General features: G+C 57.9%; 50 protein-coding genes, 1 pseudogene and 1 riboswitch (1 of these 52 only partly in view). Of the genes and pseudogenes, 22 read left to right on the forward strand and 29 right to left on the reverse strand.

The annotated features are described in order from the left end of the window. Positions 1-43 precede the first annotated feature (43 nt). The 3 genes from AC6I7Z_RS19415 (at position 44) to AC6I7Z_RS19425 (ending at position 4567) form a co-directional block, all read left to right on the forward strand. Positions 44-976: a RepB family plasmid replication initiator protein gene (locus AC6I7Z_RS19415; RefSeq protein ID WP_033748239.1), complete on the forward strand. Its 933-nt coding sequence runs from the start codon at positions 44-46 to the stop codon at positions 974-976. Positions 977-2385: 1409 nt separating this feature from the next. Continuing rightward, positions 2386-3585, forward strand: a complete 1200-nt coding sequence (locus AC6I7Z_RS19420; protein ID WP_048781090.1) for an AAA family ATPase — start codon at positions 2386-2388, stop codon at positions 3583-3585. Between the two features lie 7 nt (positions 3586-3592). Continuing rightward, positions 3593-4567 carry a ParB family protein gene (locus AC6I7Z_RS19425; protein ID WP_497815477.1) on the forward strand — a complete coding sequence of 325 codons (975 nt, stop codon included), beginning with the start codon at positions 3593-3595 and terminating at the stop codon, positions 4565-4567. A 361-nt stretch (positions 4568-4928) separates the two neighbouring features. Here the strand turns inward: AC6I7Z_RS19425 and AC6I7Z_RS19430 are convergent, their stop codons facing one another. Then, positions 4929-5873 (reverse strand): sulfonate ABC transporter substrate-binding protein, encoded by a 945-nt coding sequence (locus tag AC6I7Z_RS19430; RefSeq protein WP_497815899.1) that lies wholly within the window; start codon positions 5871-5873, stop codon positions 4929-4931. 191 nt (positions 5874-6064) lie between these two features. On the opposite strand from AC6I7Z_RS19430, the gene AC6I7Z_RS19435 reads away from it, so the two are divergent. From AC6I7Z_RS19435 to AC6I7Z_RS19445, 3 genes are all read left to right on the forward strand, one after another. Beyond that, positions 6065-8113 carry an FUSC family protein gene (locus AC6I7Z_RS19435; RefSeq protein WP_497815478.1) on the forward strand — a complete coding sequence of 683 codons (2049 nt, stop codon included), beginning with the start codon at positions 6065-6067 and terminating at the stop codon, positions 8111-8113. Positions 8114-8256: 143 nt separating this feature from the next. Continuing rightward, positions 8257-8955: an aspartate/glutamate racemase family protein gene (locus tag AC6I7Z_RS19440; RefSeq protein WP_497815479.1), complete on the forward strand. Its 699-nt coding sequence runs from the start codon at positions 8257-8259 to the stop codon at positions 8953-8955. A 101-nt stretch (positions 8956-9056) separates the two neighbouring features. After that, entirely contained in the window at positions 9057-9278 is a 222-nt protein-coding gene (locus AC6I7Z_RS19445) for a YdgH/BhsA/McbA-like domain containing protein (RefSeq protein WP_048781080.1), read from the forward strand. An 83-nt stretch (positions 9279-9361) separates the two neighbouring features. Here the strand turns inward: AC6I7Z_RS19445 and AC6I7Z_RS19450 are convergent, their stop codons facing one another. Beyond that, the gene (locus AC6I7Z_RS19450; protein WP_497815480.1) at positions 9362-10087 is read right to left on the reverse strand and encodes an SDR family oxidoreductase; all 726 of its coding nucleotides are present in this window, start codon (positions 10085-10087) and stop codon (positions 9362-9364) included. Positions 10088-10186: 99 nt separating this feature from the next. Between AC6I7Z_RS19450 and AC6I7Z_RS19455 the strand changes: the two genes are divergently transcribed. Beyond that, positions 10187-11071, forward strand: a complete 885-nt coding sequence (locus AC6I7Z_RS19455) for a LysR family transcriptional regulator (RefSeq protein ID WP_497815481.1) — start codon at positions 10187-10189, stop codon at positions 11069-11071. Positions 11072-11079: 8 nt separating this feature from the next. Here AC6I7Z_RS19455 and AC6I7Z_RS19460 read toward each other — a convergent pair whose 3' ends face one another. Next, entirely contained in the window at positions 11080-11829 is a 750-nt protein-coding gene (locus AC6I7Z_RS19460) for a DeoR family transcriptional regulator (RefSeq protein ID WP_497815482.1), read from the reverse strand. Positions 11830-11904: 75 nt separating this feature from the next. Next, positions 11905-13167 (reverse strand): DUF1479 domain-containing protein, encoded by a 1263-nt coding sequence (locus AC6I7Z_RS19465; protein ID WP_497815483.1) that lies wholly within the window; start codon positions 13165-13167, stop codon positions 11905-11907. 244 nt (positions 13168-13411) lie between these two features. On the opposite strand from AC6I7Z_RS19465, the gene AC6I7Z_RS19470 reads away from it, so the two are divergent. Continuing rightward, positions 13412-14233, forward strand: a complete 822-nt coding sequence (locus tag AC6I7Z_RS19470) for a Cof-type HAD-IIB family hydrolase (protein ID WP_497815484.1) — start codon at positions 13412-13414, stop codon at positions 14231-14233. 32 nt (positions 14234-14265) lie between these two features. Here AC6I7Z_RS19470 and AC6I7Z_RS19475 read toward each other — a convergent pair whose 3' ends face one another. Further along, positions 14266-14655 (reverse strand): winged helix-turn-helix transcriptional regulator, encoded by a 390-nt coding sequence (locus AC6I7Z_RS19475; protein WP_497815485.1) that lies wholly within the window; start codon positions 14653-14655, stop codon positions 14266-14268. A gap of 109 nt (positions 14656-14764) precedes the next feature. Here AC6I7Z_RS19475 and AC6I7Z_RS19480 point away from each other — a divergent pair, with 109 nt between their 5' ends. From AC6I7Z_RS19480 to AC6I7Z_RS19490, 3 genes are all read left to right on the forward strand, one after another. Continuing rightward, entirely contained in the window at positions 14765-15814 is a 1050-nt protein-coding gene (locus tag AC6I7Z_RS19480; RefSeq protein ID WP_497815486.1) for an NAD(P)-dependent alcohol dehydrogenase, read from the forward strand. 437 nt (positions 15815-16251) lie between these two features. Further along, the gene (locus AC6I7Z_RS19485) at positions 16252-16578 is read left to right on the forward strand and encodes a gamma-glutamylcyclotransferase family protein (RefSeq protein ID WP_497815487.1); all 327 of its coding nucleotides are present in this window, start codon (positions 16252-16254) and stop codon (positions 16576-16578) included. A 259-nt stretch (positions 16579-16837) separates the two neighbouring features. Then, complete coding sequence (locus AC6I7Z_RS19490; RefSeq protein WP_497815488.1) at positions 16838-18817, forward strand: autotransporter outer membrane beta-barrel domain-containing protein; 1980 nt, start codon at positions 16838-16840, stop codon at positions 18815-18817. 270 nt (positions 18818-19087) lie between these two features. Here AC6I7Z_RS19490 and AC6I7Z_RS19495 read toward each other — a convergent pair whose 3' ends face one another. From AC6I7Z_RS19495 to AC6I7Z_RS19510, 4 genes are all read right to left on the reverse strand, one after another. Continuing rightward, positions 19088-19255 (reverse strand): con-10 family general stress protein, encoded by a 168-nt coding sequence (locus tag AC6I7Z_RS19495; protein ID WP_071997418.1) that lies wholly within the window; start codon positions 19253-19255, stop codon positions 19088-19090. A gap of 322 nt (positions 19256-19577) precedes the next feature. After that, positions 19578-20102 carry a VOC family protein gene (locus tag AC6I7Z_RS19500; protein WP_497815489.1) on the reverse strand — a complete coding sequence of 175 codons (525 nt, stop codon included), beginning with the start codon at positions 20100-20102 and terminating at the stop codon, positions 19578-19580. After that, positions 20102-21943 (reverse strand): glycoside hydrolase family 15 protein, encoded by a 1842-nt coding sequence (locus AC6I7Z_RS19505; protein WP_497815490.1) that lies wholly within the window; start codon positions 21941-21943, stop codon positions 20102-20104. Before AC6I7Z_RS19505 ends, AC6I7Z_RS19500 begins: the two co-directional genes overlap by 1 nt. Positions 21944-22028: 85 nt before the next feature. Beyond that, positions 22029-22922, reverse strand: a complete 894-nt coding sequence (locus AC6I7Z_RS19510; protein WP_048781060.1) for an SDR family oxidoreductase — start codon at positions 22920-22922, stop codon at positions 22029-22031. Between the two features lie 601 nt (positions 22923-23523). Here AC6I7Z_RS19510 and AC6I7Z_RS19515 point away from each other — a divergent pair. From AC6I7Z_RS19515 to AC6I7Z_RS19555, 9 genes are all read left to right on the forward strand, one after another. Then, positions 23524-24474 (forward strand): DMT family transporter, encoded by a 951-nt coding sequence (locus AC6I7Z_RS19515; RefSeq protein ID WP_497815491.1) that lies wholly within the window; start codon positions 23524-23526, stop codon positions 24472-24474. A 41-nt stretch (positions 24475-24515) separates the two neighbouring features. Continuing rightward, positions 24516-24635, forward strand: a riboswitch (TPP riboswitch). A 133-nt stretch (positions 24636-24768) separates the two neighbouring features. Further along, a complete protein-coding gene (locus AC6I7Z_RS19520; RefSeq protein WP_497815492.1) occupies positions 24769-25710 on the forward strand; it encodes an FAD-dependent oxidoreductase in 942 nt (313 codons plus the stop codon). Next, entirely contained in the window at positions 25694-25891 is a 198-nt protein-coding gene (gene thiS, locus AC6I7Z_RS19525; RefSeq protein ID WP_033748282.1) for a sulfur carrier protein ThiS, read from the forward strand. The genes AC6I7Z_RS19520 and thiS overlap by 17 nt, the downstream gene beginning before the upstream one ends. Positions 25892-25894: 3 nt before the next feature. Next, positions 25895-26653, forward strand: a complete 759-nt coding sequence (locus AC6I7Z_RS19530; RefSeq protein WP_497815493.1) for a thiazole synthase — start codon at positions 25895-25897, stop codon at positions 26651-26653. A 12-nt stretch (positions 26654-26665) separates the two neighbouring features. Next, positions 26666-27634 carry a ThiF family adenylyltransferase gene (locus AC6I7Z_RS19535; protein WP_497815900.1) on the forward strand — a complete coding sequence of 323 codons (969 nt, stop codon included), beginning with the start codon at positions 26666-26668 and terminating at the stop codon, positions 27632-27634. After that, positions 27631-28365: an ABC transporter ATP-binding protein gene (locus AC6I7Z_RS19540; RefSeq protein WP_497815494.1), complete on the forward strand. Its 735-nt coding sequence runs from the start codon at positions 27631-27633 to the stop codon at positions 28363-28365. The genes AC6I7Z_RS19535 and AC6I7Z_RS19540 overlap by 4 nt, the downstream gene beginning before the upstream one ends. Beyond that, positions 28358-29092 (forward strand): ABC transporter permease, encoded by a 735-nt coding sequence (locus AC6I7Z_RS19545; RefSeq protein WP_497815495.1) that lies wholly within the window; start codon positions 28358-28360, stop codon positions 29090-29092. Before AC6I7Z_RS19540 ends, AC6I7Z_RS19545 begins: the two co-directional genes overlap by 8 nt. Before the next feature lie 21 nt (positions 29093-29113). Beyond that, a complete protein-coding gene (locus tag AC6I7Z_RS19550) occupies positions 29114-30043 on the forward strand; it encodes an ABC transporter substrate-binding protein (protein ID WP_497815901.1) in 930 nt (309 codons plus the stop codon). Positions 30044-30110: 67 nt separating this feature from the next. Next, positions 30111-30632, forward strand: a complete 522-nt coding sequence (locus AC6I7Z_RS19555) for an O-acetyl-ADP-ribose deacetylase (protein ID WP_497815496.1) — start codon at positions 30111-30113, stop codon at positions 30630-30632. On the opposite strand, the gene AC6I7Z_RS19560 is transcribed toward AC6I7Z_RS19555, so the two are convergent. The 3 genes from AC6I7Z_RS19560 to AC6I7Z_RS19570 form a co-directional block, all read right to left on the reverse strand. Next, positions 30629-30787, reverse strand: coding sequence for a hypothetical protein (locus AC6I7Z_RS19560; RefSeq protein WP_497815497.1), 159 nt, complete (start codon positions 30785-30787; stop codon positions 30629-30631). The genes AC6I7Z_RS19555 and AC6I7Z_RS19560 overlap by 4 nt on opposite strands. Positions 30788-30866: 79 nt before the next feature. Continuing rightward, complete coding sequence (locus tag AC6I7Z_RS19565) at positions 30867-32132, reverse strand: NtaA/DmoA family FMN-dependent monooxygenase (RefSeq protein WP_497815498.1); 1266 nt, start codon at positions 32130-32132, stop codon at positions 30867-30869. Between the two features lie 35 nt (positions 32133-32167). Next, positions 32168-33115 (reverse strand): ABC transporter substrate-binding protein, encoded by a 948-nt coding sequence (locus AC6I7Z_RS19570; protein ID WP_497815499.1) that lies wholly within the window; start codon positions 33113-33115, stop codon positions 32168-32170. A gap of 243 nt (positions 33116-33358) precedes the next feature. On the opposite strand from AC6I7Z_RS19570, the gene AC6I7Z_RS19575 reads away from it, so the two are divergent. Further along, a complete protein-coding gene (locus AC6I7Z_RS19575; protein ID WP_497815500.1) occupies positions 33359-34420 on the forward strand; it encodes a diguanylate cyclase in 1062 nt (353 codons plus the stop codon). Positions 34421-34469: 49 nt separating this feature from the next. On the opposite strand, the gene AC6I7Z_RS19580 is transcribed toward AC6I7Z_RS19575, so the two are convergent. From AC6I7Z_RS19580 to AC6I7Z_RS19660, 17 genes are all read right to left on the reverse strand, one after another. Beyond that, positions 34470-35267, reverse strand: a complete 798-nt coding sequence (locus AC6I7Z_RS19580; RefSeq protein WP_497815501.1) for an SDR family NAD(P)-dependent oxidoreductase — start codon at positions 35265-35267, stop codon at positions 34470-34472. Positions 35268-35348: 81 nt separating this feature from the next. After that, positions 35349-36047 (reverse strand): urea ABC transporter ATP-binding subunit UrtE, encoded by a 699-nt coding sequence (urtE, locus tag AC6I7Z_RS19585; protein WP_497815502.1) that lies wholly within the window; start codon positions 36045-36047, stop codon positions 35349-35351. A gap of 1 nt (position 36048) precedes the next feature. Beyond that, on the reverse strand, positions 36049-36840 hold the full coding sequence (urtD, locus tag AC6I7Z_RS19590) for an urea ABC transporter ATP-binding protein UrtD (protein ID WP_497815503.1): 792 nt from the start codon (positions 36838-36840) through the stop codon (positions 36049-36051). After that, positions 36833-37909 carry an urea ABC transporter permease subunit UrtC gene (gene urtC, locus AC6I7Z_RS19595; RefSeq protein ID WP_497815504.1) on the reverse strand — a complete coding sequence of 359 codons (1077 nt, stop codon included), beginning with the start codon at positions 37907-37909 and terminating at the stop codon, positions 36833-36835. The genes urtD and urtC overlap by 8 nt, the downstream gene beginning before the upstream one ends. Continuing rightward, the gene (gene urtB / locus AC6I7Z_RS19600; RefSeq protein WP_497815505.1) at positions 37909-39471 is read right to left on the reverse strand and encodes an urea ABC transporter permease subunit UrtB; all 1563 of its coding nucleotides are present in this window, start codon (positions 39469-39471) and stop codon (positions 37909-37911) included. Before urtB ends, urtC begins: the two co-directional genes overlap by 1 nt. Positions 39472-39528: 57 nt before the next feature. Further along, the gene (gene urtA / locus AC6I7Z_RS19605; protein ID WP_497815506.1) at positions 39529-40797 is read right to left on the reverse strand and encodes an urea ABC transporter substrate-binding protein; all 1269 of its coding nucleotides are present in this window, start codon (positions 40795-40797) and stop codon (positions 39529-39531) included. A 29-nt stretch (positions 40798-40826) separates the two neighbouring features. Next, on the reverse strand, positions 40827-41525 hold the full coding sequence (locus AC6I7Z_RS19610) for a GntR family transcriptional regulator (protein WP_497815507.1): 699 nt from the start codon (positions 41523-41525) through the stop codon (positions 40827-40829). Positions 41526-41534: 9 nt separating this feature from the next. Further along, a complete protein-coding gene (gene uca, locus AC6I7Z_RS19615) occupies positions 41535-45152 on the reverse strand; it encodes an urea carboxylase (protein ID WP_497815508.1) in 3618 nt (1205 codons plus the stop codon). Positions 45153-45154: 2 nt separating this feature from the next. Beyond that, entirely contained in the window at positions 45155-46951 is a 1797-nt protein-coding gene (gene atzF, locus AC6I7Z_RS19620) for an allophanate hydrolase (protein WP_497815509.1), read from the reverse strand. A 174-nt stretch (positions 46952-47125) separates the two neighbouring features. Further along, positions 47126-47914, reverse strand: coding sequence for a type I methionyl aminopeptidase (gene map / locus AC6I7Z_RS19625; RefSeq protein ID WP_048781032.1), 789 nt, complete (start codon positions 47912-47914; stop codon positions 47126-47128). Continuing rightward, a complete protein-coding gene (locus AC6I7Z_RS19630; RefSeq protein WP_033790797.1) occupies positions 47911-48156 on the reverse strand; it encodes a ParD-like family protein in 246 nt (81 codons plus the stop codon). Before AC6I7Z_RS19630 ends, map begins: the two co-directional genes overlap by 4 nt. Before the next feature lie 189 nt (positions 48157-48345). After that, on the reverse strand, positions 48346-49791 hold the full coding sequence (locus AC6I7Z_RS19635; RefSeq protein ID WP_497815510.1) for a GGDEF domain-containing protein: 1446 nt from the start codon (positions 49789-49791) through the stop codon (positions 48346-48348). A gap of 10 nt (positions 49792-49801) precedes the next feature. After that, positions 49802-51007, reverse strand: a complete 1206-nt coding sequence (locus AC6I7Z_RS19640) for an HD-GYP domain-containing protein (protein WP_497815511.1) — start codon at positions 51005-51007, stop codon at positions 49802-49804. 1031 nt (positions 51008-52038) lie between these two features. Beyond that, a complete protein-coding gene (locus tag AC6I7Z_RS19645; RefSeq protein ID WP_497815512.1) occupies positions 52039-52914 on the reverse strand; it encodes an MBL fold metallo-hydrolase in 876 nt (291 codons plus the stop codon). A gap of 174 nt (positions 52915-53088) precedes the next feature. Further along, the gene (locus AC6I7Z_RS19650; RefSeq protein ID WP_497815513.1) at positions 53089-54081 is read right to left on the reverse strand and encodes a zinc-dependent alcohol dehydrogenase family protein; all 993 of its coding nucleotides are present in this window, start codon (positions 54079-54081) and stop codon (positions 53089-53091) included. 124 nt (positions 54082-54205) lie between these two features. Further along, the gene (locus tag AC6I7Z_RS19655; protein ID WP_497815514.1) at positions 54206-55120 is read right to left on the reverse strand and encodes a LysR family transcriptional regulator; all 915 of its coding nucleotides are present in this window, start codon (positions 55118-55120) and stop codon (positions 54206-54208) included. A gap of 97 nt (positions 55121-55217) precedes the next feature. Further along, positions 55218-56147, reverse strand: coding sequence for a LysR family transcriptional regulator (locus AC6I7Z_RS19660; protein WP_497815515.1), 930 nt, complete (start codon positions 56145-56147; stop codon positions 55218-55220). Between the two features lie 181 nt (positions 56148-56328). On the opposite strand from AC6I7Z_RS19660, the pseudogene AC6I7Z_RS19665 reads away from it, so the two are divergent. Further along, positions 56329-57069, forward strand: a pseudogene (locus AC6I7Z_RS19665) (mandelate racemase/muconate lactonizing enzyme family protein) (it continues 424 nt past the right edge of the window).

A 57069-nucleotide genomic window follows, 5' to 3' on the forward strand; every position in this document is an offset into this window, starting at 1 on the left:
CAGAAAACGATCCCTTTCATCCACAGAATGAAGATCTTATGCTATGGCAGATAAAGAGAGCGAAAACAAAGCGTTACTTGAACCTTTTCTGTCGGTGACCAAAAACAGCGGTGAAGTTATTCAGCTTCATCCCAATAAGAACAATACTGTTCAGCCCGTCGCGTTGATGCGTCTGGGACTGTTTGTCCCGACACTGAAATCAACGGCGCGCGGAAAGTCAGGTGCGATGGCTTCCACTGATGCGACCAAAGAGCTTAAAAACCTGTCGCTGGTGAAAGCAGAGGGTTATGAGAAGATTACCATTACCGGCGCAAGACTGGATATGGATAACGATTTCAAAACCTGGGCCGGGATCATTCAGTCTTTTTCCCGCTACCCCACTCAGGGCGATACCGTTACCCTGCCCTTTATCGATTTCGTCAAGATGTGCGGCATTCCTTCCGCCAACTCCTCTGCGGCGTTGCGTAAGCGGCTGGACGCCTCGCTGCGGCGCATTGCTACTAATACCCTCTCTTTTGAGGGCAACGGCAAGGCTTACCATACGCACCTTGTGCAGTCCGCCTATTACGATCGGGAAAAAGATGTGGTGCGCATTCAGGCCGATCCCAAGCTGTTTGAGCTTTATAACTTCGACCATAAAGTCTTGCTGCAGCTCAGGGCGATATCCCGGCTCAAGCGCAAAGAGTCTGCGCAGGCGCTCTATACCTTTCTTGAAAGCCTGCCGACCAATCCAGCGCCTATTTCGCTGGCGCGCCTGCGTATGCGACTTAACCTCGGCTCAAAAACCACTACCCAGAACCACGTTGTGCGACGCGCGATGGAGCAGTTGAAAGAGATTGGCTATCTCGATTATTCCGAGGTTAAACGTGGGCGCTCGGTGTTTTTTATTATCCATAGCCGCACGCCAAAACTGGATGGAATCAGTACGCTGGAGAGTATCGACTCTCTCGACGAGATCGATTTTGATGAGTCATAAGGATCGTTCACTGTAATCGGTATATTGTCTGTGGCACTGTCACTTTCGCGAAAACGTGACAGTTGCTGCGGCTGCACTGGCGTTCACAGTAGTCAGCTCTTCGCAGCATTCACTGTAATGGGCACTGTTCACTGTAGTCAGTGATCGCCAGCCAATACGATGCCTTCCCGTTCGTCCTCATCTTTTTACATCTATAATTAAAACAACGCTTTATAATGTTAGTTTACGCTTACTAACATCCGCTTCCTCCTCCTTGCTATCTTTAGAATGCTGTCTACACTGATTACAGTGAATATTCTCTGGCGCAGCTCTGGCCGGTGTTTTTGCTGTCTACAGTGAACTCTTTTAAGGGCTAGTGTTACTCATTACAGTGAATGATTTCATTCAACTAATTGAATTTTGTAGCTAAATTATCGTTTTCATTTGAGGTGGTCTCAGGATTACTGACTACAGTGAACCTCAGCGTTTATTGCGCAGTGAAACGTGACAGGGTTGGCGCCTATGCTGATTACAGTGAACATTTTCAGGATAGCGCGCTGGTTTTGCCTGCAATTTAAGCGTTGTTGCCCATTACAGTGAACCTTCTCTCTCGCACAGTGATACCCGATGGCTCAAGATGCCGCTTATCTGCACTGGCCTGACTATAGTGAACGCCTTACTTCCTTTCATATTCCCGCCGTCTATTGTCATTTGCTGATTACAGTGAATCTTTCACGCGTATCCCCTTGCTGTAGGCTTCTCTGCCTCTAATTCCAGGTGCTGGCGCAAAGTCCATTCACACTCTGCGGCGCCACCTACTGAATACAGTGAATGTTAGTCCCCTGCTCGACCGCTTTTCGGCTTGTTTACTGATTACAGTGAATCTTTGCAGCATAAGGGTTCTGACATTTCTGCTCGCGCTCTGATACCACCTGGCTACTGATTACAGTGAATGTTGGAACGCTTCACTGATTGCAGTGAATGTACTGCTGATTACAGTGAACGTTTTTGCGAGGAGAGCCTCAATGCCTGATTTCTCTATGCAGATACTGATTACAGTGAATGTTACGATTTCATATCGCGTTCCTGCCCTCTTGCGCTAACTACAGTGAATGCTTTCCAGGGCAACAGCTGATTACAGTGAACGTTTAGCCAGGTAAGTGAGGCTATAAGAAAGCAGAAAACATGCAGTTGCTCCAAGCTATGCCGGGTTACTGATTACAGTGAATGAACTACTGATTACAGTGAATGTTTTGGTCATTCATTTAACATTTTTGTCTCCAGCTACTGGTTACAGTGAATCTTGAAAACAACTTGTTATCTTTACAGCCAAATTTGGATTCTCCTTTAATTCGGTATGTAAGATATTTTCTTGCCCGACATGCAGGATTTATGTATAAAGTCATAAATCCTACATGTGTGGAGCAAGTATGGCTAACGACGAAAAGCAGGTGCTGAAGGTCGCACAACGGTCCGAACGAATGCTGCTGAGCCTGACAGAACAGATTCAGGCGCAGAAAGAAGAACTGCATGAGAATACTTTTTACCAGGTTTACGCTAAGGCTGCGCTGGCCAAGCTGCCTAAGCTGACGCGCGCCAGCGTCGACTATGCTGTCAACGAGATGGAAGAAAGCGGCTACCAGTTTGACAAGCGCGCAGCAGGGAGTTCGACTAAGTACGCCATGTCGATTGAAAACATTATCGATATTTATCACCACCGCGGCGTGCCTAAATACCGCGATCGCCATCCGGAAGCCTATACGATCTTTGTGGGTAACCTTAAAGGCGGCGTATCCAAAACCGTTTCGACCGTTTCTCTTGCCCATGCGCTGCGGGCGCATCCACATCTGCTCTTTGAAGATTTGCGCATCCTGGTTATCGATCTCGATCCCCAGTCTTCTGCGACGATGTTCCTCAACCACGAGCGTTCTGTAGGTATCGTCGAAGCCACAGCCGCGCAGGCGATGCTGCAAAACGTCAGTCGCGAAGAGCTGATAAAAGAATTTATCGTGCCGTCGATTATCCCCGGCGTTGATGTACTGCCCGCGTCCATTGACGATGCTTTTATCGCTTCCCGCTGGGACGAACTCTGTGCCGAACATCTCTCTGGTCAGAATGTTCATGCCGTACTTTATGAGAACGTCATCGCCAAACTGAAGAAAGATTATGACTTTATCTTTATCGACAGCGGCCCACATCTGGATGCGTTTTTGAAAAATGCCATTGCGGCGTCCGATCTGCTGATGACGCCCGTGCCGCCCGCGCAGGTCGATTTCCACTCTACCCTGAAGTATCTGACGCGCCTTCCCGAACTGATCGATATCATTGAGCAATCCGGCGCGCCCTGCCGCTTACAGGGCAATATCGGCTTTATGTCCAAGTTGTCCAATAAAGCGGATCACAAACTCTGCCATAGCCTGGCGAAAGAGATATTCGGCGGCGATATGCTGGATGCCGCTCTGCCGCGCCTTGACGGGTTTGAGCGCTGCGGCGAGTCCTTTGACACCGTTATTTCAGCCAACCCCTCAACCTACGTCGGCAGCAGCGAAGCGTTAAAAAATGCGCGTTCAGCTGCGGAAGATTTTGCGAAAGCGGTTTTTGACCGTATTGAATTTATTCGCCTGAACTGAGGTCGTTATGAGTGCAAAAAGAATTACTATCGGCAGAACCTTCAGCCAGACACCTGTGCAGGCTGAAGCGACAACAGATACACCAACACAAACTTTTGTTCTCTCTACCGGCAAACGTGCCGTGTTTCGTCTTGAGCGTATTGAAGCCAAAGAGATAGAAGATAAAACCTTTGTGGTGATGGAAACCAACGGACGCGATCAGGCTGGACTCACGCCCGATTCGCTGCGCGACATTATCCGCACCATTAAACTGCAGCAGTTTTTCCCGGCCATCGGCGTGAAGCGGGACGGACGCATCGAAATTCTGGATGGTTCACGCCGTCGCGCTGCCGCGCTGTATTGCAAGACCGGACTGGATATCCTGGTTTCCGAAACCGCCATCACCACCGAAGAGGCACGTCGACTGGCGCAGGATATTCAGACCGCGCGCGAGCATAACCTGCGCGAAGTCGGCCTGCGTCTGCTGTCGTTAAAAAACGGCGGCCTGTCGCAAAAAGAGATCGCAGAGAGTCAGGGCCTGTCGCAGGCGAAAGTGACGCGAGCTTTGCAGGCGGCGAGCGTGCCGGCAGAGCTGATTTCACTTTTTCCCAACCATTCCGAACTGACCTATCCCGACTACAAGGCGCTGCTGATGGCCGCCGATAAACTCTCAGAGACTGGACAGCCGATTGAGCGGCTTATCGAAACCGTTTCTATGGATGTGGATAGTATCTGCGCTCGCGAAGGGCTGGCGGAAGATGAGGTGAAAAACCATATTCTTCGTCTGGTGCGCAACGGCAGTCAGACGCTGATGGAAGCTCCCGCAAAAGAGAAACCTGTCTCAGAAAACCTCTGGACCTTTGCAGATAAAGATCGTTTCGCCCGGAAGAAAATTCGCGGCCGCATGTTTAGCTACGAGTTCAACCGCCAGTCCAGAGAGCTGCAGGAAGAACTCGACAGAGTGATTGCTGAAACATTACGCAAGTATCTGGGCGACCAGTAAGCGCCTGCATCCGGGTAAACCTCTACCCGGATGTGTTTTATCCCCTCTTCCCTTCTCTTTATTCGCCATCAAATTTTCACGCATAACTCACTGTTTTTGGGCTTGTTCTGCGAAAATTTCAGGCTGAAATCGCCAAAATTTCATTCTTTTTTGGAAATCAAAAGTCATCAGATAATGCCCTATGAAGGGAAAAGCTTACTCGCTTTCCTCAGCCTGTGCTGAAAGCTCAACATCTTCTCCAGCGCAATTTCATATGTAAGTGTTTGAATGAGATTGTTTTTTACTGATAATTTCAGGCTGAAATCGCCAGCAGATGGCGACAAGGGAGGAGATGATTGCCCTGACGCCAGGGCAATCAGGCTTACTTCTTATCCGCTGACCAGGTAGCCGAACGCACGTCAACTTTAACCGGCAGCAGCTTGACGTGCGTAAAGGTATCCGCCAGCGTTTGCTGTTGCGAAAATACGCTATCAGACATGCGCTCCGCTCCATAAGGCAGACGCGTCAACGTGGTGTGCCAGATAGCTTTATCCAGGCCAGTGGATTGCGCCAGAATCGCGGCTGCCTCATCCTGATGCTCATTTGCCCAGTGGCTCAATGCACTCAACTCGTCGAGCACTTTTTTGGCCGTCTCAGGCTGGCTATCGGCAAATTTTCGGCTGGCGAGATAAAAAGTATAATGCGGCACCAGCCCCTCTGCGTTGCGCACCTGTCGCGCGCCAGTGCTGGCTTCAACTTCCGCAAGATAGGGATCCCAGATCACCCAGGCATCAACCGCGCCTTTCTGAAAAGCGGCGCGCGCATCCGCTGGAGGCAGATAGACCGGCGTAATATCTTTATAGGTCAGCCCCGCTTCTTCCAGCGCAGCGATAAGCAGATAGTTCACGTCTGAGCCTTTATTCAGCGCCACACGTTTACCTTTAAGATCTTTAACGCTGTGAATGGCTGATGAGGAAGGCACAACAATCGCTTCGGTTTTGGGATTGGCAGGCGAATGTCCCAGGTAAACCAGATCGGCTTTTGCCGCCTGAGCAAAGGCGGGCGGCGCATCGCCGGTTGCCGCCAGATCGATGCTGCCTACGTTGAGTCCTTCAAGCATTTGTGGTCCTGCGGGAAACTCCACCCAGCGAACCGCGATTCCCTCTTTCTTAAAGGTTTCTTCCAGCGTGCCGCGATATTTAAGCAGGGCAAAGATATTCGCTTTCTGATAGCCGATATTTACCTGCTCAGGTGCTGCGTGAGTGACGGGCGTCAGGGAACTCAGGGCGCATGCCAGTATTGCCAGCGTTAATCCGTTTCTTTTCATCTGTTGCTCTCCGGTTTTTTCGCTAACCTTAGCAAAAAGCGTATATAACCAATAAATAACCAATTGCATTCACTTATGCTGAGAGAGAATAGTTAGCACGTTAATGATTTGTAGTAATAATCAAAGAGCATTCCATGACGCCTTCTGCCAGGATACGGCAAAAAAATGCCTGTCTGAGGTCCATTCACTGTATGAAGTGGTTTTCAAAAAGCGCGCTGCTCTTTTCCAGCAAAACCTGCCTGGCCGCCTTCCTGGCGCTTTATATCGCATTAGAACTTAACCTTGATAAACCTGCCTGGTCACTGACTACCGTTTACGTCGCTTCACAGCTTTATTCCGCCTCTACTATTTCAAAATCTGTTTTCCGCTTTTTAGGCACGCTGCTGGGCGGTCTTTTCGTACTGCTGATCTATCCCGCCACGGTGCAGGACCCGATGCTGTTCAGCCTCTGCATCTCGCTTTGGGTCGCGCTTTGTCTCTACCTGTCGCTGCACGACCGCACGCCCAAAAGCTATGTCTTTATGCTGGCGGGATACAGCGCGGCGATTATGGGCTTTCCTGACGTCACCGCTCCGGACGACATCACCTATACGGTTATCTCGCGCGTGGAGGAGATCAGCGTGGCTATCCTGTGCAGCAGCCTGGTGCATCGGCTCATTATGCCGGTCTCAATGAGCAATATGCTGGAGCAGAGCGTCAGCAACTGGTATCAAAACGCCAGAAAGCTCTGCGCCGAGCTGATGACAGTGATGCCTACGGAGAAGTCGCTGGAACGGGAAGATATCCTGGTCCAGATGGCGAACTATCCGCTGAACGTTGAGACCCTGATTACCCACTGCGTTTATGAAGGCGAAGCGGCACGGCGGCTCATTCGGCTGGTCAGCGTTCAGTATCAGCATCTCTCCTATTTAATCCCCACGCTCACGGCGATTGAGGCGCGCCTCAGCCTGCTGGCGGAACAGCAGATACGCTTTCCAGAGCATGTCGCGCAGACGTTTCAGCAGTTTTTGCACTGGCTGAACAGCGCCGATCACGGCGTCGAAACCCAGGCGATTAAGGAAAGGCTGGCGGTGGCACAGCAGCAGCTCAGGGTGGAGTGGGAAAGTGGTGAGCTGCCGGTTGAGAAGAGTATCCTGCTCGCCGGCCTGCTGGAAAGGCTGCTGAACTTCGTGCGTATCGCCGAGGCGTACCAGACGGTGAGCGAGCGCGTCAGCGATCTGACGCCGAGCGTAAAACCTGGCAAGGTAGCGCGCAGCCATAAACATGTCGATAAAGGCATGCTGCTGCTCTCCTGCCTGACCGCTTTTCTCGCCACCTTCCTGACCTGTCTGTTCTGGATCGGCAGCGGCTGGGTGGATGGCGCGACTGCCCCCATGATGGCGGCGGTTCTCTGCTCCTTCTTTGCTGCTATGGACAGCCCGCTCGCGCCGATGAAAATTTTCCTCAAGGGGGTGGTGCTGTCGATCGTCATCAGCATGCTTTACACCACTTTGCTGATACCGGAAGCGACCTCTTTTGAAGCGCTGGTGCTTTGCCTGGCGCCGGGGCTGATGGCGCTGGGGCTGGTGATTGCCAATCCCTCGACCAATCTGATCGGCCTGATTGTGGCGACGCAGATCCCTGGCCTGATCGGAATGAGCCATCACTTTAAACCTGACCTGCTGCTTATAGTGAATGCCTCGCTCTCGACCCTCAGCGGCATAGCGGCAGCGGTCATGGTTACCGCGGTGATCCGCAATAAACGGCCAGCCTGGACGGCCAGGCGTGCGCTGCGCAAAGGGTTGAAAGAGCTGCTGCAGTTTATCAATGCGGTTGAGCTTAACAGCGCTTCGCTACTGATGCGTCAACAGTTTGTGGCGCGCACGCTGGACAAGGTTAACGTGATCCTTCCTCGCAAGCGTATCGACAACGACGCTGAACTGGCGGCGGGCGGCAATCTGATTACCGAAGCCTGGCTGGGCGCCAACTGCTATGACTTCTACGTACGTCATCAGCCGTTGCTGGCCGAGCGGCAGATTAGCAGCGATCCCTTGTTTGCTGAGCTACGGCGGTTCCTTAAAAGCCGTATCAGGGTGTTGCAGACGCCGCCACATCAGGCGCTGCTGGACGAACTGGACCAACTGGTGCTGGCGCTGGAAACGCTGGCAGAGCGCGATAGTCGCTTTTACGCGCCGCTGCTCTACCTGTTCAACATACGGCTCTCGCTGTTTCCGCAGGCCCGCTGGCCGCAGCAGGCTTAATCCGCTGCTGCAAAACAAACGCAGCCACATCCGTGGCTGTTTTTTTGTGCTAAAGCGCATCCGCCTGCCAATAAAGCCGCGGCAGCGCGACCTGTTATCAGGCATGCTAGAGGCAATCACTATCTGGAGAAGCGAGGCATAATGTGAAAACAATTGGCTTAATCGGCGGCATGTCATGGGAATCGACGGCGCTCTATTACCGCATTTTGAATGAAGAGGTTAAGCTCGCCCTGGGCGGCCTGCACTCGGCGCGCGTGGTGCTTTATAGCCTGGACTTCGACGAGATAGAGAAGCTGCAAAGCGCGGGAGAGTGGGACAAAGCCGGCGTGCTGCTGGCGCAAGCTGCGCAGGCGCTTTCACGTGCGGGCGCTGACTTTCTGGTGCTGGCGACCAATACCATGCATAAAGTCGCCCCACAGATTGAACAGGCTGTGGCGATCCCGCTGCTGCATATCGCCGATGCGACTGCGCAACGCATTCATGCGGAAGGATTAAAAAAGGTCGGGCTGTTAGCCACGCGCTTTACCATGGAAGAGGCTTTTTACCGCGGACGGCTCACGGATAAGTGGGGTCTGGAAGTGATCACGCCTGAGCAGGAGGATCGCGACTTTGTCCATCAGGTGATCTATCAGGAGCTGTGTCAGGGAGTGATTAATCCTGACTCGCGGGCGCGGTTTCGCGAGATAATGGCCATGCTTGCCGCGCAGGGTGCCGAAGGAATTATCCTCGGCTGTACCGAGATCACCATGCTGGTTACAGTGAACGATGCCAGCGTGCCGCTGTTCGATACCACACAAATTCATGCACAGCGGGCTGTTCAGCAGGCCCTGGAAAAAGAGTGATCAAGATCGCACTTTTTGTTAGTCGGGTAATAGTAACTAAGGTTATTATAACACCCATCGAAGGCATGTCGCCTTGCACTAACAAAAGAAGGATTTTGACCATGAAAAACGTAAAAACTCTCGCTATTGCTACCGTCGCTGCACTCTCAATGATCTCATTTGGCAGCTTTGCTGCACAAAGCATCTCTGCGCACGGCAGCACGCTGGACAGCGCTGAAGCCCATATCGCGGCGAAAGCGCAGGCTGAAGGCGCTTCAGGCTACAAAATTACCAGCGCCCGCGCCGATAACGGCGTCTATATGACCGCTGAACTCTATAAATAACGGATGGTCGTACAGGGACGTGCCAGAAAAGGCTGCCGCAAGGCAGCCTTTTTTGTTGTCCTGCGTTAGCCGCTGAGGCGGCATTAGTAGGGCGAGCGGGTAGGGCGCACGACAATCTCGCTGACGTCGACATCGTCAGGCTGCTCGATGGCGAAGCGGACGGCGCGTCCAATCGCCGCCGGCTGAAGCGCGATAGATCGATAATCTTCCATCAGCGCGGCGGCGGCGGGGTCGGTAATGGTAGAGGCGAGTTCGCTTTCCACTACGCCTGGATGAATACAGGTCACGCGCAGCTGCGTATTCTCCTGACGCAAACCGTCTGAGATCGCCCGTTCGGCAAACTTGGTTGCGCAGTACACGGCGGCGGTGGGCGAGACGCTCAGCGCGCCGATAGAGGCGATATTGATGATATGGCCCGCTTCGCGCGCCAGCATCGGCGGCAACACGGCGGCGATGCCGTACAGCACCCCTTTAATATTGACGTCAATCATCTGATCCCACTCATCCACTTTCAGGGATGCCAGCGGCGACAGCGGCATGACGCCCGCATTGTTAATGATCACGTCGATCCGCCCCCATTTTTCCAGCGCGACTTCAGCAAACTGCTGTACGGAGGCGCGCGAGGTGACATCCAGCGCGGCAACGGCCACTTCTGCGCCTTGCTGCTCCAGCTCCGCCGCCAGCGTCTCCAGACGATCGACGCGGCGTGCGCCCAACAGCAGCGTTGCGCCGCTTGCCGCCAGCTCACGGGCGATGCCAGCGCCGATGCCGCTTGAGGCGCCGGTAATTAAGATCACTTTATTGCTCATGGTCAGGCTCCTGTCGTTAAGTGTCTGGCGATCTTATGCCTGCTGCTTTATAAATAGAATCCATCCATTCCTTACCTGACTGGTAACAGAGGCTAACCAATGATGCTGGATAAAAACGCGCTGGAGGTTTTCGTCACCCTGGCGCAAACGCGCAACTTTCGCGTGGCGGCAGAGAAGCTGGGTGTGACGCGGCCGGCTGTGAGTCAGGCGTTAAGGCGGCTGGAGGATCGGTTACAGATATCGCTGATTCGTCGCACCACGCGCAGCCTTAGCCTTACCGAAGCGGGGGAAAGGCTCTATGCCGAAGCGGCGCCGGCTATATCGCAGCTCAATCAGGCGGTAGAGGACGTCAGCGCGCTGGCGGGCGAGCCGCGAGGGCTGCTGCGGCTGGCGGTCTCTTCTATCGCCGAACGCTTTATCAACGGCGAGCTGCTGGCGTCGTTTCTCAGACGCTATCCGCATATCGAGCTGGATATTTCAGTTACTGACGAAGAGTTCGATATTGTGGCGCAGGGCTATGACGCGGGCGTCAGGCTGGGAGAGATAATCGCGCAGGATATGATTGCGGTGCCGGTCTCGCTGCGTCAGCGGCAAATCGCCGTCGCCTCGCCCGACTATCTGGCGCGCTGCGGCACGCCGCGTCATCCCCATGAACTGCTGCAGCACTGCTGCATCGGCTGGCGACGCGAGCCGGGCGTAGCCCCATATCGCTGGGAATTTGCGGAAGAGGGCAGGGAGTTCGATGTGGCGGTTAACGCGCGGCTGAATACCAATGACATGGGGGTGATGATCCGCACCGCCTGCGCGGGCGGCGGCATCGCATTCGGCATGGAGGAGACCTACCGGCCCTATATCGCGCGCGGCGAGCTGGTGCCGCTGCTGGCGGAGTATCTGCCGACCTTCGCCGGATTCTATCTCTACTTTCCCAGCCGCAAGAATCTGGCGCCCAAGCTGCGGGCGCTCATCGATCATATGAAGATCTGAGCGGCGGTTCAGCGCGACGCGACGCGCGTTACCGCGACACCTTGTTCCTCCAGCTGCGCCAGCGCCTCGGCGTTCAGTCCGCTGTCGGTGATCACCTGCGCGACCCGATAGCCTGACGACAGCGGATAGGGATGGATCTGCCCGAACTTCGAGGCGTCCGTCAGCGCCCAGGTCGGCACATTCTTCGCCAGTACCGCATCCACCACATCGCAGCGCAGCATATTGCGGCCGGTAAAACCGGTTTCCGCCTGCCAGCCGTCAACGCCGATAAAGGCTTTATGAAAGTGTATTTGCTGAATGCAGTAGCGCGTCAGCGGGCCGACCATCGACTGGCTGCTCTTTTGCAACAGCCCGCCTGGCACGATCACGTCGCACGCCGCATCTTTCAGCAGGTGGGCGATAAAATGGCTGACGGTAATGACCGTGATGTCGGCGCGATCGGCCAGCAGGCGCGCCAGCAGGGCATTGGTGCTGCCGCCTTCGATAAAGACCGCCTCGCCGGCGTCAATCAGGCCCGCGGCGTGACTGGCAAGCGCCTGTTTGAGTTCGTAACGCGTATGCATACGCATACCGACGTCATCACTATCCAGCGCAATGGCGGAGCCGTGGACGCGGCGCAAGAAATGATCGCGCTCCAGCAGGTTGAGATCCTGGCGGACGGTGACTTCGGAAACGCCGGTCAGCTGGGCCAGTTCGGTGACCGTCACGCTGCCGCGCGTATTAACGAGTTGAATAATCTGTTGATGACGAGCGTTCATGCGGGCCGTTTTATGGAAAAGGGTGGCGCCAGTGTAGCAGAGAGAAGCCGCGCAGGGGACGCTGCGCGGCAACGATCAGGCCAGCCCGAGCGCGCGGCGGCCGTTGTCGTTCAAATCGTCGAACGTAAAGCGGCCGCGCCAGCCTGTTTCATAATCCTCAGGCGGGAAATCTGCAGGCGACCGACCCAGCGCCAGCGCTTCGGCGACCTCCTGCGCGCAGGCGCGGTTTTTGGCGCACATCGGCGCGGCGGGGATATACATCACGTTTCCCCAGCCCTGCTGATTTTCCACCGGCGCGACGGAATGGATGACGTCGCAGTGCCACCATACCGAATCGCCCGCTTCCAGCGGCGGGATGGAGCAGAGGCCGTTAATCAGCAGCGGATGCCACTTCTCGCTGACGGGCAGCACCTTGCCGGGCGCGACGCCGCACAGCTCGTCGTCCGGCACGTCATCGAGCAGCGGACGCAGCAGAATATAGGCCATCGCCTCCGGCACCGGCACCACATGCAGCAGACCCTGTCCGGCGAGCATATCTGACAGCGCGGTCCAGCCCTGGAATGTGCGAAACGCGGAGCATTTGGTGGTGTCGGGCACGTCATATTCATTCACCTCGGTGCGCCACGCCGCGTCCCAGGGATCGTAAGCCTCTACATCGCCATGGAAGACGGCGGCGAAGACTTGCTGATAAGCGGGCAGCAGCCAGCGCTCCAGCGCGCCGGAGTCGGTATGCGCGCCCAGCCCTTTCGAGGTGGTGCCCGGCGGACGACGACGGATGCGGTCGGGATAAATAATGCTGACATCAGGATCGAACCACTGCTTGCCGTGAGAAGAGAAACGCCACAGACGATTCAGGAAAGACTGCACCTGCGCGGTGGCATCGCTCTGGCGCGCCTGCATCTGCGCCTGCGACCAGTAAATGGGGAAAATTTCCGGACGCGACGCTTCGAGGCTGCCAAAGAAATTATCGCCGGGGCCGCGATATTGCGCGTCGAAGTCATTCAGATCGAGATAATCCAGCAGCGATTGATCCCACGCCAGCGCCTGCTCGCGGGCAAACTGCTGCTTCACTACCAGGCAGCCGCGTCGTTTAATGCGCGCCAGGGTTTCATTCGAAACCTCTCCCCGGGCGATAGCCTGCTGCGTCACCACTGGCCACGCGGTACCGTAACGCTGTTCTTCCCTTTTCGCTTCCGCAATCGCGCTTTCGATGCGCTGGCTGACGTGGGCGAAAAGCGCTTCGACATCGCCGATTTGCTCGCGAAGCTGCTGCTTAAACGTCCGAATCGCTACGCTGATATCGTCGGGCAACGGCGTAGCCTGAGTGTGTAGGGTCATTTTGTCCTCCGCAGGCGGGTAAGTGTTTTTCATTTGTAATATATTTGTGTTTCGTTCGTAAGTTTAAGCAGATCGATTATGATAAGGCAACCCCTGGTTTCGTGATCCTCTGCACACTGCGTCAGGAAAGCTCCGAAAGCCTGGAACATTCTTATTATTAGAATTCTCATTAATCCACACTGCGGGTAAGCTTTACCCATTGAGTGGGCATCACTGAAACAACAGCCTCAGCAAGGAGATGACAATGGCGGTAAAGATGATCGCGGTGGATATGGATGGCACCTTTCTCGACGACAACAAGGAGTACAACGTTCAGCGCTTTTTGCGGCAGTACGCGCTGTTGAAAGAGAGAGGCATTCGTTTCGTGGTCGCCAGCGGTAATCAGTACTATCAGCTGCAGCGTTACTTTCCTGAAATCAAAGATGAAATCGCGTTTGTCGCCGAGAACGGCGCCTGGGTTTCAGACAGCAATGAAGAGATCTTTTGCGGCGAGCTGGCGCCGTCGCGCGTGCATCAGGTGCTCGACATCCTGGCGAAAGAGCCCGATATCAGCACCGTGGTGTGCGGACGCAACGGCGCCTACGTTCATTCATCGGTTCCGGATGAGATGGTCAACCTGCTGTCGAACCACTATGCTCGGCTGGAGAAACGCGACGATCTCTACGCTATCGACGACACCATCTTTAAGTTTTCACTAAACCTGGCGCATGAAGGCGTCGATGCGCTGCTGGCGCGCCTGCATAACCAGCTGGGCGAGATCGAAAACATTATGCATCCGGTCTCCAGCGGCTATGGCTTTATCGATCTGATTATCCCGGGCTGTCACAAAGCGCACGGCATCGCGCTGCTGCAGGAAAAATGGGGCATCAGCGATTGCGAAGTCGTTGCTATCGGCGATAGCGCCAACGATCTGGAGATGCTGCGTCAGGCCTGCTTCAGCTTTGCCATGGCGAACGCCGTGGAGCCGGTGCGCGCCGTGGCGCGTTATAAAACCGAAAGCAATAACGACGAAGGCGCGTTAAACGTGATCGCCCGCGTCCTCTCACGCGAATTTCCCTTCGGCTAAGCCTCTGCCGACCCCGCGCGATGCCGCCGGGGTCATGCCTGCCGCCGCGCTGCCTCGAGATTCTGCTCCATCTCATCCAGCGCGACCTGATGCTCCAGCCCCCACTGATACATCCGCTCAATCGGTTCGGCGAAGGTTCTTCCCAGCGGCGTCAGCGCGTACTCCACCTTAGGCGGGACCACTTCAAACACTTTGCGCGACACCAGCCCGCGCTGCTCCAGTTCACGCAGCGTCTGCACCAGCATTTTTTTTGAAATACCCTGCAGGCTGCGCTGCAGTTCGCCCGTGCGCGCGCGCTGCTCAGGCCAGTGATAAAGGGCGTGCAGCACCATGGTGCTCCATTTAACGGCAAACAGCTCCAGCAGGCGCCGCGGCGGCGAATCTGCGAAAAACATCAGCTTTCCATCAATCCAGGCGGGCATTACAACATTTCCTCATGGTCACCAAAAGGTAACTACTACCAATAGCTTCCCCGTCTGTCTATAGTGAGCCGCTTTCTTTGCCGCTTCAGGCAGACATCAGGAGGAAACGATGAAAATTAACGCACTGGTCGCTCAGCAGGCGACGCAACCGCTGGCTGTAGGCCAGGTCGAGTTACGCGAACTCCAGCCGGACGACGTTAAAATTGCCATTATCTACTGCGGCGTATGCCATTCCGATCTGCATATGGCGCGCAATGAGTGGGGCGTTAGCCGTTATCCGCTGGTGCCTGGCCATGAAATTGTCGGGCGCGTCGAAGCGGCGGGCGCTAACGTTACCCACTACAAAGCGGGCGATATTGTCGGCGTCGGCGTGATGGTCGACTCCTGCGGTCAGTGTCACTTTTGCCAGCAGCAGGAAGAGCAGTACTGCGAGGCGGGCTTTACTCCTACCTATAACGGCACCGATAAATATACCGGCAGCACCACCTTCGGCGGCTACGGTCAGCATGTGATTGTCGATCAGCATTTTGTGGTTTCCATTCCGCAGAATCTCGATCTGAAAGCGGTCGCGCCGCTGCTCTGCGCCGGCGTAACCGTCTGGTCGCCGCTGCGTCACTATAAGGTGCAGCCGGGCCACAAGGTCGGCGTTATCGGGCTGGGCGGGTTAGGGCATATGGCGGTGAAGCTCGCCAGCGCACTGGGCGCAGAGGTGACGCTGTTTACCACCTCGCCAGAAAAGGGTACTGATGCGCGGCGCCTGGGCGCCAGCCATGTCGTGGTATCGCGCGATGACCAGCAGATGGCCGCCTGTCAGGCTTCACTGGATATTATTCTCGACTGCGTTGCCGCGCCGCACGATCTCGATCCCTACCTGGCGACGCTGAAAACCAACGGTCAGCTGGTTTTAGTGGGCATTCCCGATCGGCCACATCCGTCGCCGAACGTCACGCCGATGGTTTTCCGTCGACTGAGCATTAGCGGTACCTCCATCGGCAGCATCCGCGAAACGCAGGAGATGCTCGACTTCTGCGGCCAGCACAACATCACCTCCGACGTCGAAATGATCGCTGGCAACGAGATCGAAAGCGCTTTCGCTCGTATGCTGCAGGGCGACGTGAAATATCGCTTCGTTATCGATATGGAGAAGACGCGCTGGTAACGGCTCAAGGGGCTTAAGACAAGTCCCTTGATTTTTAAGCGTTTCAGCCTGAAATCGCCAGCCATGGCTGGCGCTAACCGCCGATTCGCGACGCTCTCTGCTTTCACGCTTTTCTACTGATTACAGTGAATGCTTCGTAGCTGGCGGATATGATCAAATTTCATCCGGTAATCGCTCAGGCTTCAAACAGATCGCCCTGTTTTTCGCTCGCATAGCCGCTATGCGTGCAGATTGACTGTAATCAGCAGCGCCATTCATTCAGTATCGCAATAACATTCACTGTAATCAGCAGCCCCGTACTTACGCCCAGGCAATAACATTCACTGTAATCAGTAATCCGACCTCGTCAGAGCTGTTCACTGTAACCGGCGCAGGGCATGACATTGCCTGACATCGTCGGTAAAGTCAGGCTTTCGTTTTTTAAAAGGAGGAAGTAAATGGAAAAGCTGTTTGTCTACGGCACCCTGTGTCCAGGGCGCTCTAACGCTCATATTCTGGAAAATATCGGCGGCGACTGGCTGGCGGGATGGGTGAAAGGCGTGCTGCATGAATCGGGCTGGGGCGCAGCGCTGGGGTTTCCGGCTATCCAGCTGGATGACCAGGGAGCGCCTGTACATGGCTACGTTTTTCAGTCATCCAGCCTGGCGCAGCACTGGCCGATGCTGGATGAATTTGAAGCAGGTTACGATCGCGTGCCTGTTACAGTGAACACTGAAGAAGGTGACCTCGTTACCGCCTGGATCTATCAAATCCAGAACGCCTGAAAGGTCTGTGCCGGTAAGGAGTGCTGGCACAACAAGGCGTTACCTTCCGCTTCGCTTTAACCCCTGCCTGACGAAATATCGCCAAAAGAGTGGCGACAGCGCCTTTCTCTGACTAGCTTTTTAATCGTCCTTGTTAACATTTTCTTTACGTTCGCATCATGGATGCGGCGCTTTTCTGGCTGCGCGGGCATCTTCGACCGCGTCTGTCTTTCAACCCTGCGGCCGGGCGAGCGACGCCTGGCGATTTCCGGAGTCGATGATGAAAACCCTTAAAGACGCGCGTTCTCTCGCTGCCTTCGCTGCCCTCGGCGTATTAATGACGCCGCTGTCGGCGCTGGCGTGGGATAGTCTTACCGTGTTTGGCGACAGCCTGAGCGACAGCGGCAATATCGGTCGTTTTACCTGGGATGGCGGTCGCCATCCGCTCTACGATGAAATTCTGGCTGCACATCTGGGACAGGACTTACAGCGATCGAGGCTGGGCGGCAGCAACTATGCCCAGGGCAACGCAGTATCGCGGCCGCAGCTCAATCCGCAGCTTAACACCGAAGACCAGCTCGCCGGCTACCTGAGATCGACCGGCGGACGCGCCGACGGCAACGGTCTCTATATTCACTGGATCGGCGCTAACGACGTCGCGGCCGCCGTTACCAATCCCTCTACCGCCACCCGTACGCTCAGCACCAGCGCCGCGGCGGCGACGGCACAGGTGAAAACCCTGCTGGATGCCGGCGCAGGCGCAGTTATTGTGCCGACCGTACCGCAGCTGGGCGAAACGCCCTATATGATCTTAACGGTATTGAGCGCGCTGGGGCCCGCCTCCAGCGCGGCCTCGGCCGCCGCGTTCCAGTCGCTCGACGGCGCCGCCACTCCTGATGCCGCCTCGCGCCAGCAGGCGGTGCGCAACGCCTTTACCCAGGCGGCGGCGCAGGTGTCAGGGATACCCGCCGTGCGCGACGCGCTGGCGGAGCAGCTCTATCGCGCGTGGCAGGCGCTGAGCACGCAGGTCTCGGCGCTGACGGCGGGCTACAACCAGCAGGAAGAGCTGGGGCTGGCGACGCTCAACGGCAATATCGTGCGCGTCGATATCGCCGGGCTGTTTAACGAGGTGATCGCCGATCCGACCCGTTACGGCCTGACCAATACTATCGGCATCGCCTGTCCCGTCGGCACCGCAGCGGATGAGTGCGCCTCTACCGACGCTGGCTTCTCCCGCGCGCAGGCCTATCTCTTTGCCGACCGCCTGCATCCCAGCCCCGACGTACACGCGATGATGGCGGACTATATTCAGTCGATTCTCGACGCGCCCGCGCAAGTTGCGGCCCTGTCGCAGGCGCCGCAAACCCTGGCGCGCGATATGCAAACCACCCTGGACGGGCATCTGCAACAGCAGCGGCATCAGGCGGGCAGGGCGGGAGATCTGTCGGTATTCGGCGGCTATGCCGGCCAGCATGTGGACTATAAAGGCGATGCTTATTACAACGGCGACGCCACCACCGCCAGCTTTACGCTGGGCCTCGGCTATCAGCTTACCGACAGCTGGCAGAGCGGCGTGCTCTTCTCGAATACCAACCAGCGGCAGGCGCCTTCATCGCGCTACGACTACCGCCTGCGCGGCAATCTGGTGGCGCTTTACAGCCAGCTTGAGCTGGGCGACCAGGCGTGGATCAACGCCGATCTGCACTATGCCGACCTGGATTTTGACGATATCCAGCGCGAGATAAAAATCGGTCCGGCAACCCGCACCGAGCAGGGCAATACCGGCGGCAAGCTGCTGGGCATGCGCGTGCAGACCGGCTGGGACCTGCCGCTGGGCGATCACCTGACTACCGGCCCCGTGGCCAGCTATGCGCTCGACTATGGCCGCATCGGCGGCTACCGCGAAGAGGGCAATAGCAGCACCTCGATGCGCTACGGCGACCAGACCAGCCATTCGCAAATCGGCGCCATCGGCTGGCGCATTGACAGCCATCAGTGGCCGGTCAATCCCTGGGCGCAGGTGAGCTATAACCATCAGTTTGGCGATACCGACTCCACCGTCACCGCCGGTCTGAAGTCGACCCGCACCGCTTTCAGCCGAACCACGGGCGCACGCGACAGCAACTGGCTGGACGCTGCTGTCGGCGCCAACGTGCCGCTGGGCGAAACGGTCAATGCCTTTGCTGGCGTATCCGCCATCGGCGGCAACCGCGATGCCCATCAGATGGGCTGGAATATCGGGTTAAACGCCACGTTTTAATGTTTATGGGCCAGTCGCGACGGCTGGCCCTGATTTAATTGCGGTCGCGCCTGCGTGGGTTAATTAACGAAGTTGCCAGGAGATTATTAACAAGGGCGAAAAGCGCGGAGCCTGAAGCAGGGCGGATTAAATCAGAGAGATAACAGGCGGTTTATTGTGCTGGCCAAAAAAACATGCGCCAGGTTTTGCAACCCGGCGCAGTCACTAGCGGCTTAATCCTCGCGATGCAGAGTATTGGGTTTCTCTGACCGTCACAATGCAGATAAATGCTCAGGAGCCACGGCGGCTGTTCTGCCCGCCTTTTTTACCTGCTTCGGACGCTTTTTCACGGTCGTTTTTGAAGTTGCCGCCGCTATGCTGTCCGCCTTTACGGCCAGCTTCTGACGCTCTTTCACGATTTTCAGCAAAGTTACCTGATCCACCTCGATGTTGAGCCATAATGGGTCCTCTTCATGAGTTAGAAATAACACAGCCGGACTGAAAAGCTGTGTGCGTCTTACAGCGTTAAGATTAGAAGCCCTGTTTTATTCCGCAAGCGCTACGGCGAGGCGGTAATTAGCAGGTTAAATAAAAGGGTATTAATTCAGGCTGGCAGAAGCACCTGGAAATAAAGAGGAATATTGGTGAAGTTGTATAGGAATAATATGGCTGTACAGGTTTAAGCTGACGAAAACAGATAAATTAATTTGCTGAGGCTCATGATTCAGAGTATTCCTGGCGAAGCGGCACAGCCGCGCCGAAGCGCGGCCCGGCAAAGCATCTATTCGGCGGGCAGCCAGCGCGTTTGGCTAGCTTCGCTGTCATACTGCAGCGGCGAGGGCAGGGCGATCAGCTCAATCAGCACCCCGAACGGCGTCAGGCAGAACCAGGTCTGATTGCCTGGCCCTTCTTCCTGCGCAAAACAGTCGCTCGGGCCGTCATAAAAGCGTGCGCCGTGCGCCTTGAGCTTCTCCGCCGTCTCATGGATATCATCCACCAGCAGCGAGAAATGGTTGACGCCGGGCTGGCCGATGTTCGCCAGATCGTCGGCGATGCCTGGATCGAGCTGAAACAGCTCTACGTTGCAACCGTTGCCCAGGCGCAGCATCGACAATCCAGTCACGCTCAGCTGAGACGGAAAGCCGTTAACCGGGCGCATTTGATCGCCGCTGATACGCTGCTCGCTTTTTTGCCACGGCACGATGCGGTAGAGGATCGATGCGTCGAGGGCGTGGATAAAAAAGTTTTCCGCCTGCTCAATATTGCTGACGGTGATGCCGATATGCTCAATGCCTCTGATCGCCATCAGGCTTCTCCTTTGGTGTTCTGATTATGTTGGTGGCAGGTCAATGCCTGCGCGGCGCAGATCAGGGCCAGGTGGCTCAGCCCCTGCGGCAGGTTGCCGCGCCACTCGTTGCTGCGCACGTCAAACATCTCATTAAAGATCTCAACGTTGCCGCTGTCGCACAGCGTCTCCAGGATCTCCTCCATGCAGGCGCGCGCCTTATCGATCTCGCCAGTGGAGGCCCAGGCTTCCGCCAGCCAGAACGAGCAGGCGATAAAGGTGCTCTCTTCCTCTTCCACGCCGCTATAGCGGTAAAGCATGGCGCGGCCCTGGCCCAGCTCGCGCTGGATCGCCGCATAGGTCGAACGCATACGCGCCGGGTTGACCGCGTTGCCGTAGTGATGCACCAGCGCCAGCGACGCGTCCAGCCGATCTTCACCGCCGACGTAAAACAGATAGGCCTGTTTGCTCTCCGACCAGCAGTGCGTCTCTATCCAGTCGCGAATGCGGTCGCGCTCGCGCGCCCAGCGCGCCATCCAGGTGGGTTCGATATGGCGCGCCTCCGCCATGGCGACCGCGCGATCCAGCGCCAGCCAGCACGCCATTTTCGAATGGGTGTAGTGCTGCTCGTCGTGCAGCTCCCAGATACCGGAGTCTTTCAGCCGCCAGCGGTCGGCGCAGTGGTTCGCCAGCTGGCCCAGCAGACGCGAGGTGCCCAGATCCAGCACGTGGCCCGCTTCGATAAACAGCTGCGCCGTGGCGAGCATATCGCCATACATGCTTAGCTGGCGCTGGTCGCGCGCGTTATTGCCGACGCGCACCGGCCGCGAATCTTTGTAGCCGCGCAGCGACGGATAGCGTTCCGGCGGCACGATGTCGCCTTCCAGCGTATAGCAGGTGCGCAGCTCGACGCCGTGGCGCAGAATGGTCTGCGACAGCCAGGAGAAAGCCGCTTTGCAGTCCTCCAGCGCGCCGAGATAGACGAAAGATTTGATGATCAGGCAGGCGTCGCGCACCCAGGCGTAGCGATAGTCGTAATTCTTCTCTCCGCCGATGCCTTCCGGCAGCGAGGTGGTGGCCGCCGCGGCCAGCGCGCCGGTCGGAGAGTACCAGAGAAACTTCAGCGACAGCGCCGAGCGTTTAACGTGCTCTTTATACTCGCCCTCATAGCTCAGGCTTTGACACCAGTCCTGCCAGGCGGTATGGCTGGTTTCAATACGGGTATCGATAGCGTCGAGATCGGGCACCGCCAGCGGTTCGCGCAGGGTAATCAGCAGCGCCACCAGCGAGCGAGAATCCTGCCGCGTGGTCAGCTCGGCGATCACCTCTTCGTCATCCATATGGGTGATCTTCACGTCGTCGCTGGTGCGCAACATCGCCATGATATCGCCGATATGGAACACGTTGCCCTGCGTGGTCTCGCCCATCCAGGGCGAGCGCGTTTCCGCCACGGTGCCGAAGCGCAAATGGAGTTTAAGTTTCACGCTGCCGCGTACGCCTTCAACGCGACGCGCCAGTTCGCTCCACGGCAGCCGGCCCGCCAGCGTGCTGTTGAGCGACTCGGTCAGGCGCACTTCGCCATCGTCGGTGGTGAAGCAGGTTTCCAGCACGTTGCTCTCTTCGCGATAGCGTCGCTGCATGCGCCAGGGCTGAACCGGAGTTAGCGAAAAGAACCCGCCAATACCGGGATCGAGCAAACGATCGAACAGCGGCGGCGAATCCAGGTTCGGCGCGCACCACCAGTCGATGGCGCCGTCGGGAGCAATCAGCGCCACGGAGCGTCCTTCGCCAATCGCTGCGTAGTCGCCGAGGCCAGCAAATCCCTCCTCGCGCACGGGCGAGGCGTAATCACCGTTTTTCATCAGAAGCATCCTTGTCTGAAACGCATTCTCTACAGACGAAAAAACTGGCCGCACAGGGCGGCCAGTTGGAAGGAGAGCAGGGGGGTTACAGCGTGCCGGTGCCGCCATCGGAGCACCATACCTGACCAGAGGTATAGCTGCTTTCGACCGAAGCCAGGGTCACATAGAGCGGCGCGATTTCAACCGGCTGGCCGGGACGGCCCAGCGGCGCGCTGGCGCCAAACTCTTTCACTTTTTCCTGCGGCTGACCGCCGGAAACCTGCAGCGGCGTCCAGTATGGGCCCGGCGCAACCGCGTTCACGCGGATGCCTTCTTTGCCCAGCTGCTGTGCCATGGTTTTGGTAAAGGCGACGATGCACGCTTTGGTTTGCGCATAGTCGAGCAAAATTTCGCTGGGCTGATAAGCCTGCACCGACGAGGTATTAATAATAGACGCGCCGCGCGGCAGATAGTCGACCGCCGCTTTGGTGATCCAGAACATGGCGTAGACGTTGGTTTTAAACGTGGCGTCAAAGTCTTCGGTGGAGAGGGTACGGATAGACTCGTTAAACTGCTGACGGCCTGCGTTGTTGACCAGAATATCCAGCCCGCCCAGCTTCTCGACAGCCTGTTTTACCAGCGACTGGCAAAAGGCTTCGTCACGGATATCGCCGGGGATCGCCACGGCTTTGCGGCCTTCCGCTTCAATCAGCTGGATCACTTCCGCCGCATCGGACTCTTCTTCCGGCAGATAGTTAATCGCCACGTCAGCGCCTTCACGTGCATAGGCGATAGCCACAGCGCGGCCGATACCGGAATCACCGCCGGTGATCAGCGCTTTGCGACCGGTCAGACGGCCTGTGCCGCGATAGGTGGTTTCCCCATGGTCCGGCACCGGATCCATTTTGCTGGCAAGACCGGGAACGGGTTGTTTCTGCCCTGGAAAAGAGGGTTTCGGAAATTCAACCGGGACGAGTGTTTTGTCATTTTGATTACTCATGCTTAGCTCCTTGCACATCGTTTTCGGATAAATTAAGCCTGGCACATATGTGAGGTTTGTCACATTAAATTTCGCTGGAGCTTATTAAATCCAGCGGTATAGGCATCAGCATTAATAATAAGACGCCTTTTTGCCTTTCAGGGCAGGCGGCGAAATTTTTTTTGCTCTGGCTATTTAACTGACGGTTTACTAAACAATTTATATAACCTGAGCTTGATTGAGGTTGTTACTCTTCCCTGGCGGCGGTCGTGCATAAAAATCGTTCTGTACCAATAATTTGAATATTATATCTGCTTTTTCCGGCGCGTTTTTATTTCGCTTTATACTGGCCTTGTTTTTATCGCGTCGCCGCTTTGGCTGATGCGCGATGAGCACCAGGGCCGGGCGATAAATTATATTCATCCAGGCTAAGCAAAGCGGGAAATAAATTTCTTCAGCGTTCGCGTCGCAAGGGCGCAAAAATCAGACGCATATTTGTGCTGCGCGCCTGGCTCATAAAGGCAGAATACGCTGTATTTGCTGTGGTTTCCCACCGCCCGCGCCGCGCATCTGCGTTACCCTTAACGCTCACTTTCTGCAATCGGTAAATAAGGAGCGCGACGTGAGCGCGTCGACGGGAATTTCACTCAAAATTATGGCGACCCTTAGCTCGACGCTGATGCTGGCCTGCGTAAAAGGTCTGGAGGGCGCGCTGCCGGTGGGAGAAGTGATCTTCTTCCGTTCGCTGGTGGGCGTTATGCCGCTGCTGCTATGGCTGACCTTTCAGGGCGGCATTATTCAGGGCATCAAAACCCGCAATGTGAAAGGGCATATCGGCCGCGGCCTGGCGGGCACCTGCAGCATGTACCTCAGCTATCTGTCGCTGATTTATATCTCCCTGACCGACGCCACCGCTATCAACTACGCCGCGCCGCTGTTTACCGTGCTGCTTGCCGCCGTGGTGCTGCGCGAAAGGGTGCGGCTGAATCGCTGGCTGTCGGTAGCGGCCGGTTTCGCGGGGATCGTCATTATGCTCTCGGGTCATCTGTCGCTCAGCGGCCCGCCCAGGCTCACGGTAGCCAGCCTGGCCTCTTCCGTCGGCGTCCTGCTGGCGCTGCTCTCTGCGCTCTGCACGGCAGGCGCGCTGATTCAGATCCGCTATCTGAGCGGGAAAGAGAAGCCGGGCGCGATCGCCTTCTGGTTTACCGCCATGACGGGCGCGACCTCGCTGCTGACGCTGCCGTTCGGCTGGCGCCTGCCGCAGGGCGAGCAGCTGCTTTTGCTGCTGGGGTGCGGACTGTGCGGCGGACTGACGCAAATTTTGCTGACGCTGAGCCTGCGCTACGCCGATGCCTCGCTGCTCGCCCCATTCGATTACAGCTCGCTGCTCTGGTCGGTGATTATCGGCCTGATTTTTCTCGGCGCCTTGCCCGAGAAACTCACCCTGATCGGCGCCAGTCTCGTCGCGTTCGCCGGCATTTACGCGGTTTTGAGCGAGCGTCGGCAGCGGCGACGGGCCGCGGCATCAGCGCTGACCGCCCGCAGCGAAACCGCCGATTTAACGCCGGATTAACACGCCGTACTTGACGTCGGGCAGGCAGTTGCCCTACAACTAATGACCGTCGGGGGAGTCTCGCCAGAGAGACTGAGAGGCTAATAGCGCAGCGCGCGGTTTAGCGACCCTTTGAACCTGACCCAGTTGATACTGGCGTAGGAAGACTCGTATCTCATTGTTTTTTGCCTGGATGAGATGCCTGCCGCGTGAGCCTGCTCATGCTTTTTCCCTTCATGTATCACGGGTCGTCAACATCGAGGCCTGCGTGAACATGACTCTTTTTCAAACCACTTTCTCTGTCAGGTGCGCGCCATGAGCCGCTGGTCGGTCATCGGCAGCGGCGTCGCCGGCTTGTGCGTCGCTACGCTGCTGGCCGAACAGGGCGAAACGCCAGAGGTGATCGTCAGCGACGAGACGCCCGCGTCGCACTGGGCGGGCGGCATGCTGGCGCCCTTTTGCGAAGGGGAGAGCGCCCCTGAACAGGTTATCGAGCTGGGGCAGCGCGCCGCCGGCTGGTGGGCGCAGCGGGTCGAGGGCGTCGCGCGTCAGGGCACGCTGGTGGTGGCCATGCCGCGTGACGCCGCGGAGCTGACGCGCTTCGCGCGCATGACGCGGCAGCATCATTGGCGCGATCCCGCGCAGCTTGAGCCTGAACTCGCAGGGCGCTTTGCGCGCGGCCTGTTTTTCCCTGATGAAGCGCATCTTAATCCGCGCGACGCCATGCGCCAGCTGCGCGCCAGCCTGGAAGCGCGCGGCGTCGTTTTTCACCGCGGCAAACCAGGCGGCACGGTGATCGACTGCCGCGGCATTCACGCCGCCGATCGCCAGCCTGACCTGCGCGCGGTTCGCGGTGAGATGCTGATCCTGCAGTGCGATGAACTCCACTTCTCCCGTCCGATCCGGCTGCTGCATCCGCGCTTTCCCTGCTATCTGGTGCCGCGCGCCGACGGCCTGTTTATGCTCGGCGCCACCATGGTCGAGAGCGACGACGCCAGTGCGATCAGCGCTCGCGCCATGATGGAGCTGCTCAGCGCCGCCTGGAGCATCCATCCGGCGCTGGCCGAAGCGCGCATCGTCGAGAGCGGCACGGGAAGGCGGCCCGCCTATCGCCATAACCTGCCGGAAGTACGCTATCAAGACGGGGTTTTCTCCCTTAACGGCATGTATCGTCACGGTTTTTTGCTCGCGCCCGCCATGGCGCAGCAGCTTATGCAACTGCTTAGTCAGGAGTCGAATGATGCAAATCGAACTTAACGGTCAGAGAGTGGAAACCGAGGCGGCGACGGTCGCCGCGCTGCTGCAGGAGCGGCAGATCGACGCCGCCTGCGTCGCCAGCGCCTTTAACGGTGAGTTCTTGCCGCGCGCGCAGTATGAAAGCCAGCGGCTGGAGGCGGGATGCCGTCTGGAAGTGCTGTCGCCGATGCAGGGAGGCTAAACCATGTTTTACGGTTTTGTTCCCCGTTCGCGTTTTCTGCTCGGCACCGCAGGCTATCCGTCGCCCGAGATTTTGCAGCAGGCGATCTGCGCCGCGGAGGCGGAGATCATCACCGTCAGCCTGCGGCGCGAAGGCAGCCAGGGCGGCGCGTTTCGCGAGCTGCTCAGCCAGCTCAACCGTCGCGTGCTGCCCAACACCGCCGGCTGTCACAGCGTGAAAGAGGCGGTGACCACGGCGCATATGGCGCGCGAACTCTTCGACACGCCCTGGATAAAGCTGGAGGTGATCGGCAACGCCGACACGCTGCAGCCCGATCCCTTTGCGCTGGTGGAAGCGGCGCGCATTCTCTGCGCCGACGGCTTCCAGGTCTTTCCCTATACCACCGAGGATCTCATCGTCGGCGAAAAGCTGCTGGAGGCGGGCTGCGAAGTGCTGATGCCCTGGGGCGCGCCCATCGGATCAGGCCAGGGGCTGCGCAATATCGAAGGGCTGCGCAGCTTCCGCGCCTGGTTTAAAGGGGTGCCGCTGGTGATTGACGCCGGTATCGGCGCGCCGAGCCAGGCGGCGCAGGCGATGGAGATGGGGTTCGACGCCATTCTGCTCAACACCGCGGTGGCGAAAGCGCAGGATCCGGCGGCGATGGCGGGCGCCTTCGCAGGCGCGATCCGCGTGGGGCATCAGGCGCATCAGGCGGGCCTGATGGAGCGGCGCGATATGGCCGCCGCGTCGACGCCGGTGTTCGGCCTGGCGCAGTTCAGCTAACGGGGCAAGATGATGAATCGTTATCAGCGGCAGCAGATGCTGCCGGAAATCGGCGAGGCGGGACAGAGGCGGCTGCGCGCCGCGCGCGTGCTGGTGGTCGGCGCGGGCGGGCTGGGATCGACGCTGTTGCCGCTGCTGGCGGGCGCGGGTGTCGGCTATCTGCGCATTATGGACGCGGATCGGGTGGCGCTGCACAATCTGCATCGCCAGACGCTCTACACAGAGGAGGATGTCGGCCAGCCGAAGGCGCTTTGCGCCGCGCGCGCGCTGGCCGCGCGCAACCGCGACTGCGTTACCGAGGCGCGGCAGCAGGCGCTGCGCGCCAGTACGGTCGAGCAGGCGCTGTCGCAGGTGGATCTGGCGATCGACGCAGCGGACAGCTTCGCCGTGACCTATACGCTCTCCGACGCCTGCCGGCCGCGCAATATCCCGTTGATCAGCGCCTCGGTGCTCGGCCGACAGGGCTATGTCGGCGGCTTTTGCGGCGGCGCGCCGGGCTATCGCGCGCTGTTTCCCCGGCTGCCCGCCTCCGCCGCCAGCTGCGACACCGCGGGCGTGATGGGACCGGCGGTGGCGACGCTGGGCGCGATGCAGGCGCAGATGGCGCTCAGCGTGCTGCTGGGGCACACGCCGTCGCCGCTCGGCAGCCTGATAAACTGCGACTTCAGCCAGTGGCACTTCCGCGCCTTTCGCTTTGACGACGCGCAGGAGCCGGCGCAGCCCGCCATTCCCTTTATCGATCGCGATCTGCTGCGCGCCGACGACTGTATCGTCGAGCTGCGCAGCCTGGCGGAAGCGCCGCACAGCGTGGCGGCGCAGGTCGAGCGTCTGCTGCCCGACGCGATAGCCGCGTGGCAGCCGCCCGCCGATCGGCGCGTGGTGCTGGTCTGCGCCAGCGGCATTCGCGCGGCGAAGGCGGCCGACACGCTGGCGCAGCGCGGCGTCGAACGGCTGGCGATTATCGCGGCGAACCAGCCATGAGCCTGAGGTCACACGGCCCCGACATTCTCTTTGACGACGTCACCTTCGGCTGGGAGAGCAAGCCTCTCTGCGCGCGCTTCAGCCTGCGGCTGCGCGGCGGCAAAACCAGCGCCCTGCTGGGCCGCAGCGGCGCGGGCAAGAGCACGCTGCTGCGGCTGGCGGCGGGGCTGTCAACGCCGCAGCAGGGCCACATCAGCAGCTCGCTGCCGGGCGCGCTGTCGCAGCAGGTCGCCTGGATGGGACAGCGCGACGATCTCTATCCCTGGCTGTCGGTGCGCGACAACGTCATGCTCAGCGCGCGGCTCAGCGGCCAGCGGCCCGACGCCAGGCGCGCCGAGGCGCTGCTGGCGCAGGTCGAACTCGCCGGGCTGGGGGAGGCGCGGCCCGATTCGCTCTCCGGCGGCATGCGGCAGCGCGTCGCGCTGGCGCGCACCCTCTATCAGGATCGCCCGGTGGTGCTGATGGATGAGCCGTTCGCCGCTCTCGACGTCATGACCCGGCTGCGGCTGCAAAGCCTGACCGCCGGGCTGCTGCGCGGCAAAACCCTGCTGCTGGTCACGCACGATCCGCTCGAGGCGTGCCGCCTGGCGCATGATATCTATCTGCTGGAGGATGCGCCGCTGCGCGTCCGCGACCTGCCCGCGCCCGACGGCGAGGTGCCGCGCGCGGCGCAGACAGCGGCGGTCCTGCAGGCGCAAAGCCGGCTCTTTCAGTTGCTCAGTCATGATTAAGCGCCTGTTAAGCCTGCTCTGGCTGCTGGCGATCGTCGTCGGCGCGTGGCAACTGGCGCGCTACGGCGGCGTGCCCGCGTTTCTGCTGCCCGCTCCAGCAGCGGTAGGGCAGGCGCTGCTGCAACAGCACGCCCTGCTGATCCATCACGCCTGCTATACGCTCGGCGAGATCGCGCTGGCGCTGCTGCTGGGCGGCGGCGCGGGCGTCACGCTGGCGATAGCGATGGCCGCCAGTTCGCTGCTGCGGCGCCTGCTGTTTCCGCTGGTCGCCGCCAGCCAGACCATTCCCGTGTTCGCGCTGGCGCCGCTGCTGGTGCTGTGGCTCGGCTTCGGCATCGCCTCTAAAGTGGCGGTCGCGGCGCTGATCGTTTTTTTCCCGCTCTGCCTGTCGCTGTTCGACGGGCTCTGCCGCACGCCGCCCGGCTGGCTGGAGCTGGCGCAAACCATGAACCGCTCGCGGCTGCGGCTGTTCCTGCATGTGCGCTGGCCCGCCGCGCTGCCGCACTTCTTTTCCGGCCTGCAAATGGCGGCGATCCTCGCGCCGGTCGGCGTGGTGATCGGCGAATGGGTCGGCGCCAGCGAAGGGCTCGGCTATCTGATGATGCATGCCAGCGCGCGGCTGGAAACGCCGCTCAGTTTCGCCGCGCTGGCGCTGTTAATGCTGCTGGCGCTGCTGTTATCGGGCGGGGTCGCGCTGCTGCGCCGCCGCTTTCTCTACTCTGCATAAGGAATAATCGTGAAAAAAATAATGCTGATGCTGGCGGCGCTGCTGATGGCGGCCGCCGCGCCCGCGCAGGCGGCGCAGAAGGTGCGCCTGCTGCTCGACTGGTTCGTTAACCCCAACCATGCGGCGATCTTCGCGGCAAAAGAGAGCGGCGCCTTTGCGCGTCAGGGGCTGGAGGTCGAGATGATCGCGCCGGCGGACTCCGCCTCGGTGCCGCTGCTGCTGGCGGCAGGCAAGGCCGATCTCGCCGTAGGCTATCAGCCTCAGCTCTATACGCTGGTGGATAAAGGGGTGCCGGCGATCCGCGTCGGTACGCTGATCGGCCAGCCGCTCAACACCCTGACCGCGCTGAAAAGCAGCGATATCCACCGGCTGAAAGATTTCGAGGGCAAAACCCTCGGCTACGCTATTCCAGGGTTTGAGGATGTCGCCATCCAGACCATGCTCCGATCCGCAGGCGTGGACGTCGATAAAGTGAAGCTAATCAACCTCAATATGGACGCCGCCTCGGCGCTGCTGAGCCATAAAATCAGCGGCGCGATGACCATTTATCGCAACTATGAGCTGCTGGAGCTTAAGCAGCAGGGCGCGGAAACCCTGACGTTCAAACCGGAAGATCACGGCGTGCCCGCCTATGACGAACTGATCCTGCTGGCGAACGCCGGAACCGCGGCGACCGACCCGCGTATTGCTAAGTTTTTGCATGCGCTGAACGAGGGTGTCGCCTACCTGCGCGCCCATCCGGACGCGGTCTGGCAGGCGTTTATCCGCGCTTACCCGGAGCTGAACACGCCGCTTAACCATCAGGCGTGGCAGGCGACGCTGCCGCTGTTCGCCAGCGATGCCGGCCGTTTTGACGCGGCGCGCTATCAGGCTTTTGCTCGCTATATGCTGGACAACAAGCTTATCGGCCAGATTGCGCCGATGTCGCGCTACTCGCTGCCGTCGCAGTAAATGCGCGCTTTGCCCGCGTGCTCTTTATCCGGCGCGACTAGACTTAAGAAAAAAGGATAAGGAGCTAATGATGACAGAGAAGATCACGCTGGTGGCGGGCGATATCACCAAAATCGAGGCCGACGCGATTGTTAACGCGGCAAACAGTTCGCTGCTTGGCGGCGGCGGCGTAGACGGCGCGATCCATCGCGCCGGCGGGCCAGAGATACTGGAGGCGTGTAGAGTTATTCGCAACCGGCAGGGCGGCTGCCATACCGGCGAGGCGGTGATCACCCCCGCAGGCAAACTGCCTGCGCGCTATGTCATCCATACCGTCGGTCCGGTCTGGAACGGCGGCAGTCAGAAAGAGGCGGAGCTGCTAAAACGCGCCTATCAGAGCTGCTTTCAGCTGGCGCGGCAGCACGATATCAGGACCATCGCGTTTCCCAGCATCAGCACCGGTATCTATCGTTTTCCAAAGCAAAAGGCGGCTGACATTGCGCTGGCGGCGATGCGCGAGGCGCTGGCGGAGAATCCAGCGCTGGAAGAGGTGATAATCGTCTGTTTCGATGAGGAGAATTACGCGATTTATGCCGGACTGCTTAACTAATGCATCACCAGGCCAAGGATAAGCAGCACCACGGCCACCACGGCATAGACGCCCGCACGCGTCAGCAGATTTTTCTGCTGGCGCTTTACGCCAGCGATCAAGAATCCCAGCGCGATGCAGAGCGCCATGAGTGAAACCAGTAAGTATGCTGACATGCGAGACCCCCGCTAAAAAAAGCCTTATTTAACATGCCAGCAGCAGGGGCGATAGCCGATTTACACTTCCTCTAAAAACTCACGTCAGCCCGTTAGCCGGACGCGCCAGACCCAGGGTATCGCGCAGCGTGCCGGTCGGATAGTCGGTGCGGAACACGCCGGCGCGTTGCAGTCGCGGCACGACTTCGTCGAGAAAAAGGTTGCCGCTGGCTTCCAGGTAGGCGGGCAGTACCACAAAGCCGTCGCATGCGCCGCTGCGATACCACGCGATCATCATCGCCGCCACGTCGTCCGGCGTGCCGACCGGCGAGGGAAACGACAGGCTTTCGGCATAGCGGATCGCCATTTCGCCCAGCGTCAGCCTCCTTTCGAGCGCCTGGGCGATAACGTACTGGAAGCGTCCTTTGCTGCCGGTAATGACGTCGCGCAGATCGGGCGCCGGCGCGTCGAGCGGATACTGCGCCAGATCGTGATTCATGCTGGCGGACATAAAGCTCAGCGCCGATTCAGCGGTAATCAGCGACTTAAGGTAGCGATCTTTCTCCTCTGCCGCGGCGCGCGTCTCCGCCAGCACCGGCACCATGCCAGGCAAAATACGCAGCCGATCCGGCGTGCGGCCATAGTGCTGCGCCTTGCTTTTCAGCGTCTGATAAAAGCGCTGGGCGCGCTGCTGTTCCGGCTGCACCACGAACAGCACTTCGGCGTGCTGCGCCGCCAGATCGATAAACGCCTCCGACACGCCAGCCTGAATGGTCACCGGATAGCCCTGCGGCGGGCGTGGAATATTAAGCGGCCCGCGCACGTTAAAAAAGGTTTCACGGTGGTTGAGATAGCGGAAAGCCTCTGGCCTGGCGAAGGTGGCGTTGGCTTTGTCGATCACCATGGCATTATCGTCAAAGCTGTCCCACAGCTTCTTCACCAGGCTGATGAACTCCGCTGCACGGGCGTAGCGCTCGGCGTGGGAATAGTGGCTGTCGCGGCCAAAATTGCGCGCTTCGGCGTCGCTGACCGAGGTAACCAGATTCCACGCCGCACGTCCGCCGCTGATATGGTCGATATTCGCCAGCTGGCGCGCGATAGTGTAGGGCAGCGAATAAGAGGAGGAGACGGTGCCGCCAAGACCGATGCGATCGGTGACCGCCGCCAGCGCGGCAAGCAGCGTCAGCGGTTCTGACCAGCCCTGCGGACGGCTGCGCACCGTGGCGCTGAGATCGCCGCCGTAGATATCGTCAATCGCCAGCTTGTCGGCGACGAAAATCATATCGAGCTTTGCGGCCTCCGCCTGCTGGGCGATACGGCGAAACAGCGGCCAGCGGCCAGCGGGTGCCGCCGCTGGAAACCGCATCAGGATGACGCCAGCCGCCCTGATGGATGCCGGCGTCAAGATAGAGCGCGATGTTCATCATAGCTGCATCTCCTTAAGGCTGACGAAAAAAGCTGGCGTCGATGACCGCGTCGGCGGTGAGTCCGGGCTTGATCAGGCCGCTGCGGGTAAAGGTGTCGATAGCGGCCTGCTGGCGCTGCTGCACCAGCGCCACATCGCCCACCGGCGCGTTGTTTCTCGCGCTTCACTTTGCTCAGCGCTACCGCATCCGGCAGGCGCAGCAGCGTCGCGATGCCTTGCGCATAGGCCTGCGGATGGGCGACGCCCCATGCGCGCGCGCGGATCAGCCGCTGGCGAAAATCCTGCAGCGCCGCGCGCTTATCGGTAATGGCGCGATCGGTCGCCACCAGGTAGTTGGATACCGGAAAGGCGTCGCCATCCACCGCGATGACCGCGCCCGACTGGGCGATAGCGAAAGAGACATAGGGCTCCCAGGTGGCGACCGCATCCACCGCGCCGTTATCCAGCGCCAGCGTCGCCTCGGCTGGGGTGGTGAAGACAAACTGCACGCTGTCGGCGGGCAGATGCGCTGAGCTGAGCGCGTTGAAGACCAGGTTTTGGCCGGAAGATCCTTTAACCGTGGCGATCTTTTTACCTTTCAGATCGGCGGCGCTTTTTATGCTGCTGCCTTTTTTTACGATAATGGCGTTACCCAGGTACTGCGAAGCCTGAATGGCTTTGATCGCTGCGCCGGAGGCGACCGCAAACGACAGCGGGCCGTCGCCCACCAGCCCGGCGTCAAGGTGGCTGGCATTGAGTGATTCAAGGAGCGGCGCGGCGTTGGGAAATTCATACCATTTCACCGCATAGGGCAGATTGCTGAGTTCTCCTGCCGCCTCCATCACGGCGCGCGCGTTGCCTTTTTGATCGCCTACCACCAACTGCGTTTCCGTCGCCTGACTGGCAAAAGCGGCCAGACAGAGCGTTAGCGCGAATAATTTCATCTTTGATTTCCCGGTGAAAAAAGAAACCAGACTAAGTATCTGCTGCGGAAAGGGGTAATAAGGAATGCGGCAAAGGTTATCTGCGGAGAGAATAACCCGGACTGAAGGAGGCTTTTCATAAACAGCAAACGCGCAAATCAGTAGTTAAGAATAATTCAAGCTGAAAATTCCTAAAAAATCTCACCGATTTAAATCAAATCCCGATAAACTGCGTCAACCATCCCGCCTTTTCACACTGATTTAATGAATTATTATTCTCCTGATGACAGACATCTGAAATTGCGCTCGACACGGTTCGTCAGGCGCATGTTTGCTATGCGACAGCTGGGAACGCTTCTCTGCTTCTATCCCATTATGTCGGTATTGATGGAGTCGGGAAAAAGCCTGAGCATCTGCGCGCTGCTGTTCATCAACGCCTTTTTCTGGCCCTGGATGGCGTGGCGGCTGGCGCTCGCTTCGGACGATCCCACCGGACGCGAACGCACCAATCTGACGCTGGACGCCGCCTTTGGCGGCATCTGGGTGGCGATGATGGCGATTAGCCCGCTGCCGTCGTTCGTGATCATGGCGGTTCTGGTGGCGGACCGCTACGCCGCGGGCGGCTGGGCGCAGCTTATCGCCGCGCTGCAGGCGTTTCTGGTCGCCTTCGCGCTCACCTGGGCGCTGGAGGGCGCGCCGGTCAACATGAGCTTCAGCACGCGCACGGTATGGCTGACGCTGCCGCTCGCCACCTTCTATCTGCTGGCGCTAAGCGTGGTCTCTTATAATCTGACGCTGAGCCTGCGTTTGAAAAACCGCGAGCTGGAGCGTATCGCGCTGATGGATCCAGGGCTGAAGATCCCTAACCGGCGGCTGTTTGAACGTCGCCTGGAGAGCGAATTTCTGCGCACCCGCCGTGGAGAAAGCGCCGCCTGGCTGATGCTAATCGACGTCGACCATTTCAAAGCGGTGAACGACAGTTATGGCCATGAAGCGGGGGATTTTCTGCTGGCGGAGATCTCCGCGCTGCTGCGCGACGGCGTCGGCATTGAAGATATTCCGGCGCGCTTCGGCGGCGACGAACTCTGCGTTATCGTGCGCGATGCGCAGGATGCCGGGATTCTGGCGCTGGCGCAAACCCTGAAAACGCGCATCGCGCAGCTTCGGTTGCCCGCGTCGTCGGACTTTTCCTGCACGGTGAGTATCGGCATCGCGCCCGCCAGCAAGGCGGAGTCGATCCATCACTGGCTGCGCCACGCCGACGACGCGCTCTATCAGGTGAAGCGCGACGGCCGCAACGGCGTGCGCCTCTGGCAGCCGGCGTAGAGGCGAAGAGGGGATGCCCCACAGGGCGCACGCGTTGTCAGGCTAAGGATTATTTTTTGCCGGCCGAGCCCGGCTCAGAAATCATGCGGTGGCGCTGCGCCTTCTGAGATTCACTCTGCAGGCGGTTAAGCACGTCGCCTTCATGCTCGGCCTCATCGCTGCCGTAAACGTACTCATGACCGCTCATCAGCGCATACCAGGCGCGCTCGGCGACCTCGCTGGGCTTGGTCGGCTGCGAGGCGCCTACGGCGGTGTCGGTCTGGCCCGCATTTTTGAAGAAGTTGGTTTCGGTGGCGCCAGGCATCAGCAACGTCATATTCAGGCCGCTGCCCTTCAGCTCGTTGCGGATGGCCCAGAAGAAGGAGTTGACGAAGGCTTTGGATGCGCCATAAATCGCTTCAAAAGGAATGGGCGCCGTCCCTGAAACAGAGGAGGTCATCAGCACGTGGCCGCCGCCGCGCTGGATCATGTCGGGCAGGAAGATCTTAGAGAGATGGACATAAGAATCCACATTCAGCCTGATTAGCTGAAGCTCTTTTTCCAGCGCCGTTCCGCCGATAAAGCGTCCGCCTAAACCCTGTCCGGCATTGATAACCAGCGCGTCGATATCTCTGCCCAGGCCGTCGACTTTCTGCTTCAGCGCCTCAATCTCTTCATAGCGGCTAAGATCGGCGGCGTAAGGTTGTACGCTGCCGCCAAAATGGCGCAGCGCCTCACAGGCGTTACTGAGCTTCTCTTCATTTCTGGCGACGGCGATAATATCGTAATCGTGTTGAGCGAAAAGCTTCGCCAGTTCGAAACCTATACCGTTTGATGCCCCGGTAATTAAAGCCAGTTTATTGCTCACTCTTTTCCCCTTTTTTCATGAAAGCGTAGTAAGCCTGGCACGAAAAAGGGGGCGATGCGTTATTTCCCGCCTGCGCAGGCGTTAAATCGCGACGAGGTTTCTCACCCCTTCCGCCGCCATATTGGCTCCCGCGCCGCGCTGTATAATTTCTCCGCGCGACATCACCAGATAGCTGTCCGCTAACTCGGCGGCAAAATCATAAAACTGCTCCACCAGCAGAATCGCCATTTCGCCTTTGCCGGCCAGCTGCCGAATAACCTCGCCGATCTCCTTGATCACCGAGGGTTGAATACCTTCCGTGGGCTCGTCCAGGATGAGCAGCTGCGGCTTGCAGGCCAGCGCGCGGCCTATCGCCAGCTGCTGCTGCTGTCCGCCTGAGAGATCGCCGCCGCGCCGGGTTTTCATCTCGCGCAGCACGGGAAAAAGCTGATAAATTTCCTCCGGCACCGTTCTGGCCTGCGCGCCGGAGAAGCGCGCCAGGCCCATCAACAGATTCTCTTCTACCGTCAGGCGCGGAAAAATTTCACGTCCCTGCGGCACATAAGCGATGCCCGCCTGCACGCGCTGGTGCGGTTTCCGGCCGTTGATCACCTTATCGTGCCAGCGGATCTCGCCCGACTTCGCCGGGATCAGCCCCATCAGGCATTTCAGCAGCGTGGTTTTTCCCACGCCGTTGCGTCCCAGCAGGCAGGTAATCTCGCCCGGCTTCGCCTCGAACGAGAGGCCGCGCAGGATATGGCTGCCGCCATAATATTGATTCAGTTGGTGAACGTGCAGCATTTCAGCGCCCCAGATAAACGTCGATGACCCGATCGTCCGCCTGAACGTCGCGTAACGATCCCTCTGCCAGCACCTGCCCCTGATGCAGCACGGTGACATGATCGGCAATGGTTTCCACAAACCCCATATCGTGCTCAACCACCATAAGCGAATGTTTGCCCGCGAGGCTGCGGAACAGCTCGGCGGTGTACTCGGTTTCCGCGTCGGTCATGCCCGCCGCCGGCTCGTCGAGCAGCAGCAGATGCGGCTCCTGCACCAGCAGCATGCCGATTTCCAGAAACTGCTTCTGGCCATGGGACAGCAATCCCGCTTTGCGCTGGCGCTCGCCGCTGAGCCGCAGCAGTTTCAACGCCTCGTCGATGCGATCCTGCTGTTCGCCGCTGAGCCTCGCCCGCAGGCTTGCCCATACCGACTTATCGTTTTTCAGCGCGATCTCCAGATTTTCAAACACCGTTAGCGCTTCAAACACCGTAGGTTTCTGGAACTTGCGGCCGATGCCGGCCCGGGCGATCTCAACCGGCGACAGGCGCGTAAGGTCGGTATCCTGGTCATACAGCACCCGTCCGTTATCGGGCCGGGTTTTGCCGGTGATGACATCCATCAGCGTGGTTTTACCCGCACCGTTGGGGCCGATCACGCAGCGCAGTTCGCCGACGCCGATCTGCAGCGATAAATCGGTGAGGGCACGAAAGCCATCAAAAGAGACATTGATCCGCTCCAGCTGAAGCACCGGGTCGCGTTGAGCGCGATGGCGATCGGTGGGGCGCGGTTGGGTAAAGGGGGTATCACTCATCATGCCTCCGGCGCAGCAGGCCGATCACGCCGCGCGGCAGCAGCAGCGTCACGAGGATAAACATCAGGCCCAGGAAGAATAACCAATACTCCGGGAAGGAGACGGTGAACCAGCTTTTGGCGCCGTTGACGATCCCCGCGCCCAGCAGCGGGCCGATCAGGGTGCCGCGGCCGCCCAGCGCCACCCAGATGGCCGCTTCAATCGAGTTGGTCGGCGACATTTCGCCTGGGTTGATGATGCCGACCTGCGGCACATAGAGCGCGCCAGCCAGACCGCACAGCACCGCCGAGAGCGTCCAGACAAAGAGTTTAAAGCCTCGCGGATCGTAGCCGACAAACATCAGGCGGTTCTCTGCATCGCGCACCGCCGTCAGCACCCGGCCAAACTTACTGCGCGCCAGCGCGAAACCGGTACCGACACTGGCGATCAGCAAGGCGACGGTGGCGATAAACAGCCCGATGCGCGTGCCGGTCGCGGTGACGTTAAAGCCGAGCAGGGTCGTGAACCCGGTAAAGCCGTTGTTGCCGCCGAAGCCGGTTTCGTTACGGAAGAACAGCAGCATGCCTGCGTAGGTCAGCGCCTGCGTCATGATGGAGAAATAGACCCCTTTGATTTTCGAGCGAAAGGCGAAGAAGCCGAACACCAGCGCCAGCAGGCCCGGCACCAGCACGATCAGACAGAGCGCCCAGGCAAAATGCTGGGTGCCTGCCCAGAACCAGGGCAGCGCGTCCCATGACAGGAACGACATAAACGCCGGCAGACCATCGCCCGCGGCCTGGCGCATCAGGTACATGCCCATGGCGTAGCCGCCGAGGGCGAAGAACAGGCCATGCCCGAGCGACAGCAATCCGGCGTAGCCCCACACTAAATCGAGCGCCACGGCGACGATGGCGTAGCAGAGGATTTTCCCCACCAGCGTCAGGGTGTAGGTGGAGATCGCCAGCGGGTGGCTGGCGGGCAGCAGCGCGCAGAACGGCAGCGCCAGCAGCAGCAGGGTCATCAGAATTCCCAGGCTAATGCTGAGGCGCGGCGTCTTGCGCGTCAGGGTTAAGGTCAAAGGCTGGCTCATCAGTCAATTACCCTCCCTTTAAAGGCAAACAGGCCCTGCGGACGCTTCTGAATAAACAGCACGATCAGCACCAGAATAAGGATTTTGCCCAGCACCGCGCCAATCTGCGGCTCCAGCACTTTATTAAGAATGCCCAGCCCGAAGGCGGCTGCCACGGTTCCCGCCAGCTGGCCTACGCCGCCCAGCACCACCACCAGGAAGGAGTCGATAATATAGCCCTGGCCAAGCTCCGGGCCGACGTTGCCGAGCTGCGACAGCGCCACGCCGCCCAGCCCGGCAATGCCGGAGCCCAGGCCGAATGCCAGCATGTCGATGCGTCCGGTGGGCACGCCGCAGCAGTCGGCCATGGCGCGGTTTTGGGTCACGGCGCGCACGCTCAGCCCGAGGCGCGTTTTATTGAGCAGCAGCCAGGTAAGGCCGAGCACGGCAAACACAAACAGGATCACCGCCAGGCGGTTGTAGGGCAGGACCAGATTCGGCAGCACCTGCAGGCCGCCCGAGAGCCAGCCGGGATTGGCCACCTCCAGGTTCTGCGCGCCAAATAGCATGCGCACCAGCTGGATCAGCATCAGGCTGATGCCCCAGGTGGCGAGCAGGGTTTCCAGAGGACGGCCATACAGATGACGAATAATGGCGCGCTCCAGCAGCATGCCGATGCCCGCGGTGATCAGAAACGCCGCCGGCAGCGCCAGCAGCGGATACCACGCCAGCCACTGCGGCGCGAACTGCTGGAACAGGTGCTGCACAACCCAGGTGGCGTAGGCGCCCAGCATCAGCATTTCGCCATGCGCCATATTGATCACGCCGAGCAGCCCGTAGGTGATCGCCAGTCCGAGCGCCGCCAGCAGCAGGATCGATCCCAGCGACAGACCGGTAAAGGCCTGACCGAAGAGATCGCCCCACATCAGCCGGTGTTTGATCTGCTGCAGGCTGGCGGCGGCCGCCGCGCGCACCTGCGCATCGGGTTCGATGCCGGCCTGCGTCAGGCGCTCCAGACGCGCCTGCACGTTGGGATCGCTTCCTTCTCCCAGCAGCGTTACGGCTTTCAGGCGCAGGGCGGCATCCGGGCTGGCAAGCTGCAGGCTGGCGACCGCCATCGCCAACGCCGCATGCACCTGCGCATCCTTCTCTGCGGCGAGGCGCCTTTCCATAAGCGGCAGCTGATCGGCCGCCGCGTCGTTTTGCAGCTGCTGCGCGGCGCGCAGGCGGATCGCCGCATCGTCGCTTACCAGCTGGTGGGCCGCGAGCGCGCTGGCGATCAGCACGCGCAGCCGGTTGTTCATAAACAGCTTTTTGGTGTCGCCGCTCGGCTGGCGGGCGCTGTCGAGCGGAGTCAGGGTGTCGCCCTGTTTGCTGAACGGCTGCTTTTTCTGGTCGATGACCAGGCTTTCATTGCGCAGCGCCTGCAACAGCGGCACGCGGCTCGCCTGCGGCGCGGCGGCCCACTGCTGCAGCAGCGTGGCCTGTTCGGTGCGGCTGGCGGCGGCGAAGTCGGCGCCATCTCCCGCCTGAGCGAACCAGGGCAGCAGCAGTAGAGCACAAAAAAAGGGTTTGACGTTCATCAATACCGCCCTCTGAGTAGTGCTGAGCGCCCTTCAGGCGTCCTGAAGGGCATGATGTTATTTCGTCGACTTCACCGGGTAATCGGGCTTTTTGTCATTGCCGGCGATATAGGGGCTCCACGGCTGCGCGCGAACCGGCTGTTCGGTCTGCCACACCACGTTGAACTGCCCGTTTTCCTCTACTTCGCCAATCATCACCGGCTTGTGCAGGTGGTGGTTGGTTTTATCCATCGTCAGGGTAAAGCCGTCCGGCGCTTTGAAGGTTTGTCCCGCCATGGCCGCGCGCACTTTATCTACGTCGGTGGTGCCCGCTTTCTCTACCGCCTGCGCCCACATATGCAGACCGACATAGGTCGCCTCCATCGGATCGTTGGTGACGACCGTGCCTGCGTTCGGCAGGTTATGCGCTTTGGCATAGGCGCGATAATCGGCGACGAATTTAGCGTTGGTGGGGTTATCTACCGACTCGAAGTAGTTCCAGGCCGCCAGCTGGCCCACCAGCGGTTTGGTATCGATGCCGCGCAGCTCCTCTTCACCCACGGAGAAGGCGATAACCGGAATATCGGTGGCTTTAATACCCTGATTCGCCAGCTCTTTATAGAAGGGCACGTTGGAGTCGCCGTTGATGGTGGAGATCACCGCGGTTTTACCGCCGGCGGAAAACTTCTTGATGTTGGAGACGATGGTCTGATAGTCGCTGTAGCCAAACGGCGTGTAGACTTCCTCGATATCTTTATCCTGGATGCCTTTGCTGTGCAGGAAGGCGCGCAGGATCTTGTTGGTGGTGCGCGGGTAGACGTAATCGGTGCCCAGCAGGAAGAAGCGTTTAGCGCTGCCGCCATCTTCGCTCATCAGGTATTGCAGGGCGGGGATCGCCTGCTGGTTAGGCGCGGCGCCGGTGTAAAACACGTTCGGCGACATCTCTTCGCCTTCATACTGAACCGGATAGAACAGCAGGCCGTTCAGCTCTTCAAACACCGGCAGCACCGATTTGCGCGAGACCGAGGTCCAGCAGCCAAACACCGCGGCGACTTTATCCTGCGTCAGCAGCTGGCGGGCTTTCTCGGCGAACAGCGGCCAGTTGGAGGCGGGATCGACCACCACCGGCTCCAGCTTCTTGCCCAACACGCCGCCGCTGGCGTTGATCTCGTCAATGGTCATCAGGGCCATATCTTTAAGCGGCGTCTCTGAAATCGCCATGGTGCCGGAAAGTGAAGATAATATGCCGACTTTAATGGTCTCTGCGGCCTGGGCGCCAAAGGTGAAGCCCAGACTGGCGACGGTGGCGGAGAGCGCGAAAGCCTTGAGCAATGAACGTCTTTTCATCAGTAACCCTCTAAAATTTAATGGTTTTATTATTCAGTAACCTGAAGCCGGGCCTGCTGTAACATATGCAATGTGATCTTTCTGACTTCCGCTTTACTGACGGCGATGTGGTCGGTCAGAATGCGCTGCGCCTCCTCGGTTTTTTGCTGAAATATCGCCCGTAAAATCTGAGCGTGTTCGCTATAGGTCGCCTCTACCCGATCGTCGCGCGTAAAATCGAGCCGACGGATAATGCGGATTTTTTCGGTTAACTCGCCGTGGACGCGGGCGATCTCCCTATTGCCGGCCGCCGCCACCAGCGCCATATGAAACGCCTCGTCCTGAGCCGACACCGCGATGCCCTCTTCAAGGCGCGCATCTTCCATCCAGAAGCGCTTCAGGGCGGCGAGCATTTCCGCGCAGGCGAGCGGCGGCAGAGCGCACAGGCGCCGCACCGCTTCGCGCTCAATGACGGTGCGGAAATCGTAAAGCGCCTCGAAGTATTCGAAGTCGAACGGCTTCACCTGCCAGCCGCTGCGGAACCACACTTCGACATAGCCCTCGCGCTCCAGCCAGAACAGCGCCTGGCGCACCGGCGTGCGGCTTACCTCCAGCCGTTCGGCGATTTCGTTTTCGCTGAAACGGTCGCCAGGCATCAGGCGGAAGGCAAAAATATCCTGCTTGAGCGCCTGATAGACTTTCTCCGCTAGGGCTTCAGGACGGCCTTTGCTACGCGGGCGTAAATTCATTGACCTTCCTTATTCAAGCCACAGCAGCGCGTCGCCCGGACTTACCGGACGTCCCGCCTGACAGGCGATGCGTTTCACCGTACCGGCCTGCGGCGCGACAATCTGCAGCTCCATTTTCATCGCTTCCACCACGATCAGCGTCTGGCCGCTTGCCACCCTGTCGCCCGGCTGCACCAGCACTTTCCAGATGTTGCCGTTCATGTCGGCGCACACCGCCAGCGCCTCGTCATCCGCTTCGACGGCCGCCAGCGTCTCTTCGCTGGTGAGCGGCGCGCTCTGTTCTTCCTGGGTCCAGAGCGTCACTTCGCGCTCAAACGCGTCGCTCTGGCGCTGGCGGAAGGCGCTAATCGAGGCGGCGTTTTCGGCAAGGAACTGACGATGGGCGGCGAAATCGAACAGAGTTTCTTCGATGCGCACGCGGGCGCGCCCCTCGCGGAAGTCATCGCGCAGCCGGGCAAGCTCCTCTTCGCTGACCGGATAGAAGCGCACCTGATCGAAGAACTGCAGCAGCCAGGGCTCATCCGCCGCGAACTGATCGTTCCTGAGGAATTTGTTCCAGATCGGCAGCGTGCGGCCCACCAGCTGATAACCGCCGGGCGAGTCCATGCCGTAGATGCACATATACATGCCGCCGATGCCCACCGTGCCTTCGGCGGTGTAGGTGCGCGCCGGGCTGTATTTGGAGCTGAGCAGGCGATGGCGCGGATCGATGGGTACCGCGCAGGGCGCGCCCAGATAGACGTCGCCCAGGCCGAGGATAAGGTAGCTGGCGTCAAAGATCGTATCGCGCACCGCTTCGCGGCTCTCCAGCCCGTTGATGCGCTGGATAAAATCGACGTTGTTGGGCAGCCAGGGCGCGCTGGCGCGCACCGTCTCCTGATAGCGCTCCACGGCGCCGAGCGTGGCGCTGTCTTCGAACGCCATCGGCATCCAGACAATGCGCGACGGCACCTTCAGCTGGCTGACGTCGCCGAGTCCGGCTTCCAGCTCCAGCAGCAGGTTCATCAGCTGCTTCTGGCTGAGGATCAGGCTGTCATAGCGCACCTGCAGCGAGCGCACGCCGGGCGATAGCTCCTCTACGCCGGGCACCGCGCGCGCGCGCAGCGCCTGCATCAGCAGGTGTACGCGCAGACGCAGCGCCAGATCCAGCACGTTATCGCCATATTCGATCAGCACATATTTGTCGCCCGCCTGGCGATAGACGGCGGCCGGCGTGGTTTCGGTAGCGGGCAGCGCCGCCAGCAGCGTTGCGGAGCCGAACCCGGTCGGCGCTAACGACGGCACCGCAAAGGTCGCAGCGTGATGGCTGCGAAGGGTGGCGACGCACTCTGCCTGCGCTTTTTCCAGCGCTGCCGCTTCTTCGACGCCGATCGGATGGAAGCGAATGCGATCCCCCGGTTTCACCTGGCCCACTTTCCACAATTCGGCTTTGGCGATGGTCACCGGGCAGACGAAGCCGCCCAGGCTGGGGCCGTCGTGCGTCAGGATCACCGGAAAGTCGCCGGTAAAGTTCACCGCGCCAATGGCGTATTCGCAGTCGTGGACGTTAGAGGGGTGCAGACCGGCCTCGCCGCCGTTGGCGCGCGTCCAGGTGGGTTTCGGCCCGACCAGGCGCACGCCAAGACGGTTTGAGTTGTAGTGCACCTGCCAGTCGCTGGAAAAAAACTCATCGATAGCGGCCTGGGTGAAGAAGTCTGGCGCGCCGTGCGGGCCGTAGAGCACGCCGATGCGCCACTCGCTGCCGTAGTGCGGCACCAGCGCCCGATCCAGCGCCTGCGGCGCGCCGACCGGCGCGGGCGTGGTGCAGGCCGCCAGCTCCGGCTGTGAAATGGGCAGCATATCCGCTACGCGCAGCGTGCGTCCGGCATGGCCGCCAAACTGGCCGAGCGAAAAAGTGGAACGGCTGCCCAGATATTCCGGCACGTCGAACCCGTTGCGAACCGCCAGGTAGGTGCGGCAACCGCTCTGGGCGCGGCCTAAGGTCAGGGTTTGCCCGGCCTTCACCTCAACGGGCTGCCAGTAGGTCAGGCTGACGCCATCTAACGCGGCCGGGCAGCTGGCGCCGGTCAGGGCAATCACCGCATCGCTGTGGAAACGCAGCGTCGGCCCCTGCAGCGTAAACTCCAGCCCGGCAGCGCTCTCGTGGTTGCCCACGATGCGGTTGGCGAGGCGGAAGGCGAAATCATCCATCGGCCCGGAGGGCGGTACGCCGATATCCCAGTAGCCGAGACGGCCCGGAAAATCCTGAATGGTGCTGAAGGTGCCCGGCTGCAGCACTTCAACTACGCTGGCGGACGGGGTAAAACCGTCAAGAAAGCGGGTCCATACCTGACCGCTGCGGAACGCCTCGGTGGCGACCACTTGCCGCAGATAGTCGAGATTGGTGGCGATGCCGTGCAGCTGGGTGGCGTCAAGCGCCTGCTGCATCTTCGCCAGCGCCGCTTCGCGCGTCTCCGCATGGACAATCAGTTTGGCGATCATCGGATCGTAAAACGCCGAAACTTCTGTGCCGGTGTCGATCCAGCTATCCACGCGCACCTCATCCGGGAAGACGACGCTGGTGAGCGTGCCCGGCGCGGGCTGGAAGTTTTTCAGCGGATCTTCGGCGTAGATGCGCACCTCAATCGATGCGCCGGCAGGCGGCCGCTGCAGGCGCGACCAGTCAAGGGCGTCGCCCGCCGCGACCTGGAGCATGCACTCCACTAAGTCGAGGCCGGTGACGCATTCGGTCACTGGATGTTCGACCTGCAAACGGGTGTTGACCTCAAGGAAGTAGAAGGCATCCTGCTCGGCGTCATAGATATATTCAACGGTGCCTGCGCTGCGGTAGCTGACCCGCTCGCCCAGGCGCACCGCTGAGGCCAGCAGCGCGTCGCGCGTGGCCTGCGGAAGATGGGGCGCCGGGGTTTCTTCCACCACTTTCTGGTTGCGGCGCTGTAGCGAGCAGTCGCGCTCGCTAAGGGCGATCACTTTGCCGCTGCCGTCGCCGAAAATCTGCACTTCGACGTGGCGAGCGCGATCGATGCAGCGCTCCAGGAACACCCCGGCGTCGCTGAAGAACTGTTCGCCGAGGCGGCGCACGCTCTCCCAGGCGTTGCGCAGCGCCTCCTCGTCGGCACAGCGCGTTAAACCAATGCCGCCGCCGCCGGCGGTGCTTTTCAGCATGACCGGATAGCCGATGCGCGCTGCGGCGTCGATCGCCTCTTCGAGCGAACTGAGCAGCGGCGTGCCGGGCGTCATCGGCACGCCGGCCTCGGCGGCCAGTTCGCGCGCGCGATGTTTCAGGCCGAACTCGCCAATCTGCTGCGCCGTCGGGCCGACAAAAGCGATGCCCGCCGCTTCGCAGGCCGCGGCGAACGGCAGGCTTTCCGAGAGAAAACCGTAGCCGGGCCAGATCGCTTCCGCGCCGCTCTCTCTGGCGGCGGCGAGAATTTTATCGATGCGCAGATAGCTGTCGGCGGCCTTATCGCCGCCGAGCGCGATCGCCACGTCCGCTTCTTTGACGTGGCGCGCGTTGCGATCGGCATCGGAGTAAACGGCCACGCTTTTCACGCCGAGGCGCTTAAGCGTGCGCATCGCACGGCAGGCAATCTCGCCACGGTTGGCGATCAAAACGGTGCTGAACATGGTTATTTACTCCCCTGAGAGGCGAGCCAGCTGCGCCAGCCGCCGAATTCGGTGATCTCCAGCGCCTGCGTCAGCGCCGCCGGTTCACAGATAAAGCCTTTCACGACGCGGCCGTCGGCGAGCGTCAGCGAACCGATGCCGAGCGGCGCCGGGATCTCGGCCACGAATTCGCCGAAGCGCGCCAGCGGGATATCCCACAGCTCAACGACGATCGCCGCGCCGCTGTCGCCGCGCAGCAGGCCTGGCTTTTTGATCGGGCCGTCAAGCAGGGCGAAGAGGCGATAGTTACTGGCGGTTCGCGTCTCTTCTACCCAGACCGCGTTGCGGGTGGTGAGCTGGAAATTGAGCGGCATGCCGGTGAGATGCGCGCCAACCACCGCGACGCGCACGTGATCGGCAGAGAGCGGCAGCGGCGCGTGCTGGGCGCGCGGCGGCTGGCCGGTGGCGCCGGGAGAGAGCGCCATCCGCTGCTGCCAGCGCAGGCCGAACTCGGCGAGAGCGCGATCCTGCCAGGCGGGCGCGATAAGCGTGATGCCCGCAGGCAGGCCATCGTCCCGGAACGGGCCAGGCAGGGCCAGGGCGCTGAGGTCGGCGAGATTAGTGAAGTTGGTGTAGGTGCCGAAGTGTGAGTTGAAGCGTACCGGCTCCTGCTTCATCTCTTCCAGGGTGTGAATGGTGGGAGAGGTCGGCACCACCACGGCATCGAACTGCGCCAGGGTTTGCTGGATCTGACGCGTCAGTTCGGCGCGCAGATATTCCGCCTGATAAGCGTCGACGGCGCTATATTTCAGCCCGCTGCTGACGATGCCGTACACCACCGGATCCATCTCTTCGGGGCGGTTGATCATCTCGCCCACCGCCGCGGTGCGTTCCGCCACCCACGGACCGTAGTAGAGCTGCTCGGCAAGCTGGTGGAAGGGGGTGAAATCGATCGGATGCAGCGTGGCGCCGCCCGCCTGCAGCTGTTCCAGCGCGCGCAGCCAGGCTCCTTCAGCCTGCTTATCGCCGAAAAATTCCGGCGCGGCGGGAACGGCAAATGCGGGCTGTGGGTTGAAGCTGGCAGGCGCGGTGCGCGGGTTGTGGCGCGAATAGGCGTCACCGGCGTCATAGCCGCCTGCGGCGGTGGCGACCATAAAGGCATCTTCCACCGTTAAGGCAAACACGGAGACGGTGTCGTTAAGGCGGCAGGCGGGCACTACGCCGCTGGCGGAGAACCAGCCTTTGGTGGGTTTAAGCCCGACGATATTGTTAAAGCCCGCCGGCACGCGGCCGGAACCGGCGGTATCGGTGCCGAGCGAGAAGCCGACCAGGCCGCGCGCCAGCACCGAAGCGGAACCCGAGCTGGAGCCGCCGCTGACATAGTCAGGATTAAACGTATTGCTCACCGCGCCGAACGGGGAACGCGTGCCGACTAAACCTGTCGCAAACTGGTCGAGATTGGTCTTGCCGATAACCACCGCGCCCGCCGCTTTCAACTGCGCCACCACAAAGGCGTCCGCGTCGGCGGTGTAGGTGAAGGCGGGGCAGGCGGCGCTGGTGGGCCAGCCTGCCACGTCGATATTGTCTTTCACCGCAAAGGGCACGCCAAACAGCGGCAGCGCAGCCGGATTGCGCAGATAACTTGCCAGCAGCGGTTCGATTTGCGCCTGAAGCTGCGCCGGGGTGGCGAGATAAAGCCAGGCGTTATCCTGCCGATCGAGAGCGTCAAGATGCGCAGTCAGCAGCGCACCGATGCAGTGCGGGTCCTGCTGATAGCGGCGTTGCCACTCCTGAAGCGTGAGTCCGAAAGTTGAGGCCATGAGTGAATTCCAACTGGTATACAAGATGGAATTCCCTGAGCAAAATGCATGCCATTTGCTAATGGCATGTTTTTGCGGGCTATTTTTTCCAGTGCTGCGCGCTAAAGCACATTACCTGACGTGTCGTGGTGCAACGCAGCACCGGCTTAAAGCAGAAGGGCTGTTGAAGCGGCGTTAAATCGCTGGGTAGTCGCCATAGCCGTCCGGCCAGGGCGTCAGCAGGTCAAATCCGCTTTCCGTAACCGCCAGGGTATGTTCCCACTGCGCCGAAAGCGAGCGATCTTTGGTGACCACCGTCCAGCCGTCCGAGAGCACGCTGGTGCCCGCTTTACCGGCGTTGATCATCGGCTCAATGGTGAAGATCATGCCTGGCTGGAGCGCTAAGCCTTGCCCGGGCGTGCCGTAGTGCAGAACCTGCGGCTCATCATGATAGATCTGACCGACGCCATGGCCGCAGTAGTCGCGCACCACGGAGAAACCGGCGCCTTCCGCGACGCGCTGGATCGCCGCGCCGATATCGCCCAGCGTGGCGCCCGGCTTCACGGCGTGAATGCCCGCGACCAGCGACTGATAAGTGATATCCACCAGCCGCCGCGCGCGCACCGAAGGTTCGCCGACAAAGTACATGCGGCTGGTATCGCCGTACCAGCCATCCTTGATAACGCCGATATCAATATTGACGATATCCCCTTTTTTCAGCCTTTTGGCCGAGGGAATGCCGTGACACACCACGTGATTCACCGAGGTGCAGGTGGTGCGCGTGTAGCCCTGATAGCCGATATTGGCGGGGATCACCTTCAGCTCGTTAACGATAAAATCGTGGCAGATGTCATCCAGCTCTTCCGTGGTGACGCCTGGCTGCACGTGCGGCGCAATCATCGCCAGCACCTGCGCCGCCGCATGGCCCGCCGCGCGCGCCAGTTCGATCTGTTCCTGAGTGTGGATCTTTACGCTTCTGTTCACTGCGCTTCTCCTTGTGGCAGGCGTTCGGCAGGGGAAATGAGCTGACGCAGGTCGCTGCCGTGCTCCAGTTCGACGCGGATCAGCAGCTGCGCCAGCTCCTGCTGGGTAAAGTGGGGATAGAGCTCTGCCAGCATGCCCAGCTTTAGCCAGTGTTCGGCTTGCGCGTTAATGGAGCGGCTCATCGCCTGGCTGGCGATGCGCAGATTCTCATGCATCAGATCGGATATTTTAACAATGCCCATGGGTGGCCTATATGAAACGTATATGTTTCGTATATACTACCCTTTATTGGCTGATCTTTAAGGCGATCCTCTGTAAAATCAGCTGCCCCAGGCTCATGAATCTACAACTTAGAAGCATTTTTGCGACAAAGCACTAAGTCCATTAAAAATGAGTCAATGCATGGCCTCAGTGTAAAATGGCGCAGCTATCTAAATAGCTGCGCATGACGCACATCGGTCAGGCAGCATTAACGCGCAGAGTGATCTTTCGATTTCCTTTTCTTTTTTTCTGCCTTGTGTGCATACAGAAACTTCGTCAGCCGAGCGCAAGGCAGATTGTAAATTGTCGCAAAAGTGCGCAACACCATACGACAGCGACAGCTGTAATTTTAATCCATCCACCTCAAAAGGCACTGCATAAATTTTTGAGCATATTCTTTCAGCCATCCTGGCGGCACCGACTTTCTCTTTAGTACAAAGAACGATAAATTCATCTCCTCCATACCGAATTACCACATCCTCATTTCTTATGTTTTTAGAAATCGTGCTGGCTATATGCTTTAACGCCGCATCTCCGACGAGATGACCAAACTCATCGTTAATGATCTTGAAGTCATCGCAGTCAAAAATAATCAGGCTATTGAAGCTGGCAGAGGATAAATATCCGATGATCTGACGGTTATACACTTTAGTGAGCGGGTCAATCACCACCTTACGTTGAACTCTGATTATTAAATGAGCAAGTTTAGAGAAGGCGATAAATAAGAGTGCAAAACATAATAAAGTCAAGAGCATGAACGTGACGTTGTTCATGATAAGCGCTTTTACATTAACGGCTGACTCAAGGATGAAAATGTCAGCAAGAGGTCGAGACGACAGGTTAATCCTTAAGTTATCAGCGTCACAGTTTTTTGTAACGCACAGGCTGCCCGCACGATCCTGAGAAATGTTATTAGCCGTGATGCTTAACCATGCCGGAATTTTGATTTTACTGTATACGCGCTTCCATAGCTCTTCCTCGCTGAGATCGGAATAGAAGAAACCCGTGATTTCTTTTGTGGAAATGCTCAGAACGGGCGAGGCGATGGTCATCACCATTTTTTGCGTAACCGTGTCTTTGTATATTTCATTCAGTGACAGGTGATTATCCCAAAAGTCTCCCCCAAGATTTTTTTTCGATACAAATCTGGCAAAGTTACCGGTGAGGCTAACCACATCGTTGTACATTTCTGGCTTGAGGTTTTGATATTTATCCTTGTTAAAAAAATAAACGAAGCCATTCTTCGGTGAAGAATAATATCTGTTTTCTAATATTTCTTGCGACACATAACTCTCGATAAGGCTTATTGCCCTGAGTTTGTGGTATGACTGTTCAGAGAAATTGCTGTTTTTATACAGCACACCTGATAGTTTTAATGCGTTTTTCTGTAAATTGACCTCTGGTATTGCTGAGATTGACATCATTGAAGCAATGCCATCGTTTACCGCTTGTTCATGCAGCAAAATTCCGGTTATTGCATCAATTGAATTGTTTGAAATTTTATTTAAATAGCTAAAAGAGCCTAATACATAGGCTGTTACAGGGAAAAGCACCAGAAAGACCACAATGACTGTTAGTCTTTTGTCGTTTTTAGTTTTGAGTATTGATTTAATCATGGGTAATAATTCACTTAGCGATCTCGTAGCACTGCTCAGCATTTTCTTCAAACACGGCGAACGTTCTGGAACATAGTTTATTCTGAGCGCATTCCGAGCGTATGATTTTTAAAACCTCTTCGAGATTAAGCTTGTCACGATAACTTCGTTTTTGGCACAGTGCCTGAAACACATCGGCGATAGCCAGTATTCTACTGGGCAATGTCAGCTGCTCCCCTGTTTTTTTCATAGGGTATCCCTGGCCATCAAGTCGCTCATGATGCTCTGCCGCCCAGGCAACGACATTTGCGTCGATGATAATACTGCGAAGAATCCCTCTGGTATCTGTTGCGTGCGCCTGTATTTTTCTGTACTCGCTGGGCGTTAGCTTGCCACATTTGTTTAATATGGCGTCCGCAACATTTATTTTACCGATGTCATGCAACAGACCGGCAAGATGCAGACGCGTACAGGTTTTTTTATCAAGGTGCATTTTTTTGCCGATGAAACAGGCCAGCTCACCGACCTTAATAGAATGCTGATACGTTAAGGGACTTTTCATATCGACAATGGTTGAGAGAAGGCGCGCCAGACTCAGAGCATGCTCGTCATTCATGGCGGGTAATACATTGTTGAAATTCATCGTCCTGATCATCCCCTCTATATAGTCATCTCTGAGGTAAAACCAGAAGTCGTCCATTTGAGACAATCTCTCTAACTCAGTGAGTAACCCCGGATGAAAATCTTCGCTAACGACCCTGTTTTTGAAGTTTTTAAAGTCGAAGCTTTGTATGGCAAGCATTCTGTCTTTTTCGAGCGCGGCTAAAAAACCTGTCTCTTGCAGGAAGTTATTGAAAAGATGGCTTATTTTTAATATTGAGCTCATCAATAACTCATGCGTTGTGATGTTAAGTTTTTTAAGCTCCGCGAAGCTATATTCCCTGTAACGAGCGGGAATAGAGATTTCCTGAAAGACAGAGCAGTCGCTCAGTTTAATTCGCCTCGGCGCGTGATCGAGGTTCATTTCTCTGTCGTTATAGTTTTTGGCGCTTGAGGAATAGTTCTGCAACAAGCTGCAAACCAGCGATTTAGCGCAGAAGTTTTCATCCAGCCCCATAATCAGCGACAGGCGATAGGCGATATAAGCGGAGTACTCACCGTTAATGAGGTTTTTTTTCCGGACTAACCGGTGGGCTCTGTAGAGTAAAATCAAAGTGTTGCCGATGTTAAAAATCATATACATCTACCGTTCAAAAAACCGAGGATGTTACGGTGATCTAACTTTCCATAAATAGATTTAAATCAAATTAGTATGAATTGTATGATGGCGTTGCTGAGTGGTTTCCAGAGAAAGAGATAACCCGCTGTCGGTTTGCGGCTATATCAAAAAGGGTGCTGTACAGATTACTTAACCTCACTATGGCTTATTCGCCACAGCGGTTCCGGGAAAAGAAGCCTCTGGCGACACCATGATTACATCTGCATGTTTTCTCATAGACAGAGCTAGCCTGACTGAATGCGCCGCAAAGTATTAAAGCCTGGCTTATTAGCGGGGCAGATCTGTCTGGCTGATCGTTACGATTCACCCTGCGGCAAAAGATGCATCCCCATCGGGAAATAATTTTTCATCCGGACGCAATTTATAAAATGATAATCAATAACGCTGTGGAGGGTCTGGACTGAAGATGGCTCAGGTTCGTGCTTCATTTAGCAGCTGGAGAATGTAAATTATTTTCAATCAGATAAAATTAAAGGTCTTTTCATAAATAAGATGGGGCTGTCTCACCAGAGGCAACCTTAATGAGCGCCTCTGGGAATGAATCAGATAACGTTAGCTGGGTGATATCTTGCGCATATTGCATGGATGGACGTAATGATGACTAATCAGCCGTACCTCGATAGCTAAGCTCAACGGCCCGCTCAGGGGCATCGTTACTCTATCTTCAGGCACATCTTCAAACCGCCGTGCGTGCTGAACATGCCGGACAAGCACTCTACAGCTCGGCGAGATGTCGCTCTGCTGGCTGACAGAGATTATGCAATACCTGAACAGTTCAGAGGCGGGCAGGGCGGGAGCGTTAAACGACAGATGGGGCTGCTGACAGGTTGTTTATTCACATCGGCCCTCAGCAAAAACCTGAGGGCTCTGCAAAATCATGCTCAGTAATCTGCCTGCTAAAGCCGACCACCAAGACCTAACTCACGCGTGCAGCCACAGTTTCACAGACAGCCCAACCCTGAGGCGGTGTCGGCATAAAGGAAGCAAGCTCAGACAGCAGGCGACCAGAGGTCGTAATTCAGCGCATAGCTGTTACCATCCCGCACAACTTTGCCGGTAGTTGGCAGGTTAAAATGCATGCCGCTGACGGCCAGATTATCGCTTACCACACGGTCAAGCAGTCTGCTACGAACGGCTGCGGCTGCGGCAGGATCGCTGTCGAATGCAATTGTCACGTCAGGTTGCGCAACCTGGATGTGGGGGAAATGGACAATATCGCCCCAGATAAGCAGAGACTCTCTTTCATCGCCCAGCAAATATCCGCTGTGCCCCGGTGTGTGACCAAAGAGCTCTACAGTCTGAATACCCGGCAGGATGGCTTCCTCGCGGAACGGCACCAGCTTATCGGCATAAGCGTTAAATGCGTTTTTTGCCACTTCGAAGTACGGCTTAAACCCATCAGGCGCGCCGGCTGCAATGGTTTCATCGCGCCAGAAGGCGAGCTCTTTTTCATGAATAAACAGCTGCTGGACGTTACGGAACACAGGGGTCTGCAGAGGGCCAGCAAGACCGCCGATATGATCCGGATGGGCGTGAGTCAGTAAAAGGGTATCGATAGCGAGCGGGTCAATGCCTGCCGCCGCCAGAGCAACCTGAAGCCGACCGCCCCAGCCATTGATACCGCCCGCGCCGCTGTCGATCAGAATGGTACGCTCAGGCGTCTGGATGACATAAACGTTGATATTGATACGCGGCAACACTGGCGCGCCCCGCTTCTGAAGCAGCGCCTCAGCACGTGACCCATCAATGCCTGACAGCAGCTCAAAGGATACGTCCAGGTAACCATCACTGAGCATGGTCACCGTCATGTCGCCTACTTTTTTGCGATTAATAGCTGGTGCCTGCCAGCTCAGTTGTGAAGTCATGCGTTGCTCCATTGTGATAAGGGATGACAGGAAAGTGCCTGAACAATCTTATGGGGTTTTCAAATAAAGGGTGCGCATCAGGTTGTGTGAAACGCACAATCTGCAAGGCCAGGGCCGCACACAGCTATTGATACTAAGTCTGATAACCCGATTTGTGCATACGTAACTGAAGAATTACTTAACGACCACGACAATTTTGCCTACCTGGCCATTCGCCTCCATATAGCGATGGGCGTCCGCAATTTCTTCAAGCGGGAACGTTTTATCTATGGCCGGCTTCAGTTTGCCTGAACGTAAGCCTTCGGTGACAAAGGCCTTTGCGCGCGCCATTTTTTCAGGATCCGTAGTGATTTCAAACAGCTCATATCCACGCAGAGTGAGGTGCTTACCCAGAATGTCAAACACAGGCACAAGCATGTCGCGGCTGTCGAGCGCGCCATACTGAAAGAACATGCCCTGCGGCGCCATCGCCTGGGTCAATTTCGCCACGTCCGGACCGCCGACGGGATCAAAAACGATATGCGCGCCTGTGCCGTCTGTCACTCGATTGATTTCCGCAACCAAATCCTGCTCGGCAGTGGCAATAACAGCGACGGCACCGGCTTTAAGGAGCATTTCACGCTTTTCAGAAGTACGAGTCAGCGCAACAGGTTTTGCACCCAGCATGTTAGCTATCTGTATAGCAGCCAGCCCCACGCTGCTTGATGCTGCGCGGATCGCTACATTTTGACCAGCCTGTAGGTTGCCATATTCAACCAGCGCGCCATAGGCGGTGACATACATCATCCAGCTTGCGGCAGCCTCTTCGAAAGAGAGGTTTTCAGGGTGCTTTACCACAGCATGAAGAGGCGCATTGACCCGTTCACCATACATGCCGTATTCATTGAACATAAACGACGGGATCACGCTCACATGGTCGCCGCAGGCAAACCCTTCTACATGCTCACCGACCGCCTGGACGATGCCGGACGCTTCATAACCGAGACGTGCCGGAAACGTCGGCTCGATTACATACTGGCCGCTACGGTACATGATTTCAGCCCGGTTGAGACCCATCGCCTGTACGCGGATCTGCACTTCACCCGATGCTGGCGCAGGCACCTCTACATCAACCACTTCCAGCACTTCCGGACCACCCGTGCGATTAAAGATAACCACTTTAGACATAATCTGTTCTCATCAGTTAGCAACACCCCTTCAGAAAATGCTGAAGGCGTGTCCGGTTCAGTTGCGAACAATTTACGCTGTTATAAATGCACCAAAAATAGCCGTCAGGGAACGTCAGAATTAATTATTTGCTACCAATCCGGCTCCCTGAGCGGATGTGGGTGGCCAAAACGTCACTGAACCAGTCGATAAATACCCGGACTTTTGAGGAGAGATAACGCTTGTCTGGATACATCACTGACACGGGCTTAGACATTGAAGGATAGTGCGTCAAAATCTCTTCAAGCGCGCCGGAAATAATATGGGGAGCAAGGGCGTCATAAGTAGCCTGAATAATGCCAAGGCCGGCCAGACCGCATGAGAGCAAAATATCGGAGTTATCAACCAGCAGGCTGCTTGCAGGCCGTCGCGACACGACGCTCTCGTCTTCGATAAACGTCCACTCCATCACGTCGCGACTGTGACCGTTGAAAAAGTTAACCGCATGATGCTGCTCCAGATCCGCAGGTGTTTCCGGCCTCCCGTGTTGTTGCAGGTAAGAGGGGGCTGCGCAGGTGACCATCCTGATATCACCAATGCGCCTGGAGATGAAACTCGAATCCTGAAGCGCGCCCAGTCGAACGAGGCAGTCTACGCCTTCCGTAATTAAATCCGTTTTTCTGTCCGAAGAAACCAGCACCACTTCTATATCCGGGTAGAGGGTCTGGAAATGCCTGAGGTTTGGAATTAATACGGCGTGAGCCAGCGCCAGCGGAACATCCAGCCTGAGGCGCCCCCGGGGTGGAAGAGAAGGTGAAAAACTGGCCATCATGTCGTTAACTTCGGCCAGCACGTGCCTGGCATGATGATAAAACTCATCACCTTCCGCCGTAACGCTCAGTTTGCGGGTTGTACGATGAATAAGTTTAACGCCGAGGTCGTCTTCTATCTGCTGAATCGCTTTGCTTACGGTGGGGCGATGTATTTGAAGAATATCCGCGGCTTTTGTGAAGCTACCTTGCTCAACTACCTGTATGAAGATATTGAGGTGTTCAATCATATTGGAATGCACGCGATCACCTGACGTTATTTAGGGTGTTTTCTGCTGGCATTGTAGGGTACGCAGTTTCTGGCAGCATTAATCCTTTTACCCCACATTAAATGATTTGGTCGTCTACGAAAATTTCCCATAACTCTTCTACAGAGCGGGACATCCTTGCTGCCGGGCGGAAAAGCCTGATGTCTATGGGTACCCAGAGCGCACTCTCTTTCTTCGCCGCAACGGCAATCGAGCCGGCATCAACATCCGGCGCTGCCAGCGTTTCCGGCAGCCATGCGATGCCGTCTCCGGCTCTGACCATAGCCAGCAATGTGGCAGCCAGATCGGCAGTAAAAGCAATATCCATTCCGCGTCTGGCACGGTTTACCTGCGAGGTATTGGAGAGAATCCGGCCGAGGCCAGACTCAGCGGAATAGGAAAGAAAGGGAAACTTTTTGCCGCCTGATGCAGGCCAGACAGGCTCGCGGGTGATCGGATCGCATTTCGAATAAGGCAGTAGGGTTTCCCGCCCGAGTCGAACGCTGAGGTATTTCGACTGGTCGAGATTGATGTGCATGTGAGGGTGGTAGTAACACAGCAAAAACTGCGCGTCACCTTTGTCGATCATGCGTTCGCAGGCACTTAGTGTGTCAGATAACAGACGAAAAGAGCCGAAGCGGGCGATTTTTTCATTATTGCGCATCAGTGCCGGAAAAAAAGAAAATGACAAAGAGTGCGTGGCAGAAAAAATCACGTCCGGTCTGGTTTCCCCTGCGGCTTCGATAGATTCACTTCTCAGCGTATAGAGTGCGCGAATGATTTCAGGGATCTGCGTGACGAATAGCTCTCCGGCGCGCGTCAGGCTAACGCCGCGCCGATTTCGTTCAAAAATCGGCGTGCCAAGCCACTCTTCCAGCGAAACAATTCTTCGGCTGAATGCTGGCTGCGTCACATATCGTGAAGCTGCCGCACGAGAGAAATTCAGGGACTGTGCCAGAGCAACGCAGTCCTCAAGCCATGTTAATTCAAGATGATGCCGATTTTGCATTACAGCCTGCCTCTTTGGCATTAGAACAACACTCCTCAACTGCTTAGGATGGTTTCTGACAGGGCGATAAAGTCCCCGAACACTACGTCATTGCATTATGTCAATAAATATATGGCATGACATAAACATTGCGTAGGTCATTAAGTGTGATGGTATCTGACTGAGAACTGCCGGAGAGAACATGCGCATCCTTGATGTTGTAGAAATTACTAAACCCATTGCTTCCCCTATTCGTAACGCTTACATCGATTTCAGCAAAATGACGACCAGCCTGGTTGCCGTTGTGACAGACGTTGAGGTAGATGGACTCCGCATAGTGGGATACGGCTTCAACTCAAACGGCCGTTACGGTCAGGGCGGCCTGATCCGTGAACGCTTTCGCAACCGCATTCTGGAAGCCGAGCCGGGAAGCCTGCTGAATGCCAAAGGTGATAACCTGGATCCGCATAAGATCTGGGACGTCATGATGAGCAATGAAAAGCCGGGCGGTCACGGTGAACGTTCAGTTGCGGTAGGCACGCTGGATATGGCCATCTGGGATGCAACCGCAAAAATTGCGAATAAACCTCTGTTCCGCCTGCTGGCAGAAATGAAAGGTGTTGAGGCCAATCCGCGCGTCTTCGTCTATGCGGCTGGCGGTTATTATTATCCCGGCAAAGATCTGAGCGCGCTGCGTCAGGAAATGCGCGGCTACCTGAAACCGCGGCTATAACGTGGTGAAAATGAAAATTGGTGGCGCATCTCTGGAAGAAGACCGCCGTCGTATTGAAGCCGTGCTCGAAGAAATTGGCAGCGAAGCGCGTCTCGCCGTTGACGCCAATGGCCGCTTCGATCTGGAAACCGGTATTGCCTATGCGAAAATGCTGCGTGACTACCCGCTGTTCTGGTATGAAGAGGTTGGTGACCCACTGGATTACTCCCT

It is taken from the genome of Pantoea sp. X-Soil-MYKO-1289 (assembly GCF_059730625.1).

Coding starts and splice junctions, on each gene's coding strand:
- AC6I7Z_RS19415 (WP_033748239.1), top strand. CDS start 44: ATGGCAGATAAAGAGAGCGAAAACAAAGCGTTACTTGAACCTTTTCTG.
- AC6I7Z_RS19420 (WP_048781090.1), top strand. CDS start 2,386: ATGGCTAACGACGAAAAGCAGGTGCTGAAGGTCGCACAACGGTCCGAA.
- AC6I7Z_RS19425 (WP_497815477.1), top strand. CDS start 3,593: ATGAGTGCAAAAAGAATTACTATCGGCAGAACCTTCAGCCAGACACCT.
- AC6I7Z_RS19430 (WP_497815899.1), bottom strand. CDS start 5,873: ATGAAAAGAAACGGATTAACGCTGGCAATACTGGCATGCGCCCTGAGT.
- AC6I7Z_RS19435 (WP_497815478.1), top strand. CDS start 6,065: ATGAAGTGGTTTTCAAAAAGCGCGCTGCTCTTTTCCAGCAAAACCTGC.
- AC6I7Z_RS19445 (WP_048781080.1), top strand. CDS start 9,057: ATGAAAAACGTAAAAACTCTCGCTATTGCTACCGTCGCTGCACTCTCA.
- AC6I7Z_RS19450 (WP_497815480.1), bottom strand. CDS start 10,087: ATGAGCAATAAAGTGATCTTAATTACCGGCGCCTCAAGCGGCATCGGC.
- AC6I7Z_RS19455 (WP_497815481.1), top strand. CDS start 10,187: ATGATGCTGGATAAAAACGCGCTGGAGGTTTTCGTCACCCTGGCGCAA.
- AC6I7Z_RS19460 (WP_497815482.1), bottom strand. CDS start 11,829: ATGAACGCTCGTCATCAACAGATTATTCAACTCGTTAATACGCGCGGC.
- AC6I7Z_RS19465 (WP_497815483.1), bottom strand. CDS start 13,167: ATGACCCTACACACTCAGGCTACGCCGTTGCCCGACGATATCAGCGTA.
- AC6I7Z_RS19470 (WP_497815484.1), top strand. CDS start 13,412: ATGGCGGTAAAGATGATCGCGGTGGATATGGATGGCACCTTTCTCGAC.
- AC6I7Z_RS19475 (WP_497815485.1), bottom strand. CDS start 14,655: ATGCCCGCCTGGATTGATGGAAAGCTGATGTTTTTCGCAGATTCGCCG.
- AC6I7Z_RS19480 (WP_497815486.1), top strand. CDS start 14,765: ATGAAAATTAACGCACTGGTCGCTCAGCAGGCGACGCAACCGCTGGCT.
- AC6I7Z_RS19485 (WP_497815487.1), top strand. CDS start 16,252: ATGGAAAAGCTGTTTGTCTACGGCACCCTGTGTCCAGGGCGCTCTAAC.
- AC6I7Z_RS19490 (WP_497815488.1), top strand. CDS start 16,838: ATGAAAACCCTTAAAGACGCGCGTTCTCTCGCTGCCTTCGCTGCCCTC.
- AC6I7Z_RS19495 (WP_071997418.1), bottom strand. CDS start 19,255: ATGGCTCAACATCGAGGTGGATCAGGTAACTTTGCTGAAAATCGTGAA.
- AC6I7Z_RS19500 (WP_497815489.1), bottom strand. CDS start 20,102: ATGGCGATCAGAGGCATTGAGCATATCGGCATCACCGTCAGCAATATT.
- AC6I7Z_RS19505 (WP_497815490.1), bottom strand. CDS start 21,943: ATGAAAAACGGTGATTACGCCTCGCCCGTGCGCGAGGAGGGATTTGCT.
- AC6I7Z_RS19510 (WP_048781060.1), bottom strand. CDS start 22,922: ATGAGTAATCAAAATGACAAAACACTCGTCCCGGTTGAATTTCCGAAA.
- AC6I7Z_RS19520 (WP_497815492.1), top strand. CDS start 24,769: ATGAGCCGCTGGTCGGTCATCGGCAGCGGCGTCGCCGGCTTGTGCGTC.
- thiS (WP_033748282.1), top strand. CDS start 25,694: ATGCAAATCGAACTTAACGGTCAGAGAGTGGAAACCGAGGCGGCGACG.
- AC6I7Z_RS19530 (WP_497815493.1), top strand. CDS start 25,895: ATGTTTTACGGTTTTGTTCCCCGTTCGCGTTTTCTGCTCGGCACCGCA.
- AC6I7Z_RS19535 (WP_497815900.1), top strand. CDS start 26,666: ATGAATCGTTATCAGCGGCAGCAGATGCTGCCGGAAATCGGCGAGGCG.
- AC6I7Z_RS19540 (WP_497815494.1), top strand. CDS start 27,631: ATGAGCCTGAGGTCACACGGCCCCGACATTCTCTTTGACGACGTCACC.
- AC6I7Z_RS19545 (WP_497815495.1), top strand. CDS start 28,358: ATGATTAAGCGCCTGTTAAGCCTGCTCTGGCTGCTGGCGATCGTCGTC.
- AC6I7Z_RS19550 (WP_497815901.1), top strand. CDS start 29,114: ATGCTGATGCTGGCGGCGCTGCTGATGGCGGCCGCCGCGCCCGCGCAG.
- AC6I7Z_RS19555 (WP_497815496.1), top strand. CDS start 30,111: ATGATGACAGAGAAGATCACGCTGGTGGCGGGCGATATCACCAAAATC.
- AC6I7Z_RS19560 (WP_497815497.1), bottom strand. CDS start 30,787: ATGTCAGCATACTTACTGGTTTCACTCATGGCGCTCTGCATCGCGCTG.
- AC6I7Z_RS19565 (WP_497815498.1), bottom strand. CDS start 32,132: ATGCGGTTTCCAGCGGCGGCACCCGCTGGCCGCTGGCCGCTGTTTCGC.
- AC6I7Z_RS19570 (WP_497815499.1), bottom strand. CDS start 33,115: ATGAAATTATTCGCGCTAACGCTCTGTCTGGCCGCTTTTGCCAGTCAG.
- AC6I7Z_RS19575 (WP_497815500.1), top strand. CDS start 33,359: ATGAATTATTATTCTCCTGATGACAGACATCTGAAATTGCGCTCGACA.
- urtE (WP_497815502.1), bottom strand. CDS start 36,047: ATGCTGCACGTTCACCAACTGAATCAATATTATGGCGGCAGCCATATC.
- urtD (WP_497815503.1), bottom strand. CDS start 36,840: ATGAGTGATACCCCCTTTACCCAACCGCGCCCCACCGATCGCCATCGC.
- urtC (WP_497815504.1), bottom strand. CDS start 37,909: ATGAGCCAGCCTTTGACCTTAACCCTGACGCGCAAGACGCCGCGCCTC.
- urtB (WP_497815505.1), bottom strand. CDS start 39,471: ATGAACGTCAAACCCTTTTTTTGTGCTCTACTGCTGCTGCCCTGGTTC.
- urtA (WP_497815506.1), bottom strand. CDS start 40,797: ATGAAAAGACGTTCATTGCTCAAGGCTTTCGCGCTCTCCGCCACCGTC.
- AC6I7Z_RS19610 (WP_497815507.1), bottom strand. CDS start 41,525: ATGAATTTACGCCCGCGTAGCAAAGGCCGTCCTGAAGCCCTAGCGGAG.
- uca (WP_497815508.1), bottom strand. CDS start 45,152: ATGTTCAGCACCGTTTTGATCGCCAACCGTGGCGAGATTGCCTGCCGT.
- atzF (WP_497815509.1), bottom strand. CDS start 46,951: ATGGCCTCAACTTTCGGACTCACGCTTCAGGAGTGGCAACGCCGCTAT.
- AC6I7Z_RS19630 (WP_033790797.1), bottom strand. CDS start 48,156: ATGGGCATTGTTAAAATATCCGATCTGATGCATGAGAATCTGCGCATC.
- AC6I7Z_RS19635 (WP_497815510.1), bottom strand. CDS start 49,791: ATGATTAAATCAATACTCAAAACTAAAAACGACAAAAGACTAACAGTC.
- AC6I7Z_RS19640 (WP_497815511.1), bottom strand. CDS start 51,007: ATGATTTTTAACATCGGCAACACTTTGATTTTACTCTACAGAGCCCAC.
- AC6I7Z_RS19645 (WP_497815512.1), bottom strand. CDS start 52,914: ATGACTTCACAACTGAGCTGGCAGGCACCAGCTATTAATCGCAAAAAA.
- AC6I7Z_RS19650 (WP_497815513.1), bottom strand. CDS start 54,081: ATGTCTAAAGTGGTTATCTTTAATCGCACGGGTGGTCCGGAAGTGCTG.
- AC6I7Z_RS19655 (WP_497815514.1), bottom strand. CDS start 55,120: ATGATTGAACACCTCAATATCTTCATACAGGTAGTTGAGCAAGGTAGC.
- AC6I7Z_RS19660 (WP_497815515.1), bottom strand. CDS start 56,147: ATGCAAAATCGGCATCATCTTGAATTAACATGGCTTGAGGACTGCGTT.